The 57671-nt window shown below is 33.4% G+C and carries 49 protein-coding genes and 1 pseudogene (1 of these 50 cut by a window edge); 7 read left to right on the forward strand and 43 right to left on the reverse strand.

Translation table 11 applies throughout. The features are described from left to right. Positions 1-15: 15 nt before the first annotated feature. Positions 16-480 (reverse strand): hypothetical protein, encoded by a 465-nt coding sequence (locus tag FS935_RS11425; RefSeq protein WP_146948646.1) that lies wholly within the window; start codon positions 478-480, stop codon positions 16-18. Positions 481-685: 205 nt separating this feature from the next. Here FS935_RS11425 and FS935_RS11430 point away from each other — a divergent pair, with 205 nt between their 5' ends. Both FS935_RS11430 and FS935_RS11435 read left to right on the forward strand, forming a co-directional pair. Further along, complete coding sequence (locus tag FS935_RS11430) at positions 686-901, forward strand: hypothetical protein (protein WP_146948648.1); 216 nt, start codon at positions 686-688, stop codon at positions 899-901. A 54-nt stretch (positions 902-955) separates the two neighbouring features. Further along, positions 956-1144, forward strand: a complete 189-nt coding sequence (locus FS935_RS11435; RefSeq protein ID WP_146948650.1) for a hypothetical protein — start codon at positions 956-958, stop codon at positions 1142-1144. A gap of 241 nt (positions 1145-1385) precedes the next feature. On the opposite strand, the gene FS935_RS11440 is transcribed toward FS935_RS11435, so the two are convergent. From FS935_RS11440 to FS935_RS11450, 3 genes are read right to left on the reverse strand one after another with little or no spacing between them, the layout of a single operon-like run. Further along, a complete protein-coding gene (locus FS935_RS11440) occupies positions 1386-1790 on the reverse strand; it encodes a DUF350 domain-containing protein (RefSeq protein WP_146948652.1) in 405 nt (134 codons plus the stop codon). A 5-nt stretch (positions 1791-1795) separates the two neighbouring features. After that, on the reverse strand, positions 1796-3061 hold the full coding sequence (locus FS935_RS11445; RefSeq protein ID WP_146948654.1) for a glutathionylspermidine synthase family protein: 1266 nt from the start codon (positions 3059-3061) through the stop codon (positions 1796-1798). Beyond that, positions 3061-3408, reverse strand: a complete 348-nt coding sequence (locus FS935_RS11450; RefSeq protein ID WP_146948656.1) for an aminotransferase yhxA — start codon at positions 3406-3408, stop codon at positions 3061-3063. Before FS935_RS11450 ends, FS935_RS11445 begins: the two co-directional genes overlap by 1 nt. A 163-nt stretch (positions 3409-3571) precedes the next feature. Between FS935_RS11450 and FS935_RS11455 the strand changes: the two genes are divergently transcribed. Further along, entirely contained in the window at positions 3572-4012 is a 441-nt protein-coding gene (locus tag FS935_RS11455; protein WP_146948658.1) for a hypothetical protein, read from the forward strand. Between the two features lie 18 nt (positions 4013-4030). On the opposite strand, the gene FS935_RS11460 is transcribed toward FS935_RS11455, so the two are convergent. The 14 genes and pseudogenes from FS935_RS11460 to FS935_RS11525 all read right to left on the reverse strand — a co-directional run bounded on the left by FS935_RS11460 (position 4031) and on the right by FS935_RS11525 (position 19919). Continuing rightward, positions 4031-4786: a 5-oxoprolinase subunit PxpA gene (locus FS935_RS11460; protein WP_146948660.1), complete on the reverse strand. Its 756-nt coding sequence runs from the start codon at positions 4784-4786 to the stop codon at positions 4031-4033. After that, positions 4773-5804 (reverse strand): 5-oxoprolinase subunit C family protein, encoded by a 1032-nt coding sequence (locus FS935_RS11465; protein WP_146948662.1) that lies wholly within the window; start codon positions 5802-5804, stop codon positions 4773-4775. Before FS935_RS11465 ends, FS935_RS11460 begins: the two co-directional genes overlap by 14 nt. Continuing rightward, complete coding sequence (pxpB, locus tag FS935_RS11470; RefSeq protein WP_146948665.1) at positions 5804-6514, reverse strand: 5-oxoprolinase subunit PxpB; 711 nt, start codon at positions 6512-6514, stop codon at positions 5804-5806. The genes FS935_RS11465 and pxpB overlap by 1 nt, the downstream gene beginning before the upstream one ends. Positions 6515-6876: 362 nt before the next feature. Continuing rightward, entirely contained in the window at positions 6877-8121 is a 1245-nt protein-coding gene (locus FS935_RS11475) for a glutamate-5-semialdehyde dehydrogenase (RefSeq protein ID WP_146948667.1), read from the reverse strand. 2 nt (positions 8122-8123) lie between these two features. After that, positions 8124-9230, reverse strand: a complete 1107-nt coding sequence (gene proB / locus FS935_RS11480) for a glutamate 5-kinase (protein WP_146948668.1) — start codon at positions 9228-9230, stop codon at positions 8124-8126. A 460-nt stretch (positions 9231-9690) separates the two neighbouring features. Further along, a pseudogene (locus FS935_RS11485) lies at positions 9691-11045 on the reverse strand (MATE family efflux transporter). A 102-nt stretch (positions 11046-11147) separates the two neighbouring features. Further along, the gene (locus FS935_RS11490; RefSeq protein ID WP_146948670.1) at positions 11148-11735 is read right to left on the reverse strand and encodes a TetR/AcrR family transcriptional regulator; all 588 of its coding nucleotides are present in this window, start codon (positions 11733-11735) and stop codon (positions 11148-11150) included. Positions 11736-11777: 42 nt separating this feature from the next. Then, positions 11778-12491 (reverse strand): MBL fold metallo-hydrolase, encoded by a 714-nt coding sequence (locus FS935_RS11495; protein WP_146948672.1) that lies wholly within the window; start codon positions 12489-12491, stop codon positions 11778-11780. Between the two features lie 602 nt (positions 12492-13093). Continuing rightward, positions 13094-14767 (reverse strand): glycoside hydrolase family 13 protein, encoded by a 1674-nt coding sequence (locus tag FS935_RS11500; protein ID WP_146948674.1) that lies wholly within the window; start codon positions 14765-14767, stop codon positions 13094-13096. 201 nt (positions 14768-14968) lie between these two features. Continuing rightward, on the reverse strand, positions 14969-15988 hold the full coding sequence (locus FS935_RS11505; RefSeq protein ID WP_146948676.1) for a LacI family DNA-binding transcriptional regulator: 1020 nt from the start codon (positions 15986-15988) through the stop codon (positions 14969-14971). Between the two features lie 142 nt (positions 15989-16130). After that, the gene (locus tag FS935_RS11510; RefSeq protein WP_146948678.1) at positions 16131-16946 is read right to left on the reverse strand and encodes a carbohydrate ABC transporter permease; all 816 of its coding nucleotides are present in this window, start codon (positions 16944-16946) and stop codon (positions 16131-16133) included. Then, a complete protein-coding gene (locus tag FS935_RS11515; RefSeq protein ID WP_146949010.1) occupies positions 16946-17806 on the reverse strand; it encodes a carbohydrate ABC transporter permease in 861 nt (286 codons plus the stop codon). Before FS935_RS11515 ends, FS935_RS11510 begins: the two co-directional genes overlap by 1 nt. Positions 17807-18041: 235 nt before the next feature. Then, positions 18042-19364 (reverse strand): ABC transporter substrate-binding protein, encoded by a 1323-nt coding sequence (locus FS935_RS11520; RefSeq protein WP_146948680.1) that lies wholly within the window; start codon positions 19362-19364, stop codon positions 18042-18044. A 300-nt stretch (positions 19365-19664) separates the two neighbouring features. After that, a complete protein-coding gene (locus FS935_RS11525; protein WP_146948682.1) occupies positions 19665-19919 on the reverse strand; it encodes a GlsB/YeaQ/YmgE family stress response membrane protein in 255 nt (84 codons plus the stop codon). Positions 19920-20091: 172 nt separating this feature from the next. Between FS935_RS11525 and FS935_RS11530 the strand changes: the two genes are divergently transcribed. Both FS935_RS11530 and FS935_RS11535 read left to right on the forward strand, forming a co-directional pair. Continuing rightward, positions 20092-20715: a YesL family protein gene (locus tag FS935_RS11530; protein WP_146948684.1), complete on the forward strand. Its 624-nt coding sequence runs from the start codon at positions 20092-20094 to the stop codon at positions 20713-20715. A 282-nt stretch (positions 20716-20997) separates the two neighbouring features. Then, the gene (locus FS935_RS11535; protein WP_146948686.1) at positions 20998-21702 is read left to right on the forward strand and encodes an SGNH/GDSL hydrolase family protein; all 705 of its coding nucleotides are present in this window, start codon (positions 20998-21000) and stop codon (positions 21700-21702) included. A gap of 496 nt (positions 21703-22198) precedes the next feature. Here the strand turns inward: FS935_RS11535 and FS935_RS11540 are convergent, their stop codons facing one another. Next, entirely contained in the window at positions 22199-22948 is a 750-nt protein-coding gene (locus FS935_RS11540; protein ID WP_146948688.1) for a sugar phosphate isomerase/epimerase family protein, read from the reverse strand. Between the two features lie 184 nt (positions 22949-23132). Between FS935_RS11540 and FS935_RS11545 the strand changes: the two genes are divergently transcribed. Beyond that, positions 23133-23903 carry a helix-turn-helix domain-containing protein gene (locus tag FS935_RS11545; RefSeq protein WP_146948690.1) on the forward strand — a complete coding sequence of 257 codons (771 nt, stop codon included), beginning with the start codon at positions 23133-23135 and terminating at the stop codon, positions 23901-23903. Positions 23904-23989: 86 nt separating this feature from the next. Here the strand turns inward: FS935_RS11545 and FS935_RS11550 are convergent, their stop codons facing one another. The 23 genes from FS935_RS11550 to FS935_RS11660 form a co-directional block, all read right to left on the reverse strand. Further along, positions 23990-24187, reverse strand: a complete 198-nt coding sequence (locus tag FS935_RS11550) for a TMEM199/VMA12 family protein (RefSeq protein ID WP_146948691.1) — start codon at positions 24185-24187, stop codon at positions 23990-23992. A gap of 161 nt (positions 24188-24348) precedes the next feature. Beyond that, positions 24349-24606 (reverse strand): DUF6171 family protein, encoded by a 258-nt coding sequence (locus FS935_RS11555; protein WP_146948693.1) that lies wholly within the window; start codon positions 24604-24606, stop codon positions 24349-24351. A 24-nt stretch (positions 24607-24630) separates the two neighbouring features. Next, on the reverse strand, positions 24631-26115 hold the full coding sequence (locus tag FS935_RS11560) for an alpha-N-arabinofuranosidase (protein ID WP_146948695.1): 1485 nt from the start codon (positions 26113-26115) through the stop codon (positions 24631-24633). 161 nt (positions 26116-26276) lie between these two features. After that, positions 26277-27761, reverse strand: a complete 1485-nt coding sequence (gene araA / locus FS935_RS11565) for an L-arabinose isomerase (protein ID WP_146948697.1) — start codon at positions 27759-27761, stop codon at positions 26277-26279. 24 nt (positions 27762-27785) lie between these two features. After that, complete coding sequence (gene araD, locus FS935_RS11570) at positions 27786-28499, reverse strand: L-ribulose-5-phosphate 4-epimerase (protein WP_146948699.1); 714 nt, start codon at positions 28497-28499, stop codon at positions 27786-27788. 23 nt (positions 28500-28522) lie between these two features. Next, entirely contained in the window at positions 28523-30232 is a 1710-nt protein-coding gene (gene araB, locus FS935_RS11575; protein ID WP_146948701.1) for a ribulokinase, read from the reverse strand. Positions 30233-30527: 295 nt separating this feature from the next. Continuing rightward, positions 30528-31871 (reverse strand): arabinan endo-1,5-alpha-L-arabinosidase, encoded by a 1344-nt coding sequence (locus FS935_RS11580; RefSeq protein ID WP_205124301.1) that lies wholly within the window; start codon positions 31869-31871, stop codon positions 30528-30530. Continuing rightward, positions 31855-33339: an arabinan endo-1,5-alpha-L-arabinosidase gene (locus FS935_RS11585; protein ID WP_146948703.1), complete on the reverse strand. Its 1485-nt coding sequence runs from the start codon at positions 33337-33339 to the stop codon at positions 31855-31857. Before FS935_RS11585 ends, FS935_RS11580 begins: the two co-directional genes overlap by 17 nt. Before the next feature lie 226 nt (positions 33340-33565). After that, positions 33566-34525, reverse strand: a complete 960-nt coding sequence (locus FS935_RS11590; RefSeq protein ID WP_146948705.1) for a glycoside hydrolase family 43 protein — start codon at positions 34523-34525, stop codon at positions 33566-33568. A gap of 57 nt (positions 34526-34582) precedes the next feature. Beyond that, entirely contained in the window at positions 34583-36085 is a 1503-nt protein-coding gene (gene arfA, locus FS935_RS11595) for an arabinosylfuranosidase ArfA (protein ID WP_146948707.1), read from the reverse strand. 196 nt (positions 36086-36281) lie between these two features. After that, positions 36282-37169, reverse strand: coding sequence for a carbohydrate ABC transporter permease (locus FS935_RS11600; protein WP_146948709.1), 888 nt, complete (start codon positions 37167-37169; stop codon positions 36282-36284). A 33-nt stretch (positions 37170-37202) separates the two neighbouring features. Then, entirely contained in the window at positions 37203-38096 is an 894-nt protein-coding gene (locus tag FS935_RS11605) for a carbohydrate ABC transporter permease (RefSeq protein WP_146948711.1), read from the reverse strand. Positions 38097-38381: 285 nt separating this feature from the next. Beyond that, the gene (locus FS935_RS11610; protein WP_146949012.1) at positions 38382-39698 is read right to left on the reverse strand and encodes an ABC transporter substrate-binding protein; all 1317 of its coding nucleotides are present in this window, start codon (positions 39696-39698) and stop codon (positions 38382-38384) included. Between the two features lie 660 nt (positions 39699-40358). After that, positions 40359-41051, reverse strand: coding sequence for a YesL family protein (locus tag FS935_RS11615; protein ID WP_146948713.1), 693 nt, complete (start codon positions 41049-41051; stop codon positions 40359-40361). A 49-nt stretch (positions 41052-41100) separates the two neighbouring features. Continuing rightward, complete coding sequence (locus FS935_RS11620; protein ID WP_146948715.1) at positions 41101-41802, reverse strand: HAD family hydrolase; 702 nt, start codon at positions 41800-41802, stop codon at positions 41101-41103. Further along, positions 41795-43009 (reverse strand): sn-glycerol-1-phosphate dehydrogenase, encoded by a 1215-nt coding sequence (locus FS935_RS11625; RefSeq protein WP_146948717.1) that lies wholly within the window; start codon positions 43007-43009, stop codon positions 41795-41797. The genes FS935_RS11620 and FS935_RS11625 overlap by 8 nt, the downstream gene beginning before the upstream one ends. Before the next feature lie 183 nt (positions 43010-43192). After that, the gene (locus tag FS935_RS11630; RefSeq protein ID WP_146948719.1) at positions 43193-44323 is read right to left on the reverse strand and encodes a GntR family transcriptional regulator; all 1131 of its coding nucleotides are present in this window, start codon (positions 44321-44323) and stop codon (positions 43193-43195) included. Positions 44324-44676: 353 nt separating this feature from the next. Beyond that, positions 44677-45900 carry a multiple monosaccharide ABC transporter permease gene (gene mmsB, locus FS935_RS11635; RefSeq protein ID WP_146948721.1) on the reverse strand — a complete coding sequence of 408 codons (1224 nt, stop codon included), beginning with the start codon at positions 45898-45900 and terminating at the stop codon, positions 44677-44679. A 2-nt stretch (positions 45901-45902) separates the two neighbouring features. After that, the gene (gene mmsA / locus FS935_RS11640) at positions 45903-47438 is read right to left on the reverse strand and encodes a multiple monosaccharide ABC transporter ATP-binding protein (RefSeq protein ID WP_146948723.1); all 1536 of its coding nucleotides are present in this window, start codon (positions 47436-47438) and stop codon (positions 45903-45905) included. 99 nt (positions 47439-47537) lie between these two features. Continuing rightward, positions 47538-48617, reverse strand: a complete 1080-nt coding sequence (gene chvE, locus FS935_RS11645; RefSeq protein WP_146948725.1) for a multiple monosaccharide ABC transporter substrate-binding protein — start codon at positions 48615-48617, stop codon at positions 47538-47540. A 388-nt stretch (positions 48618-49005) separates the two neighbouring features. After that, positions 49006-50226, reverse strand: coding sequence for a response regulator transcription factor (locus tag FS935_RS11650; protein ID WP_338036922.1), 1221 nt, complete (start codon positions 50224-50226; stop codon positions 49006-49008). 12 nt (positions 50227-50238) lie between these two features. After that, entirely contained in the window at positions 50239-52050 is a 1812-nt protein-coding gene (locus FS935_RS11655) for a cache domain-containing sensor histidine kinase (protein ID WP_146948727.1), read from the reverse strand. A gap of 26 nt (positions 52051-52076) precedes the next feature. Continuing rightward, the gene (locus tag FS935_RS11660; RefSeq protein WP_146948728.1) at positions 52077-53087 is read right to left on the reverse strand and encodes a substrate-binding domain-containing protein; all 1011 of its coding nucleotides are present in this window, start codon (positions 53085-53087) and stop codon (positions 52077-52079) included. Positions 53088-53410: 323 nt separating this feature from the next. Here FS935_RS11660 and FS935_RS11665 point away from each other — a divergent pair, with 323 nt between their 5' ends. Beyond that, positions 53411-55228: a methyl-accepting chemotaxis protein gene (locus FS935_RS11665; RefSeq protein ID WP_146948730.1), complete on the forward strand. Its 1818-nt coding sequence runs from the start codon at positions 53411-53413 to the stop codon at positions 55226-55228. Positions 55229-55743: 515 nt separating this feature from the next. On the opposite strand, the gene FS935_RS11670 is transcribed toward FS935_RS11665, so the two are convergent. After that, a protein-coding gene (locus FS935_RS11670) for a glycoside hydrolase family 127 protein (RefSeq protein WP_146948732.1) crosses the window boundary here: on the reverse strand, positions 55744-57671 show its 3' portion. It continues 352 nt past the right edge of the window; only the last 1928 of its 2280 coding nucleotides appear in the window; its start codon lies beyond the right edge, outside the window; it ends in the stop codon at positions 55744-55746.

Here is a 57671-nt window from a genome sequence, read left to right on the forward strand (position 1 = left end):
CTCAATCCTAAAGAATTAGGAGCTTTTCTTAATCTTAATCAGCTTCATAATAGTAAATCCAATTATTAATCCTGGTATAAGTGCAAGAATTGGTACCCAAATGGGACCTAATAAAAAACCATTTACCTTAACAATAGGTGAATACATTAAACCGACAGTGACTGTATAAGCACTGCAAACAAATGGCAGATAAGAAAAAGGAGCCACATCACCATTTGCATCTTTAAACGCATCCCACATCGCAAACATATATACACAAGGATAAAACATTAACCATTGAAAATTGACCACTTGAAATGCCTGATCAATCTCACCTAAAAAGCTTGCCATTATTGCTTTATTAAAATTACTGTTAATATTAATTAAAAATTCCAGTAAAATAAAAACTGTACCCTTTATAATCTTCCCGTTTAAAAACTGCGCAAATCCCGGTAATGCAATGCTCCATAAAATCGCTTCTGTCTTGGATGTTTTTGTCATAAAAATGCTTCCTATCATCTTTTTTAGAAGGGCTTTAAATGTAATTGGTGTGGACTATCTTCATATCTTTGCCCTTTTAACATTTACAATGACTTCCAAATTTATACTAACTTATGTGAAATACCAAAATTCACCTTTGTCAATTTTGAATGCTATGAAACCTTTTTTGTTTACCTTCGTAGTGATAATAAGGAGTGTGGTATTTATGCAAAATAAAAAGATGCGAATTCTGTGGATCATTCCTAATGTATTTTGTTACTTAATGTCAATAGTTGTGTTATTTTTTATTATCTCTAATACAGAAGGATTAATAGAGATAAATCGCTTACCTGTATGGTTGTTAATAATGCTTATTCTTTTCCTTGTGTCTGTTTTGGGTAGTTTTCGGATTATGAGCTGGATTAAGCAAGGAAAAATTTAATGTAGTCAATGAATAACAGGGAAAATAAAATTAAAGTTAGTTAGGAGATTGAGAATGCAGATTCTTGTTGTATTTCTAGTGATTATTTTGTCTGTCTTTATTGATATTTATTGGCTAGATACCGAAGGGAAAAGATGGGGCTGGATAAGATCATGGTCAGCTCTGGGAAAATTAATATTTTGCATAGGATTTGTGATCGTATCTGGTTTCATTTATTTAGGATTAAGTGGTAAATATTTATAATTTTATAGTTGCTATGAAGTCTGATAAGCTTGTATTTAATTATACTCTGTTCACAAACTTGCGAGTCAAAGAGTTCCTTTGACTCGCAAAAAGTCCGCTTTCTTCTTTAATCACCTTGCTGTGATGCTCAAAACCAAACAGGGTAACTCCGCTCCTTTCAAGTCTTTGTGCCTGAAAAGTTATGCGTTTTTAATCAGTCTGATGAGCTTGTAAATATTAATTTAAATGGAATATAGAACAATTAATATGTTAAAGAAGCTGCAATAATTAAACCAATTGATACTGATAAAAACAATAAAAATAATCCAACTGCTTGATTGTCTTCATCAATAGCTTTAGTTATATTGAATTTTGGTGTTAGTAGCTCAGCAAGATAAAATATGATAATTTGCATGATTATCGCGATGCTTCCCCAAATAATCATATCTAAAATATTTACCGAGTTTGCAATTGAAGAATATAACACAATCGCCAATCCTAAAATACGCCCACCGAATGCGTATACTGCTGCTTTATTACCATTTTTAATAAGTTCAAATTCTTTATTTTTAGTTGTAACCTCAAAAAGTATGATTCCAATTAACAATAATAAAGTTGCTAATCCAATATAAGATAAGGTAGATAAAAATAATTCCGTAAATGTCATGCTCTTCAGTCCCTTCTTTCCTTTTTTATACCTACTGGCAAAAAGTACGCATTATTGTCCGTGATTTGGTTTCCAGCACGTAAGCCAATTCCGCAAGCTTTCCCATTAATTAAAAAGCTTCCTATTAAGATTTTTGCTTCCTTTACTCCAGTCACCGTTTTAATTTCTTGTGAAGGTAATTCAACATATTTCTGATAAACAGGTAGTGATTCCTCATATGTATGATGCTGATCTTCTACCAGTTTTTTTGTGCCTTGAAAGATGGATACAGTGTCTCCTTCTCTTCCATAGCTTGGTTTTTTCACATACTTCCACCCTTTTGACAAAAACAAATCTTCTTCTAAATAGGTTGGAAGAAAATAAGCATGTATCCATTGTTTTTCTTCTGTAGAGAAATACGGAGAATCTATCTCTTTCATACCCCAGATAACTGCTTGAACAGCTTTAGATTGTAAAAGGAAAGCAGAAATTGGATTTAACATAATCAACTTATTCGTAAAAACGAGTTCAATCAGCTGAACACCGATCTGATCTCCTGTTTCAGCGGAAACATCTTCTAATAAATGCTCTAAAGGATATGTTTGTCGATAAAGAACATCAATTCTATTTCCTTCATCATCATACAACCCTTCATTTTTCTTTATTGTCAACTTGTGTAGAGGTACATATTTTGCTAAAACATTTGATGTTTCCATTAAAAATTGAGTTGTAAGTTTATCTTCTTCATTCTGATCATGTGAAGTAAACACGATATTAGGATGATTAGAGAATTGTGTTCGATTAAGAGCTTCACCTAAAGCTTTTCTCATTTCTATACCTAATATAGCTGCTAAGCCCTCATTTGGATCAGTTACATCAAACTCCTGACAAAGATAGTTATTCACATGAAAAACTTCCTTTTCAAAAGTAGGCGTATCACTATTTAGTTCTAATACCTTTAATCCTTCTTTTGTTTTCACAAGATCAACACGAGCTATTATTGTTTCAACAGGTAATGCTTTATGCCGTATAAAAGGAAGGATGCTTTGTGGAATATCTAGCTGTAAAAGTGTTTCATCTGGTGAATTACGTAATAAATTCGCCGTTTTAAAGAATACTTTTCCAACTCGTTCAGTTACTAATTGTATATCTTTAATATCTTGTTCTGATAGAAATGCCATATCAAACAACCCATATTCACTATCATTTAAATCATGCCAGAAAGAATTGATTTCATTATAGCTTTTAGCACGTTTTTTTGTGTGTTCATGTTCATTAAATTCTTGTTCCATTATCCACCGAAACCTCCGCTAGAGCCTGATCCAAATCCAGAGCTGGACTTTGATACTGATCCTCCACCTTTAAATGAACTACTTGACTTATAGCTTTTATAAGCAGAGCTAGATCTTAAGCTGTTTTTCGATGCAAACCAGCTACCAGCATAAAAATAATGACCTCGATGTGAGGAAGCATCATCATCACACTCCCAAACTCCTTCATCTGCTTCCCATTCCCAATCACCACAATCTGTTCCTTCTGGAACTGGTGGAAGCTCTTCATCATTTCCACAGCCTGCAGCTGCAATCATCGTCGCAGAAATTACTCCAGTTAATAGCTGTTTTGTTTTCATCTGTTTCATTCAACAACCCTCCTTTCATCTTTCTTTATTATATATTCACGCTTAAGAATAGGTCATTATAAACATTTCTACCACTAAATAGATCATCCAGCTTAGAAAAATTATCCTTCATTAACCCATCTTATATAGTATAGTAAAAATAACCAATTCTTTGGAGGTAAATATGAAAAAAAGTTATAAATTGGAATATAGAATGAATGATGAGCGCAATAATTATCCTGCCTTATACCATTATGATTTTGCAGATCCATTTGAAATTTATTGCCGTAGATACTGTGATTTTTTTATTAAAGAAAAACAAGTTTATAAACAAACCTCAACAAGTCTTGAAGAAGAGTACTATGTCATTTACGTAGAAAAAGAGACAGAAGAATATATTTTTGAAGATGCTGAAAACTACTCTCATGTTACTCTTGAAGTTCGTGATTATAAAGAATACAATGTATCACCTTTAATCTTCACATATGATCTATATTCACACGAAGAAGTTCTATCACTAATAGGAAATGATTATTTATGGATCGAAAACGAAGAATACGAAAAAATCTCCGCCGAAATTGACGAAGATCGCTCAACTTATGTTCTTTATATGACGAAAACGTAAATGGGGGTCTGACCCCATTTACAAACTTTTAACAATAACTTTATCTTCAATTAGAGCTTTATGAATATCTTTGGCAAACCTGACTGCGTTTTCTCCATCTCCATGAATACAAATTGTGTCTGCCACAATGGGTATTTCAGTTCCATTTGTTGTTATTACCTTTTGCTGTTTTACCATCTTGAGAACTTGAAGGATTGCATCTTTTTCAGTTTTGATTAATGCACCTTCTTGAGTTCGAGGTGTTAAGGTACCATCTTCTTGATAAGTTCGATCTGCAAATACTTCATTTGCCGTTCGCAATCCAATCCTCTTTCCCGCCTCAATTAACTCACTTCCTGAAAGCCCATATAAAATCAGCTCTGGATTTACTTTATAAACAGCTTCTGCTATCACTTCTGCCATTCCTTTATTTTTAGCTGCCATGTTATATAAAGCACCATGTGGTTTTACATGATTAAGCACTCCACCTTCAGACGTAACGAAACCGTTTAGAGCACCTATTTGATAGATCATTAAATCATATATCTCTTGAAGTGAAAGAGACATATTTCTCCTACCAAATCCAACCAAATCATCAAAACCAGGGTGTGCACCAATACTTACAGAATGATTCATAGCTAATATAACTGTTTTTCTCATAGTTGTAGCATCACCTGCATGAAATCCACATGCTACATTTGCCGAAGTGATCACTGTAATGATATTTTCATCTGCACCAATCTTATACGAACCAAAGCTCTCTCCCATATCGCAATTCAAATCAACCTGCATCATGCTCCATCCTCCTAATGGCTAAAAGCAATCCAATTTTCAATTCTTTAACAAGATCTTCTCGATCAATTAATAATTTTTGTGCTTTTTCAAGCGATATTTCTTCAAAGGATAGTTTCTCACCAGGTATTACCTGAGAAAGGATTGGTAAATCAATGCTTGCAACATAGCCAATTTTAGGATACCCACCAACTGTTTGGCGATCTGCCATTAATATGATTGGCTGTCCATCAGGTGGAACTTGAATTGTTCCCATTGTTACAGCCTCTGATAAAAGATCTATATTTTGTTTTAACTCTAGTTTAAATGACTCCAGGCGATACCCCATTCGATCTGAATTTGTCAGCACTTGAAAAGACTCTTTTCTAAAGCGTTCCAAAGATTCTTTAGTAAAATCAAAGAATTGTGGACCTTTTATAAAACGAATAGGTGATTTTTTACTATACATTTCTATGAGACTAGTACTAACTGTCCAAGGTACATACCTAAAAGCTTCTGCAGTAGTAATATGCGATTTGAAATAGTTATAAAGTATTTGTGTAAACTCACTGATTGCTTCTTTTTTATGTAACACATCATCTTTTCTTAATAGTCGTCCATTATAGCCACCAATTTTTCCTCTACTGTATGTACTACTACTGTTCATAACAACAGGAACATCCAATCCTCCAGCAATAGCTAAATAACTACGACATCCTTTGATTGGTCGACCAAACGTTAAAGTACTACCTTCTTTTATATAAATAGGTTTCCATAGAGGAATGGTTAAACCATTGATTTTTGCAGATAAATCAGCTCCACATAGTGAAATAATAGCTTCATTACGAAAAGTCAACGTTGGACCAATTAAAGTAACTTCTAAAAGGGGCTCATGATCATTATTCCCCACTAAAGCATTGGCGATTATTGCTGCATGTTCATCCATTACACCACTAACAACAACTCCATATTCCTGAAAACCATATCTACCTGTATCTTGAACTGTCGTTGATAACCCAGGTTCGATAACATCAATTGTCATCAACTCACCTCCCAGTTCTCATATTGCTCTTGGGTAATAGGTGTAAATTTCACAACATCACCTGCTTTTAAAAGACTTGGTTGTTCTCTTTCTACATCAAAAAGCTTGATTGGGGTTCGACCAATTAATTGCCATCCACCAGGACTTTCTATTGGATATATTCCTGTTTGTTCTCCACCGATTCCAACACTTCCAATAGGAATCATGTTTCTCGGTGTCGACTTTCTCGGTGTTGCAATTTTTTCTGACATCCCACCTAAATAAGGAAAGCCTGGAGCAAAACCAATCATATAGACAAGATAATCCTGATTAGAATGTATGTTTATGACCTGCTGTTCTGTAAGTTGATGAATTTTTGCTACCTCCGCTAAGTCTGGTCCATATTTGCCACCATAACATACTGGAATCAAGATTGTTTTAGTTTGATCTGTATTTTCCGTTATGTTAATAGATGAAATAATAGTTGACAAAATCCTTACAACCTCACTATAAGGAGACTCGTTAATAGAATTTAAAACAAGATCTTTCGGTTCATAGAAAACGGTAACAGTGGTATAGCTTGGTGTTACCTCAATCATTCCAGTAAAAGGATTTGATTTTAAATGTTCACATAGAAGCTTTACCTTTTTATGAGTAGTAATGTTGATCTCTTTACCCATTTTTATCGTTACTGCTCGATCTCCCTGTGGGAAAAACGTAAATTCATCCATAATTCCCCTCCTCTTATTTTCAGACGATGATTTAAGTTCGTTCAGTTAAATACCAACCTTAGTAAAAACAGCTCAAGTTTAATATTGATTGCATGTATCCTTTACACTTGCCCTTTACGCAAAATGTATTAATTACCTTTATTTTAACATTTTCTAATGTATTTTCTCTAACCCGGGACAATTGCTAATAGGAGTTTCTACTATTCTTTCCCGTTGTCAGCCGAACAACCTTTAGAGAAAATCACCCTTCACCACAAATGCTATAAAAAATGGATACAAAAAAAGAAGAAGATCACTTTGTATCAAAGGACTAATTTCTTCTTCTCATCATAGGCTTTATTCTATTTTAACAAATAACTTTACTAACGAGTTTGACCTGTTCCATAAACAAAGAACTTACTAGAAGTTAGGGCAGGTAATCCCATTGGACCTCTAGCATGAAGTTTTTGCGTGCTAATACCGATCTCTGCACCATAACCAAACTCTGATCCATCAGTAAAGCGAGTGGAAGCATTATGATAGACAGCTGCAGCATCTACTTTGTTAAGAAATTTCTTTGCATTAAGTTCGTCTTCTGTTACGATCGCCTCAGAATGATTTGTTCCATATTTATTAATATGATAAATCGCTTCATCTACACCAGTTATTACCTTGATACTAACTGTTAGTGCTAAATACTCTGTATACCAATCTTCTTCAGTTGCCAATTTCGCTGCACCAAATACGCTACTCACAACTTCGTCACCATATATTTCTACTTCTTGACTGTTTAAAGCATCTAATAAATCTTTTCCATATTGTGCAAACCATTTTTCTTCTACTAAAATGGTTTCAACGGAATTACACACAGACGGACGCTGAACCTTTCCATTTAACACAATATTTTCGGCCATTTTATAGTCAGCGGAATGATCAATAAAAACATGACAATTACCCGCTCCTGTTTCAAGAACAGGAACTGTTGATTCTCTTACAACAGTATCAATCAAATTCTTTCCACCACGAGGAATTAGTACATCAAGATATTCTTTTAAATGAAAAAGCTGTTTTGCTGTTTCTCGACTTGTATCTTCTATAAGTTGAACTGCATCCTTTGGTAACTTGCTTACTTGTAACGATTTATGAATGGATTTCACAAGAGCTTGATTAGAAAAACTCGCTGAAGAACTACCTCTTAAAATAACAGCATTCCCTGTTTTTAGTGCTAGTGTTGCAGCATCAACTGTTACATTAGGTCTTGCTTCATAAATCATCCCTATTACACCAAGTGGAACTCGCTTTTTCTTAACAAGCAAGCCATTTTCTTTTTCAATTGTTTCCAGTTCCTCGCCAACTGGATCTTCTAATTTAATGAGCATCCTTATAGCGTCTGCTATATCGTGAATTCTTTTTTCATTTAACATGATTCTATCAAGCACACTATCTGTTAAACCATTGCGTTTTCCTGCTTCTAAATCTTTTGCATTTTCACTTATAATAAATTCTTTATCATCGATCAATTGATTTGCTATTAACGCTAAAGCATTGTTCTTATCTTCTGTTGAAATATCAACCATAACAAAACTAGCTTCTTTGGCAGCTTTTCCTTTTGCTAACACTTCACTCATCTTTAGAGCCCTCCTTCTGCTTTTACCCATTTATTTCGATGAATAACAACAATAGATGAAACAACTTCTTTTAATTCATCACTTCTTTTCCCCATCAGCTCTTGTAATTCTTCTGATGAAAACAAAACCTCGCCTTTCCCAAGTAAACCATTAGGACCTCTTACCTCGACCACATCACATTGTGCAAAGTTCCCATTAAAATCAATTACTCCTGCAGGCAAAAGACTTTTCCCTTTATATAAAAGCGCATCTTCTGCACCTTGATCAACGTGAATGGTACCTGATACCTCGGAATGAAAGGCAATCCATTGGCGACTATTATTTATTGATGATAATCCTTCTTTACCGATATAAGTTCCATTCCCATCACCTTGAAGAATCTCTATTAATTTTTGATTTCCTTTACCTAAACCAATAAAGACTTGTACACCTAGATTTAAAGCAGTTTTAGCAGCCATGAGCTTTGACTTCATTCCTCCAGTTCCTACTTTAGATCCAGCTCCCTGAGCAGCTTGTAACATGCTATCAGTAACTTCAGATAAAAAATTAATTTTTCGAGCTAAAGGGTTTGAACGTGGATTAGAATCATACAAGCCATTTATATCCGTTAAGATAATTAATTGATCAGCATGAATAAGTCCACTAACAAGAGCAGATAACATATCATTATCACCAAATGTTAACTCTTCAACTGAAACAGTATCATTTTCATTTATAATTGGTAAAATTCCTCTTTCTAAAAGCTCTGTTATCGTAGCATAAGCATTTTTATATCTTTCCTGCTTTGAAAAGTCGTTGCGAGTTAACAAAATTTGTGCTGGCTTTATATCAAATTGATTTAATTTTTCAAGATAGGATTGAACTAATAAGCCCTGACCAACAGCTGCGGCAGCTTGCTTCCCTTTTAATGTAATTGGTCTTGTTGGATATCCTAGATGTGTAAAACCAGCTGCAACTGCACCTGATGAAACAAGTAAAACCTCATGTCCAAATTCACGAAGTGCAGCAACAGCTTGGACATGATCAGATAATTTTTCTTGATCGATTTGTCCTTTTGCATTCGTGAGCGAACTACTACCTATTTTTACAACAATTCGCTTTTTATCCATTTCTGTTCCTCCACTACTGTTTTCCTTATAAATTGATTAATTTTGTTTTTCCAAAATCATATCAAAATTTCCCATGCAAAAAGCCCCAATCATCCTAAAAATAAGGACGAAAGGAGCTCTGCTTCCGTGGTACCACCTTGTTTGGATTCTATCATTATTTACCAATATACGTAAATAACACATCCCACTTAATCCTACTAACGCTAGGAACACGCTTATGTTTTCACAAGACTCAAAAGGTAGGTTCTGTGGCTTTTACATTATGAAGTCTCTCAGCTAATAAACTTCACTCTCTGAAATTAAAAGGTCCACATACTAGTCCTTTTTATATACGTTCTATATATGATTTTCATTGATTTTTTAATTTAAACACAACATCTACAGCTAAGTTTTACATTATTATGGCGATTATTTTTGTAACTGTCAAGTAGTCAAAAATAACTTTTTGAAAATTTGAAAATTAATGATCACTTGCTTCGTTTATAGCGTTAATTTTATCCCATTTTCCAAGTTTATAATAACCAAATGCAATAACACTGCTCAAAATAAAACTAATGCCCATTCCCAAGGCAATACCACTTTCACCAAACCACTGTGAACAGAGATATGTTAAAGGATAACGTAATAACCAAAATGAAAGGATATTTAATAAAAGTACTTGGAACATGGCACCAGCCGCTCGTACTATTCCGTTAAGGATGAAGTTAATACCTAAAAACGGGTAAAAGAAAGCTATTAATTGCAAATAAGAAGTTCCAAAAAGGAGTGGTTCCTTATCATCCATAAATAGTTTAATAGCTGATTCAGCAAAGAAAAAGACAAATGTACTAATAACAAATATAATAATAAAATTAAACAGTACACCATATTTAGCAATTTGATGAACGCGTCCCATTTGTTTGCTCCAATATTTTGGCCTGCCATACTATTAACCGCAGTGCCTAAAGCCATTGCTGGTAGCATAATAAGACTATCTAACCTTTGAGCTGCCCCGAATCCTGCGACAACATCGTCTCCAAATGAGTTAACAACACTCATAATTGCCATAACACCAGCTGAAATGACCATCATTTGTAGTCCTGAAGGTATTCCTAAAGTCATGATTTTCTTCACTTCAATCCATTTGGGAGGCTTAGGAAAAATAAATGGCACCAAATTGCGTTTTAACGTATCAAAGATACCATATATAAATGCGATTCCTTGAGAAAGAATTGTAGCATATGCTGCCCCTTCTATTCCAAGTTTAAAGACATATAGAAATAACGGATCAAAACCTGCATTCAAAATGACAGCAATCACTACATATTTAACAGGCGATTTGCTATCACCTAACGACCTTAACACTGTACTGATAAAGTTATAACCAAATAAAAAGAGTATCCCGATAAAGTTGATTTTGAGATATGCTGCTGCATCAGCAATCATTGATTGTGGAGTATTGAGTAAGATTAATATCTTTTCAGAAAAGAAGAAGCCTATTATACCCAACAAACAAGATAGTAATGATAAAAGAACAACAAATGCATTAATATAACTTTTTAAGCCTTGATCATTTCCCTTTCCTTTTTGCTGTGACAAAATGGTTAACGCTGCATTATTAACACCAATAATAAATGATAAAATTGTAAAGATAATCGTTCCTGAAACAGCAATAGCACCAAGTGCATTAGCACCCAGTAACTGTCCAACCCATAAGCTATCAATAAATTGAAAAGATATTTGTAGCAGGTTTGTCAGCATGATCGGCAATGAAAAAATCCATATTTGCTTTATAATATTTCCACTTGTAAAATCGTGTTGAATCATGCTTGACATCCTCTCATTTTTATCCTTTCATGTTATCATAGCTTACTTAATCGTTACACAATAGTTGCTCTAAATAGAACTAATTACTTCAATATTAAAGTGAAAATATCATTACTTTATATCACCTTTTTTCTCCTTCATTTTATGAATTCCAGCTAAATAACTCTCTATTAATAAATAAAGGCTTTTATCAAGATCGAGCGGCAACCCAAATGCACCTTTTTGCTCTAGAGAAGAAAATCCATGTAATATACTTCTTAACCCTCGAACAGCATGGATCACTTCTTGTTCCTCTAATCCATAAGCACTTAAAATGTGAACAGTAAGATCAACAATTTTCTTTCCTGCTAACTCGATTTCTATTTCATCAGGATTTGGTGCTGATAATGTTAATTCGTATAATCCTGGATGAGTTCGTGCAAATGAAAAATATGCCTTTGAAACAGCATGAACAGCTTCGTCCTTCGATAGACCAATTGCAGCATTAGCTAACCGAGTATACAATTCCTCAAATCCATGAAGAGCTAATTTTTTTTTCAATCCTGTTAAACCATCGATATGATTATATAGTGATGGAGGCTTGATTGTTAATTTTTTAGCTAGTGTAGCAAGTGTTACAGAATCGATCCCTTGTTCATCTGCTAGATCTGTTGCTGCCTTTAAAATAGTTTGTAAATCAAGACCAATTCTAGGAGACATCTTATCTCTACCTTTCTTTTCGTTATTTAAATTTCATATCTACTATCTTCTACTAAGGTTTTTCTCTGCCTTTTCAATCGCTATTTGCAATTTAATATCTGGATCACTCAGCAAATCTCCGTGACCTACCGCCAATAAACTAGGTGAGTGTTGCTTTATTTTTTTTACACTTTCAAGAGCCTTTTCTTTATTCCATGTAGCCATAGCTGGAAATGGAAACATAGGGCGAATTTGTCCACTTACAGCTACCCCTCCTCTAGTCTGTAACGCATCACCTACTATAATAGCTTTGCTTCTAGTATCAAAGAAGCTTATTGAACCAGGAGTATGTCCAGGTGTTAACACAACCCGTAATGAGCCAACCCAATCATCCTCTTTCAACAGCTTATCAGGTATTAAGGTGATATCTTTAGGGATTCCTCCTTTTATGGGTGTTTGTGGTTCATCTTGATCTAATGATGTATCTCCTTTTAATAACCGGCTGTCACGTTCTGATATTGACAGTGGAACACTAGGGAATTTTTCTTTCAACCGGTTTAATGATCCTACATGATCACCATGTGCATGTGTGAGTAAAATATTTGTTAGTGGTTTTCCTAAATTTTCAATTACATCTAAAATTCCCTTATAGCTGCTTGGTATTCCTGTATCAATTAATGTAAGTCCATGATTATCTTCAACAATATAACAATTCACAGGAAAAAAACCTGGTAAAAAAGTTAATTGAATTAAATCTCCAATTCTCGTTACCTTCATCCATTTCATCTCCCTAAATGTTTTTAACAAAAAACTAACACCATTAGTTTTAATATAAACTAATGGTGTTAGTTTTTCAACTGCTATTTTTCTGATGTTTATTTACAGACTATTGCTTTAAAAAACACTGTTAAATTGTTATTGAATTAGTTATTATGCAAGAGTATCGTTAATCACCTTTAGTTAACAAAGGGTAAAAATCAATTTCTATAAGCCTTAGAAAAGAAAACTAGGAAAAAAAAGAGGCAGGGACATAAGTGTTTAAGCTAATGATAAACCCGAAATATTAGGAGATATTTCAATTAATTATTCGCCTAATATTTCGGGTTTTTATTTGCTGTCTTCAATTAGATTTTTTGATTTTGTATACTATTTTTAAGAACTAGTGGAATGGAGCGGAAGACATTTGACTCCTGCGGGTGCAGAGGAAAGGCTGAGACCCCACAGGCGCGCAGCTTACGAGGAGGCTTAGCTTCCTCCCCGGCGAATCTTATGTCTGCAGCGCAATGGAACGAACTTGTTTCTTTCAACTTAACTGAATTTAGATTTATTCGTCTTTTTGTATGACATCTTTAATTATGTCCCAGCCTCATCTACTTACTTTAAATTCGGTATACTCTTGTTTCAAATGGTTTTAATGTTAATATACTTGTTGAATCATGGTTATCTACTTCATAGTTAGCTAGAAGAAGTTGATTTGATTCAAAAGCAATACTAAGATCTTCCTCCCATGTAACCGTATCAGCTGTTAGATTTGAAAAAACAACAACTTTTTCAACATCTAATGAACGTGTATACGCATAAATAGCTGGATGATCTTCAAGGATTAGATCATAAGTTCCGTATGTGAAAATATCATCACTTTTTTTAAGCTTGATCATTTTTTTATAAAAATGTAAAACAGAAGATTCATCTTGTTGCTGTTTCTCGACATTAATATCTCGGTAATTTTCATTCACACCTATCCAAGGTGTTCCTGTTGTAAATCCAGCATTAGGTTCATTTGACCATTGCATAGGAGTTCTTGAATTATCTCGACTGGACGCCCAGATCACTTCCATGATCTCATCATGTGAAACCCCTTCTTCACGTTTAAAACGATACATGTTCTTTGTAGCTACATCATTATATTCTTCAATCGAATCAAATTTAACATTTGTCATACCAATTTCTTGACCCTGATAAATAAATGGTGTTCCTTGCATTAAGAAGTACATTGTAGCTAAAGCTGTAGCACTTTCAAACCAGTATTCCTGATCATCGCCCCAAGTGGAAACAACACGTGCTTTATCATGGTTTTCTATAAATAAAGCATTCCAACCTTTGTTTTCGAGAGCTTTCTGCCAATTTGTTAATACTCTTTTTAAACCTAGTATATCCAAGCCATTTTGAGATTCTGCATCCCATAATGCTAAATGTTCAAATTGAAAGACCATATTAAATTTCCCTTTTTCTTCACTAACCCACAGCTCTAAATCTTCGGTATTATCAACCTTTACTCCATTTGCCTCGCCAACAGTCATAATATCGTATTTAGCGAAGGTTTCTTGCTTTAATTCATCAAGATATGTGTGGATCCCCTCCACATTCATATGTTTATCAAAAGAAGAAACATATCTTTGTCCTTCTGGATTTGGCATATCAAGTAAGCCTTCTTCTTTATTAATATGACTTATTGCATCAACACGGAATCCATCAATTCCTTTATCAAGCCACCAATTGATCATATCGTACAACGCTGTACGTACCTCTTTATTTCTCCAATTAAGGTCAGGCTGCTTTGTTGAAAAGATATGAAGATAATACTGGTTTGTTTTTTCATCTAATTGCCATGCAGATCCACTAAAAATACTTTCCCAGTTATTAGGCTCATTACCATCTTTACCATCTCGCCAAATATACCAATCACGCTTAGGATTATTTTCTGAAGACCGTGATTCTATAAACCAAGGATGCTCATCACTTGTGTGATTGATTACTAGATCAATAATCAATTTCATTCCACGTTTATGAACTTCTTCTAAAAGAAGGTCAAAATCTCCCATTGTACCGAAATCGTCCATAATATCTTGATAATCACTAATATCATAGCCATTATCATCATTAGGAGATTTGTACATAGGACAAATCCATATTACGTCAATTCCAAGATCTTTTAAATAATCTAGCTTTGACATCATCCCTTGAAGATCTCCAATGCCATCTCCATTAGAATCCATAAAGCTTCTAGGATATACCTGGTAGGCTACTGCCTCTTTCCACCATAATTTATTCATAACTCTGCCTCACAATCAACATTGACTTATTTTCAAACATTTTATTAACTATTAAATAATCAAATATAACCTTATTATTATTATGACCAATAATTTTAAGAAGCAAAAGTTAAGGGTCTAAATAAAAGGAAGAGGATAATTGATAAAATGTACGTATCATTACATTTTCATCACTCATCCTCAAGAAAGTTTAAGATATAGTTATTTCTTTTGTTCACATGACTTCCGCTCAATGAACTTTGTAGGAATCGTAATCCTCTTAGGTAATGTATCTGGTACACTTATTTTTTCAAGTAAACATTTAGTTGCCTCAAAACCAAGCTGGTAAATACAAATATCTACGGATGTTAATGGGGGCTTTGAATGTTCAGATAGCATTAAATTATTAAAGCTTACAATTGAAATATCGTCTGGAACACGAATATTCATATCCTCTAGATGACTTATCATTTCATATGCAATTAAATCATCTTGTGTAACAAGTGCTGTAGGGGGATCACTTAAATTCATAAGTGACGCAATTGCTTCCCTACCATTCTCCTTAATAAAGTCTTCATGAACTAAATAGTCCTCATTAAATGGAATACCAGCATCTTGTAATGCGAGTTTATAACCGTTTAATCGATCTATCGTTACAACAAAGTTAATACTTCCTCCAACAAAAGCAATATTTTTATGCCCAAGTTCAATAAGATAATTTGTAACTTGTTTTGTTATATGAATATTATCGTTATCAACATATGATACACGTTCTTCATTTTCATCTGGTCTTCCTACAACAACAAATGGAAAATCAGATTGTTGTAAAAAACGCATTGTTTTATCATTAATACGAGAATACAGGAGAATAACTCCGTCAACCCTTCTACCTAATACCATTGATGTTACTTCATGATAGATTTCATCTTCTGTTGACCCAGTAGAAAGGTAAATTCCATATTTATTATCGTGTGAACTAGTACTTATTCCTCTAAGTACTTCAGGGAAAAAGGGATTTTGAAATGCATAATAAGCTGAATTAGGCATAATTACACCTATTGCTTGTGTGCTTTTTGCTGCTAAGCTTCTTGCCTGTAAATTAGGATGATAACCTAATTCCTCCATCACTTCTCGAACTCTTTTTTTTGTTTGTTCACTTATGCGAGAACTATTAGCAATAACCCTCGAAACTGTTGAAGGTGCAACGTTTGCCAGTTTTGCTACATCTTTAATTGTAACCATTGGTGCCTCCTTACCAAATGCAGGGTGATAACAAAATGTGATACCTATTTGATTCCCTATTTGTTACACCCTTTCCTGCTTGAAAAGAAAATAAAATGTCGAGAAGGATATGGGAACGATTTCTCATTCCTTATAGTTGATATTATTTAACTGCACCTTCAGATATACCTTTTATAATTTCACGTTGTGCAAAGAAATATACAATAATTACCGGTATAATCGCGATCGTTAAGCCTGCAAGTGCTAAATGCCACTGCTTTGTATACTCTCCAAAGAAGAAGAACATTTTAAGTGGAATTGTTTGTAAGCCTTCTTGGTTAATAACTAATGATGGTAATAAATAGTCATTCCATATATAAATGATGTTTAAAATCGCAACAGTTACAGTAATTGGTTTTAAGATCGGGAAGATGATATGCCAAAATACTTGGAATTTGCTACATCCATCAATTGTTGCTGCTTCATCTAATGATTTAGAAATACCATTTAAAGTACCGTGGTATAAGAAAATAGATAAACTGCTTCCGAATCCTAAATACATAAAGATTAGACCTACACGATTTAACATTTCTACCTGTCCAAATACTGTTATAAGTGGAATCATAACTGATTGGAAAGGAATTAACATAGCTGCAACAAATACCATAAATAATAATGTACTTATTTTGCTTTTATTACGAGATAAAGCGTAAGCTGCCATAGATGAGAAAATGATAATAATCAATACACTCGTAACAGTAATAATCACTGAATTAAAAAACGTTTGGATAAAATCAAGTTCTTCAAAAGCCTGAATATAGTTATCAAATGTAAATTCTTCAGGTAAACGAATAACATCTGAAAATATTTCTCTTTTTGTTTTAAGAGAGTTAACGATCATTAAATAGAAAGGTGAAAGCCATAAAAGCCCTAATAAGATTCCTAATATCTCAAGTGAAAATGGATATTTGCTTCTCATTACATTTCAACCTCCCTTTTCTTATTAATATAAACTTGAGTTAATGCTATTACTGCAACTATGATAAAGAATACAACAGCTTTTGCTTGTGCATATGCCATATCTCTTTCACCAAATGCCGTTTTAAAGATTTCCATTGCAACCATTTGTGTTGAGTTATATGGTCCACCTGCTGTTAATGAAAGGTTTTGATCATAAAGTTTAAATGAGTTTGATAATGTTAAGAACATGCTTACAGTAAATGCTGGAGCAACTAATGGGAAAATAATATATCTTAAGCGTTGGAATGGCCCAGCACCATCTATTTCAGAAGCTTCTAACAATTCACTTGGAAGTCCTTCCAAATATGCGATATAAATAATCATGATATAACCTGACATTTGCCAGCTCATTAAGATAACTAATCCCCAAAAACCTGTTTCAGTTGTAGATAACCAACCTTTCAGACTCTCGATCCCAAAGATATCTCCAAAACCAGAAAATACTTTAATGAAAATGAACTGCCAGATAAATCCTAATATCAGTCCACCAATTAAGTTTGGCATAAAGAAAACCGTTCTTAAAAATTTACTAGATTTAATTTTAGTTGTAACAATTAATGCTAAACCGAGCCCAATGATATTCGTTAGAAAAACCGATACAACCGAGAATTTAGTTGTAAACCAGAGAGAGTTTAAAAACTCTTCGTCTTTAAAGGCATCGATATAATTCTCGAACCCTAGGAATGAACCAGCTTTTATTCCATTCCAATCAGTAAATGAATAGTATACCCCTATTAATAAAGGTAAAATAATAACCAATGTTAATGCTAATAGGACCGGTGCTAAAAACAACCAATATGATAGATCCTTTGTACGCATCATGTTTTATCCCTCCAACATATGATAGCTTTTTAATGTTTTACCTTTGTTTAAACTAACAAAGATTTATATAACGTCCTTTTCATGGTGTGCTATAAGACGCTTCATAATAGAAGGTGAAAATACCTTCTATTATGAAGTGTCTTATACGATATTGGTAAATTAGTAGATTAAATGTATGAGCAAACAAAGTAGCAAAAATCGCTACCTCGTTTGCTCACTTTCTTACTATTAACTATTCTGCTCTTGCTTCTTCCCAAGCAGCTTTTGAATCATTGATTACTTCTTCCCATGTAGCTGCATCGCTCAAATATTTTTGGATATTAACACCAAGTTCATTTTGAGCCCAGTTTAATGGATATCCACTGAATGTCCAACCAATTGTTTTTCCTGCTTCTGCATACTCATAAATTGATTTTGAAAGTGGATCTGTAATTTTTGAAGCATCATAACCTTCATAAGCTGGGATGAATTTAAAGTCACTAACAACAGCTTCTTTACCTTCATCAGAAGTATATAACCAATCTAGGAATTTCTTAGACTCTTCTACTACTTTTTCATCTTTGTTCTTATTTACAGCCCAGTACATTGGAACACCTACAGGAATTGAATCCTCTTTATATCCTGGAACTGGTATTGGTAAAATACCAACTTTGTTATTAGCTAACTCTTCGTCAATACCTGCGATAGATCCGTATACCCAGTTACCTTGTTGAATAATAGCAACTTTACCTGTAGAGAATAATTCTTCTACTTGTTGTGAATAGTCAAGACTTACAACAGGTTGAACTGAGAATTTGTTTTGTAAATCGATAAAGTTTTTCATTGCATCTGCATATTCAAAACCAATTGTGTCAGACTCGTAAGCCTTAGTTACATTACCGTCAAATTCTGGAGCAATAAATGCATTTGCTAAATGTTGACCAGTTACCCAAGTCTCTTTAGCTGGGAAAGCAAATACTGCATCTAAACCTAAGTCACCTTTTTTTCCATCTAATGTTGCAACAGCTTCTTCTAATGAAGCCATATCTTTAATTGTTGTAGGATCAATTCCCGCTTTTTCGAATATTTCAGTGTTGTAAATTAAACCATAACCTTCTTGGTTAAATGGTAATCCATATGCTTTATCTTCTTTAGTAACTCCGTCAAGAGTTCCTTCAAGCGCAACTCCTGCTGCTTGAGTATCTGTTAAATCAGCTAAGCTATCTTCCCAGTCAATAACATCAGTAGGACCACCGATATTGAAAATTGCTGGCTCATCACCTGAAGCAAATTTAGATCTTAATGCTGCACCATAATCTTCTCCGCCACCAACAGTTTGAATGTTGATTTTAACGCCAGGGTTTGCTTCTTGATATTGTTCAGCAACCGCTTCAAACTGATCTTTAAATTCTACTTTAAATTGGAAAATATCTAATGTTACTTCTTCTCCTTCAGCTTCAGTACCACCAGTGTCTGTGCCTTTTGTTTCATCAGAACCGCCAGAACAACCAGCAAGTACAACGCTTACAAGAAACATAATAGAGAAAAGCCCCAAGAATAATTTTTTACTACTCATTGTTTTTACCCCCATTTTTTATTTATGCGCTTTCAGTTAGAAAAAACGTTTGCACAATTACTCTAAAAAAAACATAGTTACTTTTAAAACAGATTAACATGAACACACTTAAATCTTTGTTATCTTATTTTAATTTTATGTAATCTATGTGCACTTAATTGCGAAATCGTTTGCACTAACCTTGCAATAAAAATATAACACACATATTTAATCCGCACAATATTTTTTTGAAATTTTTTTAATAGATTACTATAACCTTAAAAAACCACTTCAATCAGCAGATCAAAGTGGTCTTCATTTCTATCTTTTATTTTTACTCATTTTCATTATTAGCCCAACTAACAATACCACGATAATCGCCCCAATTAATGCTGGGATTATCGCTATACTGGCTAGCTTTGGACCAAAATCACCAAATATCTCTCCACCAAGCCAAGCTCCAATGATTCCTAATATAATATTCCCAATTACTCCACCTGGAATATCTCTTCCTACTATTAAACCAGCTAACCACCCTAGCAATCCTCCAACTATTAGATAAAGAAGAAAACCCATCGCTAACACTCCCTTTGTTCTTTAGCTTGTCTTTACACTCTTTATTCCCAGTTTACGATCAAAGAAAACCACTATATAATACGACATAGGATAACTATATTAAAACTTCAATGAAAAGACCTACTATTCTTTAGGATAAACTCTTTTCAATATATGAAAGGACGTTATATAAATGGGTACAATGGACAAGTTATACAATGTAGCTGAGTGGATTATGAGACTTTGTATAGTAAATTTATTATGGTTTTTATTCACAATATGTGGACTGGTTGTTTTTGGATTATTTCCAGCTACAGCTGCTATGTTCACTATTACGAGAAAATGGACGTTAGGAGATTATGATGTTCCTCTATTCAAAACATTTTGGTCTACATTTAAAAAGGAGTTTCTTCAAGCTAATGTATTAGGGATTATTTTTTATCTTATTGCTGGTTTACTTTATATTAATTTCTTGTATACGAAATCACTAACTGATGGAGCTTCAATACTTATGATTGGTGGATTTTTCTCACTTTGCTTATTTTTTGTGATACTGTTTATTCACATTTTTCCACTTTTCGTACATTATAGATTAACAACTTTTCAATATATAAAACGTGCATTCCTTATTGGTTTAATTAAACCTCTAAACACTTTGTTAATGATTGTAGGCTCATATGCAATTTATTACATGCTTTCTTCAATACCAGGTCTGAATTTTTTCTTTCTTTTTAGCTCAATAAGCTTTTACTTATCTTGGATGTCACTACGAACTTACAAGAAGTTTGAGCAACAAGAAGCGGAAAGTACCTTATAAAGTAATGTTTTTTCCAATTAGATTGTTGCTATAATGAAAAAATAGGCTACCTGTTTCTTAAGATACTTGGTAGCCTATTTTTTTATGGTCATATGGTAAAAATTCTAAGTCATGTATCATTTCGAAAGAAACTACCTTATAATGCATAGTTCATACCTTTGTCTATATATTGTGAATATTATTTGATGATTAATAGCTAATAGTTTACAAGATTATTCTTTGCGTTATGATAGAAGAAATAAGATATTTAAAAATTGATTTATTTATAATGAGGTATGCTACATGAAAATAATATGTTTTGGTGATAGTCTCACAAGAGGCGTATCTATCGTAAAAGGAAGATTAAGAATTTTAAAGGAAAGTTACCCAACTTCTTTACAAGAATTATTCTCGAGCAATAAAAATGAGGTTACAGTTGTAAATAAGGGTGTATTTAATGATAACTCTGACTTACTATTGGAAAGACTTGAAAAAGATGTTATACATGAAAAACCAGATTATGTGATTGTAGGTGTTGGAGGAAACGACTGTAATTTTAACTGGGAAGAAGTTGCTAATAATCCTTTAAATGAGCATAAAGCAATTGTTCCGCTAGATCGTTACTTACACAATATTAAAACAATGATTAACCAAATATCTCAAAGTGGTATTACACCCGTAATTTCTACACTTCCACCTTTAGATCCAGTTCGATATTATAAAAATATTTCAGAAAAATATAGTCCTTCAATTAGCCATTGGATCAGTCAAGTTGGAGGAATAGACTATTGGCATGGAGTTTATAATCATCATTTAAATCAATTAGCAGAAGAGTTAAATATAATGAAAATTGATGTGAGAACAGGAATTAAAAAAGCGGGAAACTTAGTTGATTTAATAAGTGATGATGGTATTCATCTTACTGCTGAGGGATATAAAGCTTTGAGTGCAGAAATTCATCGCAACCTACTAAGCACCATAGCTTTACAAAATAAAAAGCTTTGTTAAAAAATCTCTTTTATGGCACGGTTATTCAAGCAGTAGTCACATGTCTATTAACAGAATACTACAAGGTACTAAACAGTAAGCTTTAACATAATCGCTGAAGTAAAAACAATTTGAAAAAGAGGCTGTCACATAATTAAAGAAATCATACAAAAAAACGAATAAATCTAAATTCAGTAAACTGAAAGAAATAAGTTCGTTCCATTACCCTGCAGACACTCCATTCGCCGGGGAGGAAGCTGAGCCTCCTCGCTACGCTTGCGGGGTCTCAGCCTTTCCTCTTCTCCCGTAGGAGTCAAGTGTCTTCCGCTCCATTCCACTAGTTCTTAAAAATAGTATACAAAATCAAAAAATCTATTGAAGACTGCAAATAAAAACCCGAACTATTAGGCGAATGACTAATTGAAATATCACCTAATTATTCGGGTTTATTATTAGTCTAAATACTTATGCCCCAGCCTCTTTTTCTCATATCACATAGTGCCATATGACACATTAATCATTTCCTTTTTAAGTAATTAAAACTTCTTTCAATACTTTCAAACGCAGGTCGACGGCAAACATCTTGCTCTACAATCCACCATTCAACGTTAAGTTCATTCCCTAGTTCAAGGATTGCATCAATTTCCACTCCACCAGTTCCAAGCTCAGCAAAAAACTTCTCATCATCTGTTGTCATATCTTTTAAATGAACGAGAGGTGTTCGACCTTTATATCGATTTAACCACTCTACAGGATCTTCTTCGACTTTTGTGAGCCAATAAACATCTAGCTCTGTATGAAGATTTTCGGCATTTGTATCATTAAAAATTGACTCTAAAGCTGTTCTACCATCCTGTAATTTCTGAAGTTCAAAATCATGATTATGATAGCAAAGAGTAATTCCTTCTGCTTTTAGCTTTTCACCAGTTTCATCTAAAAAGGAAATTAGTGATTGATAATCTTCTTCACTTCTCTGATCCTCTGCTAAATAGGGACAAACAACATACTTGCTGCCTATGATTTTCTGATCATTAATCACTTGATTTAAATTATTTTTAAGTTCTTCTAGTGAAATATGGCTTGATGCTGCTTTTAAATTGTTATGATCTAACAATTCCTTAACCTCTTGAGCATCTAGACCCTCAAAACCTGCAAATTCTACACCATCAAACCCAATTTCAGCTACACGCTGTAGTGTACCAGCAAAATCTTTTTTTGTTTCCTCACGTAATGTATATAACTGAATAGCTATTGGAATATTTGTCATAACTTCTACCCTCTTTCATTTATTATTTTCTGCGTTTTCATATAACTAAAAAATAGAATATTTCGTTCAAACGTTTATGTCTTATTTACCTTTAGCTTAAACGATAAATTACTGTTTGCAAATGAATGATATAATTAAAACATATACTATCTTCCTACTTTTATTCAAAGGAGTTTAGAAAAATATGATTAATATCGTGTTATGCAGTTTTTCCTATCATACGAGAAAGTTTCATTCTATTGATCATGCTGGATTTGATGATTATTTATTTCGTTTACAAACAGAAGGATCTTGTCAAATAACTGTAAATAATAAAAAATATACGATTGAAAAAGGAGATCTTCTTCTTCTTAAACCAAAAGAACAATATGAATTAAACATAGAGGAGGGACAGAACAGTGGAGACTACTATATTTTCTGTCGTGGAAGCTGGATTGATAATTGGTGGCACCATTCAAAGAAACCAACGGTATCACGAATAAAGTTAGACGATAAAATTTTGAATTTATGGAGATATCTCATCATTGAAGAACAACGACCATCTTCTGAGCAGGATAAAAATCTTAACGACTATTTAATGAAAGCCCTGTGTTTATTATTGGAGAGATATGTAAATGAAACAACTATTGTTTTCAACCGCCCACCTGCAGTTACACGAATGATGCGTTATATTGAAGAAAGAGCATTATCACCACTAAAAATTGAGGAAGTAGCCAAACATGTTGAGCTTAGTGTTTCGAGAGCATCCTTTTTATTCAAGAATAGTGTTGGAAAAACGATGATTAAATATACACAAGAAATTCGCTTATCTTCAGCTCTTGACCAAATGAAATACACATCAAAATCACTTGAACAAATAGCCGTGAACTGTGGCTTTGGCAGTTATCCCTATTTTCATAAGGTATTTAAGAAAACATATGGTGTATCACCTGGTATATATAGACGTGAAGAATAGATTTATAAAGAAATACAGATAATTAAAAATGGAGACTAGTATCAAATTGAATACTTTAGTCTCCACTTTTCTAAGCCTATTTTAGATTATTTAGTTGGTTTTTCAGAGTCGCTTTTATCCATAGAAAGAAGATACGCTAAAACACCCGATAATAGCGATCCACCAAATGAAATTAAAATACGGTAATGTAGTGGAACTACAGAGTGATCTTTTGCTAATATCCATAAGGAAAGAATCCCAACAAAAATCATTGTCATTATAATAGTAGTAAATCTCTTATTCATTTTAAACTCCTTATCTCTTCAATCTTCTTTGTAATCATATCATACAAATAAAATTTACATATTGGTAGTCAAGAACGCAAAAAAACATAGAAGCTCCCATCTCATATCAGAGATGGGAGCCTCACATTACGTAAATTCTTTAATTGATCTGATATAAATGTCTACCATTTAGCACCATGTGGACTCGGACACCGTTTAGTCGAAAATTTCGCACGATATTCAACAAGACAGCCACTATGTGAACATGTTGATCCATAAACAAGTGATGGACATGTTCTACATGCACTCATTCGTTCCTCAAAAACTTCATTTGAGACAATAATATTTTCAGAACCTTTGTGATTGGAAAGAACTCGATCAACTTCTTGTTTTTTAAGGATGACATTTCTCGTACAGCTTTTACAAACATTTGTGGTCATATAATCATCCCTGCCTTTTACTTTTTAAATCGTTAGTAACACAACTGACATTGGCGGTAATGTAACCACTAGTTGTTCATTTTCAATTTTAAATTCTGTAAATTCAGTTGTTGTAACTAAGTCAGGTTGTTCAAATGTATTGTGAGCATCAATTGTATCAGCTGTAAGGATGGTACCAGTAATACCTGAAATATCTTCTTTCAATCCACGAAGCTGAAGTGTGATTGTTGATGATTCTTTATGGTCAATATTATATAAACTAATATTGACTTTTCCTTCTTTATCTTTAGATGCTGAAACAGAAACTTGCTCAACTTCTTGATCATTGTATTTGTATGTTCCTACAGTTGCATCAACAGAAAGTAATGTTGCATCTTGGTGTACCTTATACATATCAAAAACATGATATGTTGGAGTTAAAATCATTTTATCTCCTTCAGTCAACACCATTGCTTGAAGAACATTTACCGTTTGTGCGATATTTGTCATTTGTACACGATCACAATGCTTATGGAAAATATGGAAATGAACAGCAGCAACTAATGCATCGCGTATTGTATTTTGTTGATAAAGGAACCCAGGATTTGTTCCAGGCTCAACATCAAACCATGTTCCCCACTCATCAATAATCATGCCTACACGCTTTTCTGGATCATATTTGTCCATAATTGTACCATGCTTTGTAATCAACTCATCCATATGTAAAGCTTTCTGCATTGTAATAAACCATTCATCTTCAGGGAAATTGGTTGCAGATCCTTTGCCTAACCAGAAATCACCAGGAATTGTATAATAGTGAAGACTTAAGCCATCCATTAAATTTCCTGCTTCACGCATTAATACTTCTGTCCAATTATAGTCATCTACATTTGCTCCACCAGCAATTTTGTAAAGCTTGTTGTCGCCATAATTTCTTACATATGTTTGATAACGACGATATAAATCTGCATAATATTCAGGTCGCATATTTCCACCACAACCCCAGTTTTCGTTACCAACACCAAAATATTTAAGGTTCCAAGGTTTCTGTCTACCATTTTCTTGGCGCCAGTTTGCCATTGGTGATTCACCATCAAATGTCATATATTCAACCCACTCAGACATTTCTTGTACAGTCCCACTACCTACGTTTCCACAGATATAAGGCTCAGTATTTAACAAATCGCATAGTAGCATAAATTCGTGTGTACCAAAATGGTTGTTTTCCACAACTCCACCCCAATGAGTGTTAACCATACGTTTACGTTCGCTTCTTGGACCGATTCCATCCTTCCAGTGATATTCATCAGCAAAACAACCACCAGGCCAACGAAGCACAGGTATATTAATTTGTTTTAATGCTGCTAATACATCATTTCTAATTCCTTTAGTATTAGGAATCGGTGAATCTTCTCCAACCCAAATTCCTTCGTAAATACAACGACCTAAATGTTCTGCAAAATGTCCATATATATTACGATTAATTGTTCCCTTGTTTATATCAGTATTAATTACAACTGTGTTTGTCATCTTTTAACCCTACTTTCACTTTTTAATTTGGTTATTATAGTAAAGTCTGTTGCTCCTATTAAACTAAAAGCAGCAATTTTGTAAAAAGAAGCCTATAGTTAAAAAACGAGGTAACCCATCAAATTGAAGTATGATCGTTATCCTCGTTTTCACAATAAATATTATTTAAACACTACGTCATTCCAACGTAATTCGTTTTTGAAAGCATGTTTATTTGTATCATTATTAATAAGAACACATTCAATTCCTACTAGTTCAGACCAGTCTCTTAGCTGATCAACTGTTACTTTATATGAATACACTGTATGATGAGCTCCACCAGCAACAATCCAGTTTTCTGCACCTTCACTTAATGATGGTTGTGGAGTCCAAAGAACTCTAGCAACAGGCAGATTTGGCAGATCAATCTCAGGTTGAATTGCATCCACTTCATTTACGACAAGACGGAAACGATGTCCAAGGTCAATGATTGAAGCATTTAATGCTGAACCACCTTTTCCATCAAAAATCATACGTGCTGGATCTTCTTTTCCACCAATACCTAATGGATATACAGCAATTTTTGGTTTTGTAGCTGCTATTGTTGGGCAAATTTCAAGCATATGAGATCCTAATACTAATTCATTACCAGGCTCAAAGTGGTACGTATAATCTTCCATGAATGAAGTATCTTCATTATTTGCAATGATTTTCAGAATACGAAGAAGTGCTGCTGTTTTCCAATCACCTTCACCAGCAAATCCGTATCCTTGTGCCATTAAACGTTGAACAGCAAGACCTGGTAACTGCTTCATACCATGTAAATCTTCAAAAGTTGTTGTGAATGCTGTGTATCCGCCTTCTTCTAAAAATGCTTTCATACCTAATTCAATTCTTGCTTGATAGCGAATTGATTCACGTACTGGACCATCTTCTTGACCTTCAGCAACAATGTCATATTCACGAGCATACTCTTCCATTAAAGAATCTACTTCTTGTTCTGAAATGTCATTCATGCGCTGAACTAAATCACCAACACCATAACCATTCACAGTCCAACCTAGTTTAATTTGTGCTTCAACTTTATCACCTTCAGTTACAGCTACTCTACGCATGTTATCACCAAAACGGGCAACTTTTAAGTGCTGTCCTTCAGAGAATGCTGCAGCTGTTCTCATCCAGCTACCAATCGTATTTCTTACTTCACTATTCTCCCAATGTCCTACAACAACTTTTCTTTTCACATTAAGTCTAGTAGCCATAAAGCCAAACTCACGATCACCATGAGCAGATTGATTTGTGTTCATAAAGTCCATATCAATACTATCCCAAGGAATATCACGATTAAATTGTGTATGAAGGTGTAGCATTGGTTTTTGTAATGATGATAATCCTGCAATCCACATTTTTGCAGGTGAGAAGGTATGCATCCAAGTAATGATACCTGCACAATTTTCATCGGCATTTGCTTCTAAGCATAATCTACGAATTGAATCTGCTTCCTTTAGCACTGATTTAAATACAAGCTTATAAGTAAGAGTTGGATCTTGGTCAAGACCTTCTGTAATCACTTTTGAATTTGCTTCAACTTCTCTTACTGTTTCTTCTCCGTATAGATCTTGACTTCCTGTTACGAACCAGAATTCATATGGTTTTGCTGTTAACATATTGATTTCCCCCTAGTCAGATAATTACTGTTTTACTTCTTTAGATTTTTGACCATAATAAGCATTTGCTCCATGCTTGCGTAAATAATGTTTATCTAATAAAAATTGATCAATTGAATTTACTTCTGGATTTAACTGATACGTATGCAAAGCCATTTTAGCTACTTCTTCTAACACTACTGCATTATGCACTGCTTGATTTGCGTCCTTTCCCCAACAGAAGGGTGCATGACCTGACACTAATACTCCTGGGACAGCTACAGGATCTATTTCACCTTTTTCAAACGTTTCAATAATGACATTACCTGTTTCTAATTCATATCCACTAGTAATTTCATCCTCAGTAAGTGTTCTTGTGCAAGGAATTTCTCCATAATAATAATCTGCATGTGTTGTGCCTAATGCAGGAATAGAGCGTCCTGCCTGTGCCCAGCTTGTCGCCCATGGTGAATGTGTATGAACAACACCACCTATTGTCGGAAAAGCTTTGTAAAGCGCTAAATGTGTTGCCGTATCTGAGGATGGACGTAAGTCTCCTTCAACAATTTCGCCTTCAAGATTTATAACAACTAAATCCTCGAGCTTTAATTCCTCATATGGAACTCCACTAGGTTTAATAACGACAAGTCCTTGTTCACGATCAATGCCACTTACGTTTCCCCATGTAAACGTCACCATATTGTATTTTGGCAATAGAAGATTTGCATCAAGAACTTGTTTCTTTAATGATTCAAGCATAATCATCTCTCCTCTTTTTAACATCACTTGGCTTTATTAAGTGACTTCTGTTCTTGTTTTAAGTTGTTGGATTGTTTAATTTTCTTTAGGTTTTTCATTACATTATTTTCATCATTACCAAAGTAGTCATATAGCCTTGAATACTCAGTGTATAACTGCTCATATACTTTTGAGTTATGTTGAATAGGTTGGTATTTAAAATCTTTTAATCTGGCCATTTTCTTTGCAGCAACTTTAATGTCATCATAACCACCGCGCTCCTTACCAGCAGCAACAGCTCCAAACATCGCTGAACCTAGTGCTGGTGTTTGTGAAGTAGCTGATATGCGGATATCCATGTTTATTACATCTGAGTAAATTTGCATCATAAGATCATTTTTCTCTGCAATACCACCACATGCATACACTTCATTTATTGGCACTCCACTATTTCTAAATGCTTCAATAATTTTACGTGTACCATATGCAGTTGCTTCAATCAATGCACGATAAATTTCCTCAGGCTTAGTTAATAACGTAGCACCTAGTAGTACGCCTGTTAGATCTGCATCATTAAGTGTTGAACGATTGCCGTTCCACCAATCCAGTGCTAGTAAACCGCTTTCACCAACATCAAGTTTTGCTGCTTTATCTGTTAACAATTGATGTATTCCTATTCCTTTTTCTTTTGCTTCTGCATGGTAGCTTGCTGGAAGACAGTTTTCAGTAAACCATTCAAAATGATCACCAACACAAGATTGACCAGCTTCATAACCCATTAATCCTGGAATAACACCATCTTCAACAACTCCACAAATACCTGGTACAAGCTTTTCTTCATCACCTAGTAAGATGTGACATGTAGACGTTCCCATAATCATTAATAGTTTACCTGGTTCTGTTATACCTACTGCTGGTAATGCCACATGAGCATCTACATTTCCAATAGCTACAGCTGTTCCTTGATTTAAGCCAATTAATTCTGCAGCACGTTTTGTTAATTCACCAGCTTTTGATCCAATCGGTAATATATCATATGAAAGCTTCTCTTCAACAATATTTTCCAAACGAGGATCTAAGGCTTTGAAAAATTCTTTTGAAGGATATCCTTCTTGCTTATGCCACATTGCTTTATAACCTGATGTACAGCTATTTCGTTTTAAGTCACCTGTTAACTTATAGACAACCCAATCTGTTGCTTCAACGAATTGATCAGCTGCTTCATATATTTCGGGTGCTTCATTTAAAACTTGCCATAGTTTAGGAAATAGAGATTCCGAGGAAATTTTCCCTCCAAATCTTTTTAGGAACTTTTCTCCTCTTGCTACAGCTATTTCATTTAATCTATTTGCTTCTTTTTGTGCAGCATGATGTTTCCAAAGCTTTACATAACTATGTGGTTGATTCTTAAATTCTATTAATTGACATAATGGTGTACCATATTTATTTATTGGCAAAACCGTACAAGCTGTAAAATCTATTCCAATACCAATTACATCATTTGCTGAAACATTAGCTTGTTTTAAAACATCAGGGATGGTAGTTTCTAATACTTCAATATAATCTGTTGGATGTTGCAAAGCCCAATCATTTTCTAACTTTGTACGCCCATAAGGTAAAAACTCATTCATTACTCCATGTGTATAGGGTTTAACAGCTGTTGCAATTATTCTCCCTGTACCTACATCAACTAGTACTGCTCTACCCGATTGTGTACCATAGTCAACACCAACTGAATACTTAGTTATCTTCATCCCCCCAAATCATTAACCCTCAGAAAAGCCTTTTCTATGTTTCATATTTTAGAAATTCATGAGTTTAACATTTTATACGTACAAGTTATTAATTCTAGCTCCTTACTTTTACTAAAAAAACAAAAATACTAGAAACATAAAGCATTTTATAACTTATACGTATGACCTTAAATAAATTTTAGCACTTGTCAGATAAATTTCAATACAAATTTTAAATATTTTCGTAATTTTAATGAAAAATCTACTAATCCCCTCTAAAAACAGCAATAACTTATCCTTACAAGTTATAAAACACTTACTCTTTCATTTTTTTTCCTATAAGAACATTTCCTTCTTTGTCTTTTCCTGTAAAAACCAATGTAGGATTCCATCTACTCCAGTCCCAAGCAGGTAGAACATATAAAGTAAATATTTTTTCCTCTAAACTAAGCTCAAACTGATTGCGATCTTTACAAACCCAATGTCCATTATGAATATCTTCTACTTTTCCTTCTGACAAAAGAAGAATTGGTTTAGAAGCAAGTTGATGATTGTCGTTCCGATCCATTTCTATCACTTCCCATAAGCCTACTAATTGACTAGGGTTGATCTTTTGTTCCTTTTCACCAGCATAACGCTCAGGTGAAACAAGTGGCCATCCATCATTTGTCCAGACAATTTTCCGAATATGTAACGCATGATGTTTTTTTGTTCTCTCACCTCTAGCATGATGACAAACAAAATAATCGTCTCCATCTTTTAATACGGAATTATGTCCAGGACCTATCCAACCCTCAGCTTCTCCAAATTTATAGCCACCAAGGATTTTCAACCCTGTATCATTTGGAGAAATCTCTATATTCGTCATATCATTTCCATTGTAATCTAGATAAGGACCTTCAATACGATCAGCACATGCGACCCGGATATTATAATCTCTAAATAAAGAGTCATAGGAAACAAACAGGTAGTACTTTTTAAATTCTGGATGATACACGATATATGGGCCTTCTACTGCAGCTTCAACACTATGATGTCTTTTTGAGATTAAGATTCCATCATTTTGTTCTATTAATTTTCCAGTGGAAGGATCTATTTTTGCAACAAATATCCCACCAAAAAAAGATCCATATACCATCCAAGGATTTCCTTCTTCATCAAAAGTAATATTAGGATCAATGGCATTTGGGATACTTTCACCATGCTTAGTTTTAATAACCTCACCCTGATCTACCCATGGCCCTTCAATATTATTACTTGTTGCAACCCCGATAAATGACTGATTTTTCCCAAATTGAGAAGCTGCATAATATAAATAATAGGTTTCACCATATTTTGTTACATCAGGAGCCCATAATCCTTTTGCACCTGTCCACTCATGTGCTTCTGTTGGAATTTGCTCAAACGCATGTCCAACCCACTCCCAATGTATTAAGTCTTTAGATTTTCTTACTTGAATTCCACCTGTTGGTTCGCCACCAACCTTGGCATCAGTTGAAAATACATAATAAGTGTCACCATCTTTATATAGAGCAGGATCATGAACATTATGAATTGTCCATGATGATTCGTCATTTGCTATTGCTTCATCATATAAATCATATTTAACTGGTGCTTTTGGAAACATCATTTCTTGTATTCCCTCACTTTCCAATCTCATTTGATATTTTCTTACCCCATACTGCTGTACCTTCTTCATTTAATCCAGTGAATACTAGTGTCGGTTTCCAATTTTCCCAATCCCATTGAGGAAGAACCGTAACAGTGTCAACCCAATAGTTATCAGGTGCCTCGTTATCATGCCAATATAACTTAATTGTATTTGAGCTAGATCGTTCCCAGTAATCTTTACCGTCTTTTTCATTTATCTTTCCATTTTCAAATAATGTGAGATTAGTAGAAGTAGCCATCGCATCATCAATACGACTTAAAGTTAGATACTCCCATTCTCCAATAATATTCTTTTCAGTTAATTCTTCTGTCGACTTTTCAGGAATACCTGCATACCGTTCTGGTGAAACAACTGGCCATCCATCTTCTGTCCAGATTATTTCTCTTACATGAAGATGTGACCAATATAAATCCTCTCCAGCTCTTGCATTATGAGTGATATAATATTTGTCACCATCCTGAATTAAGCCATTATGACCTGTACCTAACCAACCAGTATCATTATTAAATGCATAGGCTCCTACAATTTTTGTTCCTGTGTCAAATGATCCTTCTGTAAGATCAACCATATTTTTGTCATTATAATCTAAATAAGGTCCTTCAATATTCGCTGATCGGGCAACACGAACATTATAGGTATCTTCAAGCCAACCGTACGAAAGTGTTAAATAATACATTTCCGTATCATCGTTATACATGATCGCCGGTCCTTCGATTTCATAATCATTGTTTTTACGCTGAGCGATTAAAGTACCTTCTTCTTCAGGTGATTTTAATTTCCCAGTGCTTTTATCAAGCTCGACAATAAAAATTCCACCAAAATAAGAACCATAAGTCATCCATGGATTTCCTTCTTTATCAATGATGATTCCTGGATCAATGGCATTAACTGTCTTATTATCTTCTTCCTGCGTTTTCACTACTGCACCCTGGTCCTCCCAAGGCCCTTCAATGGAAGTACTTGTCGCTAGCCCTATATAGGAATTTCTTGTGCCAAAACCAGAAACAGAGTAGTAAAGGTAAAAGGTTCCATTCATTTCAATAACATCTGGTGCCCAAAAGGTATTTCCACCTTTAGTCCACTCAGCAGCTTCCGTTGATACAGAACTGAACACTCTGCCAACAAATGACCAATTTATCATATCTTTTGATTTTCTAATTTGAATACCTGGACTCGGAGTACCTGCAACCATATAGTCAGTTGAAAAAGTGTAATACCAATCATCAACCTTTATAATTTCAGCATCATGAGTATTATTTGTTGTCCATTCTGATTCAGAATTTATAATATCGGGATTAATTTTTTCATTAAGTGTTTTTGGTGGAGGTGAAGGGTATTGATTTTCATTTAGCGCAACGCCATTTTGATTACTATTTGTCAGAAAAAGAGTTAATCCTCCAATAATTAAAATAGAAACCGCTATAACAATTGGAACAACTACTTTTCTCCTCAGCATATTGAACACCTTCCTTTTCTATTCTGTTAGCTTCCTAGTAGTTAGAATGCGTGACAATAGAGAGAGAGCCTTCTTTTATCAATCTATTGAAAGTTAATTATGTAACTGTTAATGACAATGTGGTAAAAAACAGTATCACACCTGATTAGATGTCTTTTACCTTTCTTAGGAAATAAATAATTTAAAAAAGGCTGACCATATATATATCAGCCTTTTTTATAAATCATTATTTGCTATCTGGAACAGGAATTCCAAAGTTCGGTGTACCATCTTCGTTCCACTCTAAAACTTGAACACGAGTATGTCTGTTAGGATCATATAATGGATCACCTTCAATTTCTTTATAGTTTCTAGCATGGTAAACAAGGATATCCTGTGAGCCATCTTCAGAAACTGTAAAACTATTGTGACCAGGACCATATTGACCTGTTTCTTCATTTGTTACAAATACTGGTTCAGGCGTTTTATGCCATGAAGCAGGATCTAGTAAATCACTATTTTCATCTGCAGTTAAATAGCCCATGCAATAGTTAAAGTCTGTTGCACTTGCTGAAAACGAAATGAAGATTTTACCGTTTCGTTTTAATACAGCAGCACCTTCGTTAACTAAAAATCCGATCTTCTCCCAGTCATATTCAGGTGTTGTAATACATACTTGCTCACCTTTTAATGTCCATGGATTCTCCATTTCGGAAATATATAAGTTAGAGTTTCCAAAGATTTCAGGGTCTTTTTGAGCCCAAACTAAATATCGAACTCCATTATGCTCAAAAGAAGTTGCATCTAAAGCAAAGGATTCCCATTTTGTGATAATTTGACCTTTTTCAATAAACTCACCTTCTAATGGATTATCTGATGAGTTTTCAAGAACAAACATACGATGATCAAACAAGCCATCTTTTGTTTCAGATGTTCTTGCAGCAGCAAAATAGATGTACCATTTTCCATCAATAAAATGAATTTCTGGAGCCCATATATTCGCACTCATTTTTCCGCTTTCATGCTTTACCCAAACTGTTTTCGCTTCAGCATTTGTTAATCCCTGAATTGTTTCAGAACGACGAAGTTCGATTCTGTCATATGCAGGTACAGAACCTGTGAAATAATAAAAGCCATCAGTATGTTTATAGATCCAAGGATCTGCTCGTTGTTCGATTAGTGGATTATTAACTTTGAATTCTGCCATGTTAGACAACTCCTATAATTTAATTTTTGGGTTCAATCCCATTTTTTATATTGATTCTTATAATTTAGTTTCACATTGTAGACGGATCATATTCCATGACATTTTAGGCAGCTTAATTTCTAGCTGTTCGCCTGCTTCGCTTGAGATGTCATACTTTTTCGGTTTAATATTATCTGGAGAATCAAAATTATTAGTTGCATAAAGGTCAGGACCATCCATAACAAGATGATCAATGATTTTAACTGAACCAAATGAACGAAATTGAGCATCTAGTAAAAGATCATCATCTTCTGAACAATTTAAAGCAAAGATACTTAATGTATTATCTTCAGGGTTATATGTTGTCGATGATTGAACTAATGGAATTTCTCCATGTTTATTCGTTTCCATTGTTGGCGCATCAACTAAAGTATTAAGCACCTCTCCTCTTCCATAATTTGATACTTGGAAGAAAGGATAGAAAATTGTTTGCTTAAAAGCTGGACCACCTTTTTGAGTGAAAATAGGTGCAATAACATTTACTAATTGTGCTAGTGACGCCATTTTTACACGATCGACGTGTTGCAATAATGTACACATCAACCCTCCAAAAACAAGTGCATCTAATAATGAGTAATTATCTTCAAGAATTGGTGGAGCAATCTCCCAATCTTTTAATTCTACCTTTTTCTGATACCAAACATTCCATTCATCAAATGAAATGTACATCTTCTTTTTACTTCTATTCTTTGCCTGTACATAATCTGCTGTACTGGCAATTGTTTTAATAAAATTATCCATATCAGCAAATGATCCCAAGAAATCATTAACATTCCCAAGGTTCTCGTAATATCTATGACATGAAATATAATCAACATGTTCATACAAGTGTTCTAATACAACGCGATCCCATTCTGGAAATGTTGGCATTTCTGCAGATGAACTACCACAAGCAACTAATTTAATCGTTGGATCTACCCATTTCATAATTTTTGCTGCTTCTCTTGCTTTTTTTCCATAATCCTCTGCACTTAATTGACCGATTTGCCAAGGTCCATCCATTTCATTACCCAGACACCACACCTTTACATTATGTGGGTCTTTGTGGCCGTTTTTGATACGTAAATCACTCCAATATGTATTACCTGGATGATTACAATATTCAACTAAATTCCCAGCTTCCTTCGGAGTTCCAGTACCTAGATTAACAGCTAACATCGGTTCGATATTGGACTTATTTGCCCACTTCATAAACTCGTCTATTCCTACTTCATTTGGTTCTGTTGTACGCCATGCAAGATCAAGTCTTGTTGGTCTTTTATCAATCGGTCCTATTCCATCAGTCCAATCATAGCCTGAAAGAAAATTCCCGCCTGGATAGCGAACAATCGGAACATTTAATTCTTTAACTAATTCCATTACATCTTTGCGAAATCCATCTTCATCAGCTAGTGGATGATCAGGTTCATAGATTCCCGTATAAACGGCACGCCCCAAATGTTCAATAAATGACCCGAACAAGTTTGGATCTACCTCTCCTACTTTGTAATTTTTATCAGCAAAATAAGTAACACGTTTCATATAGATTCACTCCCTTGCTTTTATAAAGGAAAAGTGGCCATTACATGGTAACTAGCCAGCCTAACCTAATCTAAATTTGTTTAAAGTAGATTAGGCTAGCTAGTTCGTCCCATTTAGCCACTATAGTAGATATATTAGAATTCTATAACTAACTTAATAGATAGTAGTGTTATTTATGTCTATTATTTATGCTTCATTATCCTTTAACACCAGAAATTGCAACAGACTCGATAATCTGTTTTTGGAAGAAAATAAATACAATTAACATAGGTAATAAAGAAACAACTGACGCTGCCATAATTAACGGATAATCACTTTGTATCGCGTAAGTAGAGTTAAAGTTTGCAATAACTAGCTGTAATGTTTGTTTCTCAGGTGAGTTTAAATAAAGAATAGGACCAAGATAATCATTCCAAATCGTCATAAACCACAATATTAGCTGTGCAGCAACTGCTGGACGAACTAAAGGGAAAATGATTTTATAGAAGATTTTAAAATAAGAACATCCATCAATCTTTGCTGCTTCAATAATTGAATTTGGAACACTTGTTAAATATTGTCTTAAGAAAAATACCATGATGATATTCCCAAATAAGCCTGGAACAATAAGCGGTAACAGAGTATCTACCCAACCAATTTGTGAAAAGATAATAAATTGCGGGATCATAACAACTGGATATGGAATCATCATCGCAGTCAATAATAGTAAGAATATTGCATTTTTAAATGGGAAATTCATTTTACCGAATGCAAATGCTGCTAAACTAGATGTGAAAGTACCAATAACAGTAACTGACACAGCTACTATTAAACTATTTATTATACCTTGTAATAAAGGTCCTTTTTCCCAAATTTCTACATATTTGATAAAATTAAAGGATTCTGGGATCCATACAGGTGGTAGTGCGTACACTTCTTCAATTTCTTTAAATGAAGTTGCCACCATCCACAAAAGAGGTGCGACCATGAAAATTGCTCCAACTGATAACAAGCAGAAAACAATGATATTAGTTATTCTTGTTGTTTTCTTTTCAGATTGATATTTCACTTTAGGCTCCGGTTTTTTATCTAATACAGTATCCATCATTTCCACTCCCTTTTACTCTGACTGACATGATTAATCAAGTTCATAAGATGATTTCTCATTAACCTTAAATTGTATATAGGTAACAAGGAAGATACCAATACCTAAAACAACTGCCATTGCAGAGCCATAACCCATTTCAAAGTTACCAAATGCTTTCTGCCAAATATAGAATACTACTGTTGCAGATGAATACTCAGGACCACCAGTTGGTGTCATTACGTTAATTTCAGTGAAAATTTGCGCTCCACCAATGATTGATGTAACAACAATAAAGAAAGTTACTGGTTTCACCATCGGTAATGTGATGTTTTTAAACATTTGGAACCCATTAGCTCCATCTAATTTTGCTGCTTCATAATAAGTTTTTGGTACACTTTGTAATGCAGCTAAATATAACAACATGCTATATCCTAAGCCCTTCCAGACTGTCATAAGAATTAATGCAGGCTTAACAGTGTGCTTATTCATTAACCAACTTGGTCCATCTATTCCAAAGATCGCTAAAAATTGGTTAACTAAACCATAATCACCGTTGTAAGCCCACTGCCAAAGGATTGAAATAGCAGCAATTGAAGAAATTACTGGTACATAGTATAAAACTCGGAAAACTTGCGTTCCAAAGATCGCTCTGTTTAATCCTAAAGCTAATAATAGAGCTAATATTAATCCTAATGGAATACCAAGCATCATGAAGACCGTATTGTAAAGGGCTTTATGAAAAGATTCATCGGTTAGTAGAAAAACATAATTTTGTAACCCAATAAAGTCCATTTGCCCTAAACCATTCCAACTTGTAAATGAACCATAAACTGAATAAATAGTTGGCGCTAAAATAAATATTAAGTAGCCTAATATTGGTAATGCTACAAACATATATGCATTTCTTCGCTCACTTTTATAAAGTTTTGACGTTTTGTTTTTCATATTTTTCTCCCCATTTCTTTTAAAAGGGCTTTAACCTTAATCTACTATCAGAGAGTTAGTAAAAAGTGCAAGCGCCTTGATTTGCCAGGAAAAATAAGGCAATTTGGAACAGAAGGCTCTCTTTGCCTTCAATTCCAAATTGCCTTATAACCTAGGAAATGTTTTCCTTCGAAGGCACTGGAGCTGTAGACACAGAATTTAAGTACATATTTCTATTCTTCCATTACTTTAAGATAAATGGTGCTAGAATATTGCCCCAGCACCATATTATCTATGTTTGTTATATTAGTTTTTAGCTTTTTCTTCTTGTTCAATTGCTTTATCAAGAAGTTTTTGCATTTTTGGTTGTGCTTCTTTTACATATTCTTCAGCTGTTTTCTTACCATCAATTACTGGTTGGATATTCTTGAAGAATTCATCATACCACTCACCTGTATAAGTGAAGTTTGTTGGTAAATCGCGACCATGTGTTTCAATAATTTGTAAGAATTCTTCTTTATTTGCAGGCTTAATTGAATCATCTGCAGCCCACTCAGCAGCAACATCTGTATTATTTGGTAATTGAACTTGTTGATCTACTAATGCTTGTTGTCCTTCTTCATCAGCAGATAAGTATAATGCTAGTTCAGCTGCTAATTCAGCATGCTTCGTTTTTTCAGATACACCAATTCCTAAAGAACCGATCCATGCTTTTGTTTCACCTGTAGAACCAACAGGCCAAGGTAATAAATCATATTCAAATTTCAAATCTTTGTAAGCTCCCATATCCCAAGGACCTACTGGGAAGAAACCGATTTGACCTTGCATCCATCTTTGGTACGTGTCAAGAGTTTGTCCTTCTGCAACAGAAGGTGTTACTTTATGAACATTTTGTAAATCTGCAAAATATTGTAATGCTTCAGCGAACTTAGGATCATCAACTGTAACCTTTGTATTTGTTTCATCTAACCAATCTGCTCCATTACTCCAAACAAATGGTTGTAATGACCAGTTAACATTAAGTCCTGTACCCCATTGATCTAATTTACCATCGCCATCTTTATCCTTTGTTAACTGTTTGTTAACTTCTAAGAATTCTTCTAGTGTATAAGGCTTGTCTGGATCTGGAAGAGGAACTCCAGCTTCTTCAAACATTGTTTTGTTATATCCGAAAGCGAAAGGTCCTAAATCTTTAGGCACACCATAGATTGCACCTTGACCAGCAACTTCACCATCGTAACGATATTTATTTATACCAGTTTCCCAAACCTTAGTTAAATCTACACCTTCAGCATTTTCAACTAATTCCGTAATATCCTTTAAAACTCCAGCGTTTACATAAGCTTTTAAATTTCCAGGATTATAGAAGAAAACATCAGGAACACTGTTACCAGCAATTGCAGCTTGTAGTTTCGTATCATATTGATCTCCAGCTGTTACTACTGTTTTAACTTTAACATCTGGATTAGCTTCTTCGAATTTCTTAACTACGTTTTTATAAGCTGTTTGTTCTTGAGGCTGACCACTAAACATGAAAGTTAAATTTACTTTACCACCACTATCGCCGCCAGAACCTTCACTGCTACAAGCTCCTAAAACTCCTCCTACTACAACTACTAACATTGAGATTAACAAAAACCTACTTAGTTTATTTTTAGACTTCTTAAACAACTTAATCCCCCCTAAAGCTATTTTAATATAAAAGTAGACTTACAGAACAAAGGTGGCTTAATCTTTTTTATTAGTTTGAATATTTTATCTTTGTTATGTAAGCGCTTCTTTAACTATATATTATTACACCTGTTCGTACATGTCAACGAGTTTTTATAAAAAAATTGTATTATTTTGTTTTTTATTGTTTTATAGGTACGTACGTGTGTTTATTCACCCTGGAAATCCCATGATATCAACCTTTCTATATTCTTTGTAACTTTATTTTACATAATATTGAACAGATGGAGAAACTTATAAACGTATTTACTAGTAATTTCCATCATTTGATCTGTGAATTTACATTAAATTTCCAAGTGGAATTAATTAGTATAATTCTTTATTCATACTATTTTCTTTGCTCTTCTTGATTCTAACTCAATTTGTCCGAACAAGACAGTTAAATTAAAGGTTATTTTTTACATAAAATATTATATTTAAAATATAATAAGAAAAAACAAAAGAATACGCTTTTATTCAAGAGAAGACGACTTAAAGAGAGATTCAAATTAACAAAAATTCAGCTCTAAAAAAAAGCCAGAGTTTCTATTATAGAAACTCTGGCCCACTTGTTTATTTTTCTTGCATTTCTTGCACCTTACTAAATTTTTTATTAAATGTGTAATAAGATAGGAACGCGATAGTCGATCCTGTGAAAAATGGTAGTAAAAAAGTATAGCTCGTCAGACTAAGGTACAAAATAAACAAGTTGATCATCGCTATCACTATGCTGTTAAATGGTTTTAATAATGTAAAGCTTAGTGCATTCCTTAATGCTAACTTGAAGCTAACTGAAAAATGAACATTGATCGCAAATAGATTTGTTGTATATATAAAAAGAAAAATTAACATAAATATAAGAATAATACTTACAATTAAGTTCAGTTGGAAAAAGTAGTATATATCTAACACACATATCATCCAAATTGGAACAAGTAAAGCACCACTAGCTATGCTTCTTTTATAATTCTCTCGATAATACCCCCAGAATGAGCGGATGATAGATAAATCACGTTCTCCCAATATCCACTTCCTAGCAACAGCATACATAGCTGTCGTTGCTGGGAAAAAGAAAAAAGGTGCCAAAAGTGCAATAATTAACCAAGTGGTCACAATAACTGCCACCTGATTGGTTAAAGCTAAAGATATGACAAGGACACTTATTGGTAAATTAAATGCTACCCAAAGTAAATTTAAAACAGCAAATCGCGCAAACCATTCTAATACACGATTTATGCCTTCAAAAACGCTAAAATTCTGCTGCATATAAACCGAACCCCTCAATTAACTCATTTCTATAAAAATTTTTGTTCGTCTATACCATGAAATTTTTATACTCTACAATTTCTTTAATAGGTGAGTGATTTGTTTCCGGATCTCTATTTCTATGATTGAACCAAACCGTTTTCCAACCAGCCTCAATGGGAGAAATTATGTCATTTTCCCAGTTATCACCAATATAGCAGCATTGGTTTGAGTTAACTTCTACTTGCTTTTGAACATAATGAAAAATCCTTTTGTCTGGTTTAGCTATCCCAATACTATCAGAAATAAATATTTTATCTCTAGATATTAACCGATGTAGCTGCAGTGCTTTTATCTTTTTATACTGATGCTCTAATGGACCATTTGTAATAATCCCAACCATTTTTTTGTATTCTTGCAAATTTATTATTAATGACTCTACATCTGAGAAGGGTTTTATAGAATTTTGTTGTTTTTCATATGATGCTTGTATCATTTTAGCTTTCTCAAGAGTTAGATCAACATTATAATCATTGCATGCCATTATAAGTCTTTTTGTTCTTAACTCATCTAAATCTATTTTTCCATTCGTATAAGTTTTCCAGAGCAAATCGCTATAAAAACGTACCTTCTTAAATAAAGGTTCAATTAATGCTGGTTCAATTGTTAAATTTTCAGACTCTAGAGCTAAGCTGAAAGGTTTGAGTTGATCATATAATGTATCATCAAGATCAAAAAATACAACCTTTACATCTTCTAACTCTTTATACATATTGATGTTCACCTATATGCTCGTTCCAAAATTTCAACAATGTATAGCGATTTCTTAATTCATGGGCTTTATTTAAACTGTCTTGAACAAGTGCTGGCTCTATTCCTAAATCGTAAGGAGTAACAGAACCTTCTAACATTGATAACATATTTGCAATTTCTTTCGGTTTAGGTAACAATTCTAAAATTGTGATGATTTCATGCTGTTTATCGAGAATTGCCTTTGCTTCAGCTGTAGAGAAATTCTTTAATTGGTCTTGGTTACCTATTAGATCTAGCACATTGTTTTTATAAAGATCTAGAATAATTTGAGAAGAAACTCCTACCTTAGCTCCATGAAGGACCTGTGGTTTATCCTCTTTTATAAAATCCATTTCCCAAAAATGTGATAAATGATGTTCACCACCAGATGCAGGCGAAGAATAACCAACAAGAAGCATTGCCAAGCCAGATTGTATAAGAGACTCTATTAATATTTTTATGCCTTCTTTGTCACCGTTTTCAATTTCCTTTACAGCATTCACGCAATTATTTAGTGCTTCTTTAGTAAGTTGTGCGGACAAAGAACAATATGGCTCTTTTGCTATGAGGTGTGAAAACTTCCAATCTGCTAAAGATGTATATTTTCCAATCATATCCCCAAAACCAGCAGCGATCATTTCTTTAGGTGCTTTTTGCAAAACATTGATATCTGCAAAAACTGCGATTGGAGAATGCATTTGATAAGTTGTTTTTACACCTTTAATGACAACAGGAGCTCCCATGGAATTAAATCCATCAACTGAAGGGGCTGTTGGTATTGAAATAAACGGTTTAGCCATCTTATAGCTAGCAAATCTAGCAATATCATGAATTGTACCTGCACCTACAGCAATAATACTATCAGCATTTTGTGGTATACCTAACATAGCCTCAATTAAAGCCTCTTCATCAGCAATAACATCTCCTTGATTGTTAGCACTAATAAGGGTAATACAATAATCAATTTTTTCATCACTTAGTAGCTCAGAAACTCTTTTGCCTGCTACTTCAAATGTATTTTGATCTGCTATTATGACTACTTTTTCAAATTGGCTATTTTCTATATACTTTACTGCTTTATTTAATGCATCATCACTTATAACAACTTCATCTATTAAAATATCATTATGATGGTTTCCACATGTGCATTTGTTTGCTAAGTTAGTAAGCTCATTTAAAGAAATCAATCAACTTCCTCCTCACTGATACATTAAGTACTTTTAATATGAAATAAAATCTTTAGTATTACACTTATCATGATAAATAAACACACTGAATGTACTTACTTTAGTTAAATACACTCAGCAGAACTCAATTATTTGCTTTATTTTCAGAAGACATTGTAGTTTTTATGAACACGGTAGCTGACCTTAAATAATGACCTTACTATCTTCTATTTTATCTAATGAGCTAGTAGAGTTTCTTACCTTTAGTTCAGGTTCATAAACTTTCTGCCTACTTGTATTATCTTTATTGTCTCTTTTTTCCACTTCAGCCACTATCCATTTTGCTGCTTCAATACCCATATCCATTTTTGGATGGTTAACAGAAGTAAGCTTTGTCTCTGTTGCTATAGACAAGTAAGAATTATCATATCCAATGATGGATAGGTCGTTGGGAACTTTTATATCATATTCTCTTAAAACATTTAAAACTTGAACGGCAATTTCGTCATTATAACAAACTATAGCTGTTGGTCTATTTGTAGCATCTTTTAATACCTCTTTTAATTTAGAAAGAAAATCTCTCTCTTTTGTTGTGAAAGTAATAAACATCTCTGGAAAAAACGGGATATTATTTTCTCTGAAGGCACGGATAAAACCTTCCATCCGGTTTAATCCCTGTAAATCATCACTTTTAAATAAACCAATTATTTTTTTATGTCCTAACTTGATCAAATGGTCTGTAGCAATAAATCCTCCTTTTTCGTCATCTAATATAATATAAGGTGGATTTAGTTGAGGATAATATTGATTTATCATTAGAAAAGGTGTATTATTTTGCTCCATTTCTAAGTAATAATGAAGATTTGGATTATAGCTACTACTTCTTGTCGGCTCTACTATTAGACCATCTATATTTGAATTAATCATTGTTTCTAAACACTGCTTTTCCTTTTCAGGATCATTATCCGTACAAGCAAATGTTAAAGAATAACCGTGAGAAGTTAGGTATGATTCTATCCCTTTAATAATTGACGGGAAAATATAATCAGAGATATATGTCGTAATAACACCAATGTTTTTGCCTGTTGAATTAACACTTTGAGGTTGAGCTTGATTTGAGCGATTTGAACAAAATGTTCCAGCACCTTGCTCTCTATATAACCAACCTTCATGTACAAGATCTCCTACAGCTTGTCGAACTGTATGTCTACTTACCTCAAACATTTTAACTAGCTCATTTTCAGAATAAATTTTATCTCCAGGTAAAACCTTACCGTCTATGATCCACTCTTTAATTTTTTCTTTCACCATACTAACTTTTGTTTGTTGTGCCATTTGTTCCCACCACTTTCAACTTGTATGTTTCTAAATAAGTACTTATTCGTACAACTGATTTTATTATACACTAAAAGATAAAAAAATTAAAAAAAGAATTATTTTGTATTTGTGTTTGTTGCTCGTTATGTTTTGATTGCATTATTTGCAAAATTTTTAGTTTCTTTAGTGAACTTTTTATTAACAAATATACTCCTTTATTAAAAAGAGTTTAGTACATAGTCATGTTCTTGAATAACAACAAGAGGATTTACCATGTGATAAAAAGTAAATGTATTAGAAAAATCGTCAAATATTCTAGTGAAATAAACTAGATTTTTGACGATCCTTATCTCTTCCTATCTTTTCAATTGTTATAAATTTTTATTCTTATTATAAATATCAAACGCTACAGCAGCTAATAATACTAAACCTTTAATAGCCTGCTGCCAATCTATACCCAATCCAACTAGTGACATACCATTATTCATTACACCCATAACTAAACCACCAATAATAGCACCTGGAACAGTACCAATTCCACCATACGCAGATGCCCCACCGATAAAACATGCTGCAATTGCATCAAGTTCAAATAAATTCCCTGCTTTAGGTGTTGCTGCATTAAGCCTTGCAGCAAAGATTAGTCCAGACAGTGCAGATAATACACCCATATTTACAAACACTAAAAATGTGACTCGTTTCGTTTTCACACCTGATAACTGTGCTGCCTTTTCATTTCCACCAATAGCATAAATATGTCTTCCTATCGTTGTTTTCCTCATTACAAAAGTATAAATTAAAATTAATATTCCTAAAATGATAAGTATATTTGGTAATCCTTCATAAATTGCTAATACATAAGAAAAGATGTTTATAACAACGACTAATGAAACAAGCTTAACAATGAAGATTCCTTTTGGCTGTACTTCAAAACTATACTTCTTTTGATTACTTCTAGCTTTTATTTCATTGAACACGTAGATTATAGATAAAAATATACCTATTAATAATGTTAATAAATGAACATTTCCTCCGCCAAAAACATCCGGAATGAACCCAGAGCTAATCTTCTTAAATGTCTCTGGGAAAGGTGCAATCGATTTACCTTCTAAAACAACTAGTGTTAATCCTCTAAATAGTAACATTCCTGCTAATGTCACAATAAAAGCAGGAATCTTTACATAAGCAATCCAGAAACCCTGCCAAGCTCCTATTATTGCTCCTAATAATAATGAAATAATAACAGCTAAATAAGTAGGCATTGAATAGTCTACCATCAATATAGCTGCTATAGCTCCAACAAATGCTGCTATAGAACCTACTGAAAGATCGATATGTCCAGTAATGATAACTAAGACCATGCCTATGGCTAGAACTAAAATATAACTATTTTGCAAAATTAAATTCGTTATATTTAAAGGCTTTAATAATATACCTTCTGTTAATATCTGAAAAAGTAACATGATTAAGATAAGCGCTATAATCATACTGTATTGTCTCATATTGCTTTTTATCATTTGTGATAATATTTGTTTATACGATCTACTATCAGGTTGTTGTTTACTGTTATGCTCTTTTTGCGTCATTGGCTGCATAGTTATACTCCTCCCCTAGCCTTACTTTTTGTCATATACTTCATTACAGTTTCTTGTGTCGCATCTTGACTATTTATCTCCCCTGTTATCCTACCTTCATTCATCGCGTATATTCGATCACACATTCCAAGAATTTCAGGCAGTTCGGATGAGATAATTAAGATGCCTTTCCCTTCATTTGCTAGCTGATTAATAATCGAATAAATTTCATACTTTGCTCCTACATCAATACCCCGAGTTGGTTCATCTAGAATTAGAATATCTGGTTGTGAGAAAATCCATTTACTTAAAACAACCTTTTGCTGATTACCACCACTTAAATTACCTGTTTTTTGAAAAACACTAGGGGTTTTAATTTTCATCTGCTCACGAAATTTTTCTGCTTCTATAACTTCTTGGTTGTTATTAATAACAAAACCTTTTGAAATCTTTTTTAAATTAACTAATGATATATTTTGTTTAATATCATCCATTAAAACTAAACCATTACCCTTTCGATCTTCTGTAACATATGCAATTCCGTTATTGATGGCTTGATTTACATTATTAAGTTGAATTTTCTTGCCATCTTTATATAATTCACCAGTTATTTTTTTCCCAAAAGACTTTCCAAAAATACTCATAGCTAGTTCTGTCCGACCAGCACCCATTAACCCAGCAATTCCGATAATTTCACCTTTTTTAATGTGAAAATTAGCATTATCAATTACCTTCCGCTCATTAGTATGGTATACATTCCAATTTTTCACTTCAAAAATTATTTCACCAATTTTAGGATCCCTTTTAGGATAACGATTTGTTAAATCCCTTCCCACCATACCTTTAATAATCCTATCCTCATCTACATTATCTTTTTCCATATCTAACGTTTCGATTGTCTGACCATCACGTAAAATCGTTACTGAATCAGCAACTTTAGAAATTTCATTCAGCTTGTGTGTAATAATAATTGCTGACATACCCTGTCTTTTAAATTCTAGTAACAAATCCAATAGGTTTTCACTATCATCCTCATTCAACGCAGCTGTTGGTTCGTCTAGAATAAGTAATTTAACTTTTTTAGATAAGGCTTTTGCAATTTCTACTAACTGTTGCTTTCCAACTCCTATTTCCGTAATTAATTTATCAGGGGACTCTTTCAGACCAACCTTTTCTAATAGTTCCTTTGTTTTATTCGTTGTTTCATGCCAATTTATAATGCCTCTTTTAGAATTTTCATTTCCTAAAAATATATTTTCTTTAATTGATAAATCGGGGATTAGTGCTAGTTCTTGATGGATAATAACAATTCCTAATTCTTCACTTTGCTTAATATTTTTAAATTCACAAACCTGATTTTGAAACAAAATATCTCCTGAATATGATCCATGTGGATATACCCCACTTAACACTTTCATTAGAGTTGATTTACCTGCACCATTTTCACCTGCTAAGGCATGGACTTCACCCTGTTTCACTTTTAAATTCACATTTTCAAGCGCTTTAACGCCTGGAAACTCTTTCGTTATGTTTCTCATTTCTAAAATAACTTCAGACATATTACAAACACCACCTTTAAAATGTATTTAGACTTGCTTAGAAGAGCCCTTTTATTAAACTTGACTCTCCTTAAGTAGCCTAAATCCATATCATGTAAATTATTGTGTCAATTCATCTTCTGTATAATAGCCGCTATCTACTAGTACTTCACTGTAATTGTTCACATCAACTGATACTGGCTCCAATAAATACGCTGGTACAACTTTTTCACCATTATCATATGTTTCTTTGTCATTTACTTCTGCTTCTTTTCCTTTAAGAACAGCCTCTGCCATTGCTACTGCTTTTTTAGCCAGCTCTCTTGTATCCTTAAATACTGTTTGTGTTTGTTCTTTAGCAATTATCGATTTTACTGAAGCTAACTCAGCATCTTGACCTGTAATAATTGGCATTGGTTTATCTCCTGAACCATAGCCAACACCTTTCAAAGAAGAAATGATACCAATACTTATCCCATCATATGGTGAAAGAATAGCATCAACTTTTTCTCCTGAATAATAAGCACTCAATAAGTTATCCATTCTAGATTGAGCCACAGATCCATCCCATCTTAAAGTTGCACCTTGATCAAAAGAAGTTTGACCACTTTGTACAACTAATTTGCCAGAATCAATATAAGGTTGTAACACTGACATTGCTCCATCAAAGAAGAAGTAAGCGTTATTATCATCAGGTGATCCTGCAAATAACTCGATATTAAAAGGTCCCTTTCCATCTTTTAATCCAAGAGATTCCTCAATATATGAACCTTGTAAAACACCAACTTGGAAGTTATCAAATGTAGCATAGTAACTAACATGTTCTGTATTTTTTATTAGACGATCATATGCAATTACTTTAATTCCCTGTTTATCAGCTTTAGCTAATACGTTTGAAAGTGCTTCTCCATCGATAGGTGCTATAACTAAGACATCTACCTCTTTTGTAATCATATTCTCAATCTGAGAAACTTGATTTTCAACTACGTCTTCAGCGTATTGTAGATCTGTTTCATATCCTAATGATTCAAATTCTTTCACCATATTATCACCGTCGTTCACCCATCTTTCAGAGGATTTAGTAGGCATCGCAATTCCTACAGTTCCACTTTCTCCACCACTTGCTCCCTCGTTTCCTCCACAAGCTGCTAGTGAAGCTAACATAAATATTAAAATAAATACTGAAAATAAATTTCTCATCTACTTTTCCCCCTGTTATTCTTTTTTCTTGTATCAGGTTGTTCACCATTGAATAAAATATATCACCTTGTTAATTTTCAGTCTTTTCAATAAAAATACAATTTTTATAATAATTAAACTTTATTTTAAGCGCTTTCATTTTTTTATTGTGTATTAATAATTAAAGGCTCTTTTCTGAAAGATTGTTGCTATTTGACATCTTTATCTGTTGGTAACAAGTGTTTTATCGCATAAAAGGTATAATTTTTAGAAGAAAAGATGCCACTAGACTTTATACAGAGTTGTTTCCAATAGGATTCTAAAAACAACAAAGTTTACGAAAACACCCTAATTAAAACAACCCTTTCTCATAATGAAAAAGGGTTGTTAAAGATAGGACGTAGTAAGGTTATTCATTAATAAATGTTGGATTTTTCCTATACTTGTTTGGTGAAACTCCAACTACTTTTTTAAAAGCTGTACTAAAATAATGTTGTGTGTCATAACCTACTTCTTCAGCTATTTGGACAATTGGGAGGTCAGTATTATTTAAGAGCATAATAGCCTCTTTAATCCTTAAGTTAGTTACTAAACTAACAAATGACGTTCCTAAATCTTGTTTAATAATTCGACCTAAATAAACAGGTGATACTTGTAAGTTGTCTGCTACTTGTTCAATTGTTATATCAGAATCTGTAAAATTTTTTTCAATATACTGTCTAGCTCTTCTAACAATTGGTGAGATGGTTGTTTCACTAACTAATTTCTTTTTACAGTTTTCATATCCTTCAGCAATGGATGCAATGTCATTTTCAATGTTTTCAATATAAATATTTATAGATATTTTCAAGTACTCTTTTATTTTCATTTTCACTATATTATATAGATTCTCAGAAATACTATCCCACAGTAAAACGATGATTAGGTCTGTTTCATCTCTGAAACTCACTTTTGAACAATGATCAAATACTTCTGAAGTTATATTTTCTATTGAAAACAGTAGGATTTTTTTATCTTTATCAGACAACAATGGTTTATTAGCTACGTATTCTGGGCATTGAATGACTAAAATATGTTTTGGGCTACTTAAAGGGAGGTCAAAGAATTTTAACTGATTTATTATGCTTTCCCTATTCTTTATTGTTCCATTTATCCATTTATTAAAAAATTGTTCACGTAATATTGATAGATTATTCTCTATTTGTCTTGAAGCCATCTCTAAAAATTCATCTTGTTTTGTATCACTTTCCAATTCCTCAACAACTTGATCTAAAACTTCATTTAATTTATTAGGTTCAACTGGTTTTAGAATATAATCGGTGACATTTAATCTTAAGGCTTCCTGAGCATATGTGAATTCATCATGACCAGTTATAATAATAATCTTACATAATGGTAGTTGTTCTCTTATTTTTTTTATTAAAGAAAGTCCATTCATAATCGGCATATTCAAATCCACTAAGATTATATTAACAGAGTATTTTAAAGCAAGCTCCAAAGCTTCTTCACCATCTTCAGCTTCAGCTTCGACAAACATGTTAAATGATGACCATTCAACAGATTGACGGATTCCCTCCCGAATAATAGGTTCATCATCGGCAATTAATACTTTCCATATAGAATTAATCACATTTCTCCCTCCTTAAGCTTTAGCATCATCAACTATAATATCTCTCTTTATAGGTAGGAAAATTGTTACTATTGTTCCCTCCCCTACTTTACTATCAATCTTTATTCCATAATTGTTTCCATATGTTAACTTGATTCTTTCCTGTACATTCATCATGCCGTACCCAATATCAATTTGTTTACTTTCTTTATTATCATATAAAGCATCCATAGTCTTTCTGAGTTTTCCAAGCCTATCTTGGTCTATACCTTTCCCATCGTCTCTAACAGTAAGTACCAAAAAATCCTGCTCTTTATTTGCTTGGATATAGATATGCCCAGGACCTCTTCTTTCTTTAATTCCATGGTAAATTGCATTTTCAACTATTGGTTGTAGCACAAGTTTGAGAGTCATAACATCATGTATGGCTGGTTCAATTGTAATAGTAAAATTTAATTTATCTCTGTATCTAGCTTTTTGAATACTTAAATAACTTTGTATATGTGTTATTTCATCAGTTAATAGAATATGATCTTGTCCCTTATTTAATCCAATACGAAACAACCTAGACAAAGAGGATACCAATTCTGAGACATCTTCAGCTCCTTGATTTCTTGCCATCCAATTTATCGTATCTAATGTATTATAAAGAAAATGTGGCTTAATATGTGCTTGAAGACTTCTAAGCTCAGCCTCTCTTTTTTGACGTTCATGATGTTCGGTTAATGAAAGGAGATTTATAATCTTAGAAATCATGTGATTAAAACTCTTACCCAACATACCAATTTCATCTTTTCGATTACCTTCATAACGAACTGTCAAGGTACCTGATTCGACCTGTCTCATGATTGACATGAGGTGAACAATAGGTTCAGACATTGATTTAGAAATATAGTAGGATGCAGTTATACCAAACAAACAAACGAAAAAGAAAAAAGATATAACGAATAAATGTATTTTCCTAACTTCCACCACAGAATCGTTCATGGAAAATATACCGACTGTTATCCAATTTGTAAACGCTTGCTTTTGGAAGATAAATTGAAGGTTATTTCCGTTTATTTTCTCTGAAAAAGATCCCGAATCTTCCTCATTTATAAGCAGCCTTTCAGGGACATTTTCAATTAAAGGAGTTGGTGGAGTATAAATCCCCTGTCCTTTTTCATCAATAACCATTAAATAACCATATTTCCCTAACCTAACATTTTTGGTTGCTTCAGCAATTACTCTCAACTTTAAATCAATTAAAACAACACCAAGAACTTTTTGTGTTTCTGGTTGGAGTATTGCTCTTACAACTGTGACTACTTCACTATTCTTATATTTAACATGACTTGTAATCTTTCGATCTGTTGGATGACCTATAATTTTAAATATTCCCTCGTTTTCAACTGCTTCCTTATACCACGCCTCATTTGTTAAGTTGTATTCAAATCTAGGATACAATTCATTACTGACATATCCTCCGTTACTATTAACAACTAATATTCCTGCAACCTCCGGATATAAGGTTGAAAGCCCTTGCATAAATTGACGTATCTCATATTCTTCATTTTCATTCTGATCTTCTATTTCTTGGTTGCTTAAAAATTTTTTAATTTCAGGGTCCATAGATAATAAATAAGTAATATTTTGCATATTGCTAGCATGTGATTCTAAAGTGCGATTTACTTGTTCAATTAGTTGAAGTGTGTGTTGTGTAGCTTGTTTATCTATTATGTGCTCAACTGTATAGCCAGTTAAAAGACCCAATCCGATAGATGGTAAAATACTAATTAAAAGAAGTAACGTGATAATTTTGTGTCTAATCGGTAGATGATTGAATTGAAATAATGGTTGCTTCATATTAGTCAACTCTCAATCTAGTAACATTAATCAGCATAAAAATCTTCTACATTTTCTTTTGAGACAATTGTTATACCTGTATCAATATAAGCTGGAAATTGTTTCGAATTATCCATTTTTTCTGTAGAAGTTATACCATGGTTATTCTTAAAAAGGATTTGTAAAGACCAATAGCCCATATTCCAAGTACCTTGAGCAATTGTCGCCGCTATAGCATCTTCTTTAATTTTATCTAGAGTTTGTTTATCTGTGTCAAAACTAATAACTTTAATTTCTTCTGTTTTTTTAATAGATTCAATCGCATTAGTAATTCCTACTCCACCATTTGCTTCTGTAGCAAAAATCCCTCTTATATTAGGATACTCTTTTAAGATTTTCTCTGTAACTAATTTTGAACGTAATTGATCTCCTTTACCATCCTCTATAGCAACAACTTCCATTCCAGGATATTTTTTCTGTACAGTTTCTATAAATCCTTCTGTTCTTTCTATATGGTTAAGTTGATTAGGTAGAGTGATGACAGCAACTTTTCCTTTTCCTTTTAGCAGTTCTGCCATTTTGTCAGCACTTGCATTTCCAGCACTATAATTGTTTGTACCTAAAAAAGTATGAGCATTACTCGCTGGTGCATCAGAATCAAATAGTATAACTGGTATTCCAGCTTCTATTGCCTTATTTATAGTTGAGTTCAATGCAAATGGGTCCATTGCAGATAATGCAATTCCATCTGGTTTCTTAGCTATTACTTGCTCTAAAACAGTCATTTGTTCATGAACATCATACTGAGTTGCTCCTCGATATTCAACTGAAACATTTAACTCGTTAGCTGCGTCTTCAAAGCCCTTAATAGCACTTTTCCAGTATTCAATTCCAGATTGAAATGTCAGCATAACGTATTTTTCATTAATGTCTCCTCGAAATTGATTTTCCTGATTGTCCTCATAAGAACTTGTTATGGTATCTTTCAAATGATAGTTGTATATATAAATAAAGAAAACTGTAAATAAGACTAAATATCCAATCAATAGCCTTTTCAATTGGTAGAGTCACCACCTTAGAGATTGTTTTATTTATTATACACATGTACGGACATTAAACCTATACTATTTATCACTTTTGCATCTACTATTACGGGAATTTTCGACTTTTAAACTATTAAGATGTATAAATTTAATAATTGTTTATAAGGCGTTAACATAGGTCTATTTAGATACGAATCGACATTTTTTTCAAAAAAATCTAAAAAAAGTGTAATTTTTACTAGTAATGTCATTTTTTAAGTTGTAATATGAAGGAGAATATTTTATTACTACCAACGTAATTTGGTAGAGTGGTTTTGGCTTAATCGGGGGAGGTCACCGTGTTTAACCAAAATGAGAGAAAAGAAAAAGCTCCAAAGAAACAAAAACAGATTAAATTAAAGAAAAAGGACTTAAAAAAGCCTGGAGCCGAGAAGAAACAACTGGGTATTTTCTCCTATATTAACACCATTCGCGGAAAATTAATTATATCTTTTGGTTTATTATCAATTGTCCTACTTTTATCCGCAACAACTTCTTACACAAACATCAACAAGCTAGATAAAGAAATTGATTATTTAATTCAACATGACTTGGAAATAAACACAAGTACACAGGATTTATCAAGAATTTTACTTAGTATGGAGACAAGCCAAAGAGGTTTTGTTATTACAGGGCTTACAGATTTTATTTATCCATTTGAGAATGGTAAAAATGACATTCCTACAGAACTTGAACATTTAAGAAACCTTTTCAAAGGTAATGATAGTCAACTGGCAAAGTTAACAAACATTGAGGAAGCCTTTAACAACTGGGTTGCCTATTCTGATAGCCTAGTTAATACAAGAAAAACTGTTGGTTTAGACGAAGCTGCAATTATTGTTGAAGCTGGTGAAGGAACAGAGTATATGAATTCCATTCAAACTGATGTTGAATTGATAGTTGCTGATCAGCAAAAAAACCAACAAGAAAGAATTAATGACTTGAATAGTCAAGTTTCAATTTTTAAAATAGTCACAATAAGTTTAACCTTATTCGCAATTTTATTATCTATATTCTTTGCACTTAGCTTAACTAGAGGACTAAAAATTAACTTAAATAAAATTAGCACGTCCATTCTTGAAATTGCTAATGCTGGTGGTAACTTAACAAAACGAATTCAGGTAAATTCAAAAGATGAGCTCGCAGATTTAGCAAATGACACAAATCAATTAATCGATGGTATCAGCACTTTGGTACACCAAGTTTCGCAAATGGCGCAAAATGTAACCGCAACCACAAGACATTTGCTAACTTCAACAGAAGAAACTACAACAGTAATCAATTCAATTGCGAATGCTTCTAGTGAGATTGCCTCTGGAAGTGAAAAAACCGAAACAAAAATGAAGATATCATTTGAAATCATGCAAAGTCTTGAAAAAGCAGCAATATCTTTAAGTGAACAAGCTGAAACAGTAAAAACTAACTCGATTAAAATGCAACAGGTAGCACAAAATGGTGGAAATTCTGTTAAAGCATCTTCTGAAAAAATGCTATCCATAGAAGAAACTATGTCTAACACAAATAAAACTGTTGAAGCCCTAGGGAAGAAATCTACCGAAATCACTTCAATTATTAGCACAATTACTGACATTGCTGAACAAACAAATTTATTAGCACTTAATGCTGCAATTGAAGCTGCACGTGCAGGTGAGCAAGGTAAAGGATTTGCAGTTGTAGCAGCGGAAGTGAGAAGATTAGCAGAGCAATCACAGGATGCTGCACGTGGTGTGAAGCAAATTATTAGCTCGATTCAAGATGAAGTAAAAGTAATCATCAATCAAAATGATGAAGGAGTAAAAGAAGTTATCTCTGGAGTAGAGCTAACAAAGCAAACGAATAGCTCTTTCGAAGATATTGTGAAACAAACACAGATGACAACAACTGTCGTCAATACAATGGTTGATTATATCCAGCAAACGATGAATCTTAGTAAAGAAGTGTCAGATGCTTTTAATCAAGTGATCGAAATTTCATCTACTAATGCATCACATACGGAAACAACAGCTGCCGCATCTCAACAAGGCTCTGCAGCAATGCAGGAGATTGCTGCATCAACTTCAATGCTTTCTAAACAAGCTGATGATTTAATGAAGGTTATCGGGAATTTTAAAATCTAATGTGTCAAAATAATAGCGCTTGGATTCTTATTCAAGCGTTTATTTTTCATTTATTTAAGGTCTTTAATTATGAGTGTATTTGTAAACTTTTTTGCTATTTTATACCTTTTATACGAAATATCTATTTCAACAGGGGATAAAGGCAATTTAACAAAAATCTTTCAGGAAAATGCTCTAAAAAGGCAACAAACCAATAATCTAATGTGGAAACAGCAAATTAAATAAGCTGATTTTGAAAGAAAATTGGACTTATCATCGATTCTTGAGATTTATCATCGATTTTACAGATTTATCATCGATTTTACAGATTTATCTTCGATTTTGCGTATTTATCTCCGATTAGACAATTTACGACAAAACTCCTTATTGTAAGTCTCTTCTATAATCAGTAGAAAGCTACTTTTAAAATAAAAAAGTCTACAAAACACAAAACAGACCAATCACAATACGATTGGTCTGCTGATTCATTTATTATCATTAACCCCAAAAAAACGAGTCTTAACTATTATGATCAGTTATAATGTATCATTCAGAATTCTAACCCCATAAACACCACCAGCTATTTTTCCTTCAGTTGATACAAATTTAACTTCTATTTTTTCTCTATTTTCCGTTAAATTGCTTGGAATAGTGTAAACAACACTAAATAGTTTGTCAGCCATATCACCTTTTAATGCCTGGTTTGCGATTACAGTATCATTAATAGCAATATGGAAATCTCGTTCATAAGCTATACCATCTAAATGTAAAATTTGATCACCACTAAAGTAGGTAACATGTAAATACATATCTTTTTTAGGATCTACCTTCATCTCGTAGCTGAAAAATCCATCATTACGACTATCACGCCAACCCGCATGAACTACATTCAAATATCCTGAATTTGAGTTTTCTGTTTTTAAATCATGTTCAACTTCTGGTTGTTGCTCATGTGGTTGAACATGATCGACTGTGATAGATGCTAACTTTTCTGATTCACTTTGCTCTCTTGATAAGAATTTCTCATATTCGTCTTTATCCATCACATTCCAATACAGTGTATAGCGTTGATGATGAAGTGCATAAAATGGAATAAGAGTAACTTTCACATCTCCTGGTTGACCTATTGATTCTGTTTCAAATGTTAAGGCCTTTCCTTCAACTGGCTTAATCCATTTCGTTAAATCTGATTCCCCTGTTACAAGTGTTGGTACACTAATTAAAGGATAGTTATTTAACTTTAGATGATCATCCAATATATCCGTTTCAGGAAAATTTTTTGTACCCAAAGCTCCCGCGAGGACGATAGGTCCGTACATAAATGAAACGTGTGAAGATTCATCTTTAGCTCGATAAGTATGTAGGTCCATTGGTAGCTTAATTTTAATTATATCCCCGTTTTGCCAATGTTTACTTATCGTCAAATAACCATTTTCACTACTTGAAGCGATTTGTTCATTATTAACTTCTACAACCACTTCATTTGATACCCAATAAGGTACACGAATATGAATGGTTAAAAACTCATCTTTGTTAGCTTCAATAGTTAATTTAGTAGAACCAACTTCAGGAAATAAAGTTTCTTGTCTAATTTTCATATCCTTGTTGTCTATATTAATTTCAGATGCAACAAATAAATTCACAAACAACTCATTTTCTTCTTGATGATAAATACTTCTTGTATAACGTGCAGGGTTTTCCATACCTGTTCCTGTACAGCACCAGAATGAATCATCTGCAGAGCAATATACTTTAAAATGCCCGGGTTGTGTTGAGACAAAATATGTTTTCATTCCTGTATCTGGATCTTGTGAAGCAAGAATATGATTATATAAAGCTCTTTCATAGTAATCCATATATTCCGCTTTATGGGTCCATCTAAATAAATGCTCAGTTAGCTTCATCATATTATAGGTATTACATGTTTCAGTTGTGGTAATTCCTAACTCCTCGGACTTTTCAATTCCAAAATGTTCATTTTTAGAATTTCCGCCTATTACATATGAACGATTCTGTGTAACTATATCCCAAAAGAAAACTGCTGCATCACGATAATATTCATCACCCGTGATTTCAAAAAGTTTAGCAGCGCCTACTAATTTAGGAATTTGAGTGTTCGCATGCTTACCTTCTAGCTCATCAATTCCTTTTGATAAAGGATCTAAAACAGCTTTATGACAAAATCTAATTGCAAGATCAAGATAACCTCTATTGCCTGTAATTAAGTAAAGATCAGCCATCGCTTCATTCATTCCACCATGTTCACATATCAGCATTCTTTGAAATTCGTCCTCTGTCAGTCTGTCTGTTCCTTCCTTCGCCCAATTAGCAAGCTTTATTACAACTTCTAGCGCTTTTTCATTATGACAAATCTTATAAGCATCAATTAGTCCTGCATAGATTTTATGAATGCTATACCATGGTACCCATGAGTCTCCCAAACTAAAATGAGATACTTCGAAGT

This window comes from Metabacillus litoralis (genome assembly GCF_007994985.1).
Taxonomy (GTDB): Bacteria; Bacillota; Bacilli; order Bacillales; family Bacillaceae; genus Metabacillus; species Metabacillus litoralis.

Coding starts and splice junctions, on each gene's coding strand:
- FS935_RS11430 (WP_146948648.1), top strand. CDS start 686: ATGCAAAATAAAAAGATGCGAATTCTGTGGATCATTCCTAATGTATTT.
- FS935_RS11535 (WP_146948686.1), top strand. CDS start 20,998: ATGAAAATAATATGTTTTGGTGATAGTCTCACAAGAGGCGTATCTATC.
- FS935_RS11525 (WP_146948682.1), bottom strand. CDS start 19,919: ATGGGTTTTCTTCTTTATCTAATAGTTGGAGGATTGCTAGGGTGGTTA.
- araA (WP_146948697.1), bottom strand. CDS start 27,761: ATGTTAACAGCAAAACCATATGAATTCTGGTTCGTAACAGGAAGTCAA.
- FS935_RS11540 (WP_146948688.1), bottom strand. CDS start 22,948: ATGACAAATATTCCAATAGCTATTCAGTTATATACATTACGTGAGGAA.
- FS935_RS11605 (WP_146948711.1), bottom strand. CDS start 38,096: ATGAAAAACAAAACGTCAAAACTTTATAAAAGTGAGCGAAGAAATGCA.
- FS935_RS11630 (WP_146948719.1), bottom strand. CDS start 44,323: ATGGCACAACAAACAAAAGTTAGTATGGTGAAAGAAAAAATTAAAGAG.
- FS935_RS11555 (WP_146948693.1), bottom strand. CDS start 24,606: ATGACCACAAATGTTTGTAAAAGCTGTACGAGAAATGTCATCCTTAAA.
- mmsB (WP_146948721.1), bottom strand. CDS start 45,900: ATGCAGCCAATGACGCAAAAAGAGCATAACAGTAAACAACAACCTGAT.
- FS935_RS11530 (WP_146948684.1), top strand. CDS start 20,092: ATGGGTACAATGGACAAGTTATACAATGTAGCTGAGTGGATTATGAGA.
- FS935_RS11475 (WP_146948667.1), bottom strand. CDS start 8,121: ATGAGTGAAGTGTTAGCAAAAGGAAAAGCTGCCAAAGAAGCTAGTTTT.
- FS935_RS11520 (WP_146948680.1), bottom strand. CDS start 19,364: ATGAGTAGTAAAAAATTATTCTTGGGGCTTTTCTCTATTATGTTTCTT.
- pxpB (WP_146948665.1), bottom strand. CDS start 6,514: ATGGATGAATTTACGTTTTTCCCACAGGGAGATCGAGCAGTAACGATA.
- FS935_RS11490 (WP_146948670.1), bottom strand. CDS start 11,735: ATGTCTCCTAGAATTGGTCTTGATTTACAAACTATTTTAAAGGCAGCA.
- FS935_RS11435 (WP_146948650.1), top strand. CDS start 956: ATGCAGATTCTTGTTGTATTTCTAGTGATTATTTTGTCTGTCTTTATT.
- FS935_RS11620 (WP_146948715.1), bottom strand. CDS start 41,802: ATGTATAAAGAGTTAGAAGATGTAAAGGTTGTATTTTTTGATCTTGAT.
- FS935_RS11515 (WP_146949010.1), bottom strand. CDS start 17,806: ATGCGTACAAAGGATCTATCATATTGGTTGTTTTTAGCACCGGTCCTA.
- araB (WP_146948701.1), bottom strand. CDS start 30,232: ATGAAGATAACTAAGTATTCAGTTGGTGTTGACTATGGTACACAATCG.
- FS935_RS11465 (WP_146948662.1), bottom strand. CDS start 5,804: ATGACAATTGATGTTATCGAACCTGGGTTATCAACGACAGTTCAAGAT.
- proB (WP_146948668.1), bottom strand. CDS start 9,230: ATGGATAAAAAGCGAATTGTTGTAAAAATAGGTAGTAGTTCGCTCACG.
- FS935_RS11615 (WP_146948713.1), bottom strand. CDS start 41,051: ATGCAGCAGAATTTTAGCGTTTTTGAAGGCATAAATCGTGTATTAGAA.
- FS935_RS11545 (WP_146948690.1), top strand. CDS start 23,133: ATGATTAATATCGTGTTATGCAGTTTTTCCTATCATACGAGAAAGTTT.
- FS935_RS11585 (WP_146948703.1), bottom strand. CDS start 33,339: ATGCTGAGGAGAAAAGTAGTTGTTCCAATTGTTATAGCGGTTTCTATT.
- araD (WP_146948699.1), bottom strand. CDS start 28,499: ATGCTTGAATCATTAAAGAAACAAGTTCTTGATGCAAATCTTCTATTG.
- FS935_RS11560 (WP_146948695.1), bottom strand. CDS start 26,115: ATGACAAACACAGTTGTAATTAATACTGATATAAACAAGGGAACAATT.
- FS935_RS11600 (WP_146948709.1), bottom strand. CDS start 37,169: ATGGATACTGTATTAGATAAAAAACCGGAGCCTAAAGTGAAATATCAA.
- FS935_RS11655 (WP_146948727.1), bottom strand. CDS start 52,050: ATGAAGCAACCATTATTTCAATTCAATCATCTACCGATTAGACACAAA.
- FS935_RS11500 (WP_146948674.1), bottom strand. CDS start 14,767: ATGAATAAATTATGGTGGAAAGAGGCAGTAGCCTACCAGGTATATCCT.
- FS935_RS11495 (WP_146948672.1), bottom strand. CDS start 12,491: ATGAAGGTAACGAGAATTGGAGATTTAATTCAATTAACTTTTTTACCA.
- FS935_RS11505 (WP_146948676.1), bottom strand. CDS start 15,988: ATGGTTACAATTAAAGATGTAGCAAAACTGGCAAACGTTGCACCTTCA.
- arfA (WP_146948707.1), bottom strand. CDS start 36,085: ATGAAACGTGTTACTTATTTTGCTGATAAAAATTACAAAGTAGGAGAG.
- FS935_RS11425 (WP_146948646.1), bottom strand. CDS start 480: ATGACAAAAACATCCAAGACAGAAGCGATTTTATGGAGCATTGCATTA.
- chvE (WP_146948725.1), bottom strand. CDS start 48,617: ATGAGAAATTTATTTTCAGTATTTATTTTAATATTTATGTTAGCTTCA.
- FS935_RS11460 (WP_146948660.1), bottom strand. CDS start 4,786: ATGATGCAGGTTGATTTGAATTGCGATATGGGAGAGAGCTTTGGTTCG.
- FS935_RS11440 (WP_146948652.1), bottom strand. CDS start 1,790: ATGACATTTACGGAATTATTTTTATCTACCTTATCTTATATTGGATTA.
- FS935_RS11590 (WP_146948705.1), bottom strand. CDS start 34,525: ATGGCAGAATTCAAAGTTAATAATCCACTAATCGAACAACGAGCAGAT.
- FS935_RS11455 (WP_146948658.1), top strand. CDS start 3,572: ATGAAAAAAAGTTATAAATTGGAATATAGAATGAATGATGAGCGCAAT.
- FS935_RS11550 (WP_146948691.1), bottom strand. CDS start 24,187: ATGAATAAGAGATTTACTACTATTATAATGACAATGATTTTTGTTGGG.
- FS935_RS11445 (WP_146948654.1), bottom strand. CDS start 3,061: ATGGAACAAGAATTTAATGAACATGAACACACAAAAAAACGTGCTAAA.
- FS935_RS11610 (WP_146949012.1), bottom strand. CDS start 39,698: ATGTTAGTAGTTGTAGTAGGAGGAGTTTTAGGAGCTTGTAGCAGTGAA.
- FS935_RS11580 (WP_205124301.1), bottom strand. CDS start 31,871: ATGAGATTGGAAAGTGAGGGAATACAAGAAATGATGTTTCCAAAAGCA.
- FS935_RS11510 (WP_146948678.1), bottom strand. CDS start 16,946: ATGAGAAGCAAATATCCATTTTCACTTGAGATATTAGGAATCTTATTA.
- mmsA (WP_146948723.1), bottom strand. CDS start 47,438: ATGTCTGAAGTTATTTTAGAAATGAGAAACATAACGAAAGAGTTTCCA.
- FS935_RS11450 (WP_146948656.1), bottom strand. CDS start 3,408: ATGAAACAGATGAAAACAAAACAGCTATTAACTGGAGTAATTTCTGCG.